This is a genomic window from Arthrobacter sp. SE2, assembly GCF_058244265.1.
Genome location: NZ_JBZAYA010000018.1, coordinates 1 through 52,482, shown reverse-complemented (window position 1 = coordinate 52,482; position 52,482 = coordinate 1). Strand labels below are relative to the sequence as shown.

General features: G+C 57.6%; 72 protein-coding genes and 1 pseudogene (1 of these 73 only partly in view). 9 read left to right on the top strand and 64 right to left on the bottom strand.

Annotated elements, in window-relative coordinates; all coding sequences use genetic code 11:
• Together hemW and lepA are read right to left on the bottom strand one after the other, a co-directional pair.
• Window positions 1–843, bottom strand: the 5' portion of a protein-coding gene (gene hemW / locus AC4CS3_RS19740) for a radical SAM family heme chaperone HemW (protein ID WP_490784854.1). 387 nt of this gene lie to the left of the window's left edge; the window shows 843 of its 1,230 coding nt (coding positions 1–843); it begins with the start codon at window positions 841–843; its stop codon lies off the left edge, out of view.
• A gap of 78 nt (window positions 844–921) precedes the next feature.
• Window positions 922–2,775, bottom strand: a complete 1,854-nt coding sequence (gene lepA / locus AC4CS3_RS19735; protein ID WP_490784853.1) for a translation elongation factor 4 — start codon at window positions 2,773–2,775, stop codon at window positions 922–924.
• A 147-nt stretch (window positions 2,776–2,922) separates the two neighbouring features.
• Between lepA and AC4CS3_RS19730 the strand changes: the two genes are divergently transcribed.
• A complete protein-coding gene (locus tag AC4CS3_RS19730) occupies window positions 2,923–3,492 on the top strand; it encodes a type II toxin-antitoxin system PemK/MazF family toxin (protein WP_490784852.1) in 570 nt (189 codons plus the stop codon).
• 171 nt (window positions 3,493–3,663) lie between these two features.
• A complete protein-coding gene (gene rpsT, locus AC4CS3_RS19725; protein ID WP_028267110.1) occupies window positions 3,664–3,924 on the top strand; it encodes a 30S ribosomal protein S20 in 261 nt (86 codons plus the stop codon).
• A 55-nt stretch (window positions 3,925–3,979) separates the two neighbouring features.
• On the opposite strand, the gene AC4CS3_RS19720 is transcribed toward rpsT, so the two are convergent.
• The 8 genes and pseudogenes from AC4CS3_RS19720 to AC4CS3_RS19685 form a co-directional block, all read right to left on the bottom strand.
• Window positions 3,980–4,552 (bottom strand): hypothetical protein, encoded by a 573-nt coding sequence (locus AC4CS3_RS19720; protein ID WP_490784851.1) that lies wholly within the window; start codon window positions 4,550–4,552, stop codon window positions 3,980–3,982.
• A gap of 3 nt (window positions 4,553–4,555) precedes the next feature.
• A complete protein-coding gene (locus AC4CS3_RS19715) occupies window positions 4,556–5,095 on the bottom strand; it encodes a hypothetical protein (protein ID WP_490784850.1) in 540 nt (179 codons plus the stop codon).
• Window positions 5,092–5,703 (bottom strand): ABC transporter ATP-binding protein, encoded by a 612-nt coding sequence (locus AC4CS3_RS19710; protein WP_490784849.1) that lies wholly within the window; start codon window positions 5,701–5,703, stop codon window positions 5,092–5,094. The genes AC4CS3_RS19715 and AC4CS3_RS19710 overlap by 4 nt, the downstream gene beginning before the upstream one ends.
• Window positions 5,700–7,097: a hypothetical protein gene (locus AC4CS3_RS19705; protein WP_490784848.1), complete on the bottom strand. Its 1,398-nt coding sequence runs from the start codon at window positions 7,095–7,097 to the stop codon at window positions 5,700–5,702. Before AC4CS3_RS19705 ends, AC4CS3_RS19710 begins: the two co-directional genes overlap by 4 nt.
• 40 nt (window positions 7,098–7,137) lie before the next feature.
• The gene (locus tag AC4CS3_RS19700; protein WP_490784847.1) at window positions 7,138–7,434 is read right to left on the bottom strand and encodes a hypothetical protein; all 297 of its coding nucleotides are present in this window, start codon (window positions 7,432–7,434) and stop codon (window positions 7,138–7,140) included.
• Window positions 7,435–7,854: 420 nt separating this feature from the next.
• A complete protein-coding gene (gene holA, locus AC4CS3_RS19695) occupies window positions 7,855–8,871 on the bottom strand; it encodes a DNA polymerase III subunit delta (protein ID WP_490784846.1) in 1,017 nt (338 codons plus the stop codon).
• Between the two features lie 120 nt (window positions 8,872–8,991).
• Window positions 8,992–10,599: a ComEC/Rec2 family competence protein gene (locus tag AC4CS3_RS19690; RefSeq protein WP_490784845.1), complete on the bottom strand. Its 1,608-nt coding sequence runs from the start codon at window positions 10,597–10,599 to the stop codon at window positions 8,992–8,994.
• A 16-nt stretch (window positions 10,600–10,615) separates the two neighbouring features.
• Window positions 10,616–10,741, bottom strand: a pseudogene (locus tag AC4CS3_RS19685) (ComEA family DNA-binding protein); the annotation flags it as partial.
• Window positions 10,742–10,750: 9 nt separating this feature from the next.
• Between AC4CS3_RS19685 and AC4CS3_RS19680 the strand changes: the two are divergent.
• Window positions 10,751–12,148, top strand: a complete 1,398-nt coding sequence (locus AC4CS3_RS19680) for a recombinase family protein (protein ID WP_490784844.1) — start codon at window positions 10,751–10,753, stop codon at window positions 12,146–12,148.
• Window positions 12,149–12,471: 323 nt separating this feature from the next.
• Here the strand turns inward: AC4CS3_RS19680 and AC4CS3_RS19675 are convergent, their stop codons facing one another.
• From AC4CS3_RS19675 to AC4CS3_RS19635, 9 genes are all read right to left on the bottom strand, one after another.
• Window positions 12,472–13,080, bottom strand: a complete 609-nt coding sequence (locus AC4CS3_RS19675; RefSeq protein ID WP_490784843.1) for a hypothetical protein — start codon at window positions 13,078–13,080, stop codon at window positions 12,472–12,474.
• A 74-nt stretch (window positions 13,081–13,154) separates the two neighbouring features.
• Entirely contained in the window at window positions 13,155–13,574 is a 420-nt protein-coding gene (locus AC4CS3_RS19670) for a PDDEXK family nuclease (protein WP_490784842.1), read from the bottom strand.
• Window positions 13,575–13,644: 70 nt separating this feature from the next.
• Window positions 13,645–13,785 carry a hypothetical protein gene (locus tag AC4CS3_RS19665; RefSeq protein WP_490784841.1) on the bottom strand — a complete coding sequence of 47 codons (141 nt, stop codon included), beginning with the start codon at window positions 13,783–13,785 and terminating at the stop codon, window positions 13,645–13,647.
• Window positions 13,785–13,943, bottom strand: coding sequence for a hypothetical protein (locus tag AC4CS3_RS19660; protein ID WP_490784840.1), 159 nt, complete (start codon window positions 13,941–13,943; stop codon window positions 13,785–13,787). Before AC4CS3_RS19660 ends, AC4CS3_RS19665 begins: the two co-directional genes overlap by 1 nt.
• Before the next feature lie 14 nt (window positions 13,944–13,957).
• On the bottom strand, window positions 13,958–14,938 hold the full coding sequence (locus AC4CS3_RS19655) for a DUF932 domain-containing protein (protein WP_490784839.1): 981 nt from the start codon (window positions 14,936–14,938) through the stop codon (window positions 13,958–13,960).
• A 62-nt stretch (window positions 14,939–15,000) separates the two neighbouring features.
• Complete coding sequence (locus AC4CS3_RS19650; protein ID WP_490784838.1) at window positions 15,001–15,210, bottom strand: hypothetical protein; 210 nt, start codon at window positions 15,208–15,210, stop codon at window positions 15,001–15,003.
• A 175-nt stretch (window positions 15,211–15,385) separates the two neighbouring features.
• Complete coding sequence (locus AC4CS3_RS19645) at window positions 15,386–15,628, bottom strand: hypothetical protein (protein ID WP_490784837.1); 243 nt, start codon at window positions 15,626–15,628, stop codon at window positions 15,386–15,388.
• Between the two features lie 13 nt (window positions 15,629–15,641).
• Complete coding sequence (locus AC4CS3_RS19640) at window positions 15,642–16,304, bottom strand: phospholipase D-like domain-containing protein (RefSeq protein WP_490784836.1); 663 nt, start codon at window positions 16,302–16,304, stop codon at window positions 15,642–15,644.
• Entirely contained in the window at window positions 16,253–17,098 is an 846-nt protein-coding gene (locus AC4CS3_RS19635) for a peptidoglycan recognition protein family protein (RefSeq protein WP_490784835.1), read from the bottom strand. The genes AC4CS3_RS19640 and AC4CS3_RS19635 overlap by 52 nt, the downstream gene beginning before the upstream one ends.
• Before the next feature lie 52 nt (window positions 17,099–17,150).
• Between AC4CS3_RS19635 and AC4CS3_RS19630 the strand changes: the two genes are divergently transcribed.
• Window positions 17,151–17,318: a hypothetical protein gene (locus AC4CS3_RS19630; RefSeq protein WP_490784834.1), complete on the top strand. Its 168-nt coding sequence runs from the start codon at window positions 17,151–17,153 to the stop codon at window positions 17,316–17,318.
• Window positions 17,319–17,354: 36 nt separating this feature from the next.
• Here the strand turns inward: AC4CS3_RS19630 and AC4CS3_RS19625 are convergent, their stop codons facing one another.
• The 22 genes from AC4CS3_RS19625 to AC4CS3_RS19520 form a co-directional block, all read right to left on the bottom strand.
• Window positions 17,355–17,675: a hypothetical protein gene (locus tag AC4CS3_RS19625; RefSeq protein WP_490784833.1), complete on the bottom strand. Its 321-nt coding sequence runs from the start codon at window positions 17,673–17,675 to the stop codon at window positions 17,355–17,357.
• A gap of 23 nt (window positions 17,676–17,698) precedes the next feature.
• Complete coding sequence (locus tag AC4CS3_RS19620) at window positions 17,699–18,643, bottom strand: hypothetical protein (RefSeq protein WP_490784832.1); 945 nt, start codon at window positions 18,641–18,643, stop codon at window positions 17,699–17,701.
• Between the two features lie 121 nt (window positions 18,644–18,764).
• On the bottom strand, window positions 18,765–18,983 hold the full coding sequence (locus AC4CS3_RS19615; protein ID WP_490784831.1) for a hypothetical protein: 219 nt from the start codon (window positions 18,981–18,983) through the stop codon (window positions 18,765–18,767).
• A 7-nt stretch (window positions 18,984–18,990) separates the two neighbouring features.
• Window positions 18,991–19,455 (bottom strand): hypothetical protein, encoded by a 465-nt coding sequence (locus AC4CS3_RS19610; protein WP_490784830.1) that lies wholly within the window; start codon window positions 19,453–19,455, stop codon window positions 18,991–18,993.
• Window positions 19,452–20,510, bottom strand: coding sequence for a phage tail family protein (locus AC4CS3_RS19605; RefSeq protein WP_490784829.1), 1,059 nt, complete (start codon window positions 20,508–20,510; stop codon window positions 19,452–19,454). The genes AC4CS3_RS19610 and AC4CS3_RS19605 overlap by 4 nt, the downstream gene beginning before the upstream one ends.
• Window positions 20,507–21,343, bottom strand: a complete 837-nt coding sequence (locus AC4CS3_RS19600; protein WP_490784828.1) for a phage distal tail protein — start codon at window positions 21,341–21,343, stop codon at window positions 20,507–20,509. Before AC4CS3_RS19600 ends, AC4CS3_RS19605 begins: the two co-directional genes overlap by 4 nt.
• Before the next feature lie 19 nt (window positions 21,344–21,362).
• Window positions 21,363–23,666, bottom strand: coding sequence for a tape measure protein (locus AC4CS3_RS19595; protein ID WP_490784827.1), 2,304 nt, complete (start codon window positions 23,664–23,666; stop codon window positions 21,363–21,365).
• A gap of 191 nt (window positions 23,667–23,857) precedes the next feature.
• Window positions 23,858–24,223: a hypothetical protein gene (locus AC4CS3_RS19590; protein WP_490784826.1), complete on the bottom strand. Its 366-nt coding sequence runs from the start codon at window positions 24,221–24,223 to the stop codon at window positions 23,858–23,860.
• A 2-nt stretch (window positions 24,224–24,225) separates the two neighbouring features.
• Entirely contained in the window at window positions 24,226–25,407 is a 1,182-nt protein-coding gene (locus AC4CS3_RS19585) for a hypothetical protein (protein WP_490784825.1), read from the bottom strand.
• 176 nt (window positions 25,408–25,583) lie between these two features.
• Complete coding sequence (locus tag AC4CS3_RS19580) at window positions 25,584–26,072, bottom strand: hypothetical protein (protein ID WP_490784824.1); 489 nt, start codon at window positions 26,070–26,072, stop codon at window positions 25,584–25,586.
• On the bottom strand, window positions 26,072–26,530 hold the full coding sequence (locus AC4CS3_RS19575; protein WP_490784823.1) for a phage virion morphogenesis family protein: 459 nt from the start codon (window positions 26,528–26,530) through the stop codon (window positions 26,072–26,074). Before AC4CS3_RS19575 ends, AC4CS3_RS19580 begins: the two co-directional genes overlap by 1 nt.
• Window positions 26,531–27,493 carry a phage protein Gp36 family protein gene (locus AC4CS3_RS19570; RefSeq protein WP_490784822.1) on the bottom strand — a complete coding sequence of 321 codons (963 nt, stop codon included), beginning with the start codon at window positions 27,491–27,493 and terminating at the stop codon, window positions 26,531–26,533.
• A 196-nt stretch (window positions 27,494–27,689) separates the two neighbouring features.
• On the bottom strand, window positions 27,690–28,040 hold the full coding sequence (locus AC4CS3_RS19565) for a hypothetical protein (RefSeq protein ID WP_490784821.1): 351 nt from the start codon (window positions 28,038–28,040) through the stop codon (window positions 27,690–27,692).
• 43 nt (window positions 28,041–28,083) lie between these two features.
• Window positions 28,084–28,368 carry a hypothetical protein gene (locus tag AC4CS3_RS19560; protein ID WP_490784820.1) on the bottom strand — a complete coding sequence of 95 codons (285 nt, stop codon included), beginning with the start codon at window positions 28,366–28,368 and terminating at the stop codon, window positions 28,084–28,086.
• A 3-nt stretch (window positions 28,369–28,371) separates the two neighbouring features.
• Complete coding sequence (locus tag AC4CS3_RS19555) at window positions 28,372–28,749, bottom strand: hypothetical protein (protein ID WP_490784819.1); 378 nt, start codon at window positions 28,747–28,749, stop codon at window positions 28,372–28,374.
• Window positions 28,750–28,761: 12 nt separating this feature from the next.
• On the bottom strand, window positions 28,762–29,697 hold the full coding sequence (locus tag AC4CS3_RS19550; protein WP_490784818.1) for a hypothetical protein: 936 nt from the start codon (window positions 29,695–29,697) through the stop codon (window positions 28,762–28,764).
• Between the two features lie 12 nt (window positions 29,698–29,709).
• Window positions 29,710–30,084, bottom strand: a complete 375-nt coding sequence (locus tag AC4CS3_RS19545; protein WP_490784817.1) for a DUF2190 family protein — start codon at window positions 30,082–30,084, stop codon at window positions 29,710–29,712.
• Window positions 30,084–31,274, bottom strand: a complete 1,191-nt coding sequence (locus AC4CS3_RS19540) for a phage protease (protein WP_490784816.1) — start codon at window positions 31,272–31,274, stop codon at window positions 30,084–30,086. The genes AC4CS3_RS19545 and AC4CS3_RS19540 overlap by 1 nt, the downstream gene beginning before the upstream one ends.
• A gap of 89 nt (window positions 31,275–31,363) precedes the next feature.
• On the bottom strand, window positions 31,364–32,155 hold the full coding sequence (locus AC4CS3_RS19535) for a phage minor head protein (protein ID WP_490784815.1): 792 nt from the start codon (window positions 32,153–32,155) through the stop codon (window positions 31,364–31,366).
• On the bottom strand, window positions 32,136–33,533 hold the full coding sequence (locus AC4CS3_RS19530) for a phage portal protein family protein (RefSeq protein ID WP_490784814.1): 1,398 nt from the start codon (window positions 33,531–33,533) through the stop codon (window positions 32,136–32,138). The genes AC4CS3_RS19535 and AC4CS3_RS19530 overlap by 20 nt, the downstream gene beginning before the upstream one ends.
• Before the next feature lie 16 nt (window positions 33,534–33,549).
• Window positions 33,550–35,103, bottom strand: coding sequence for a terminase large subunit domain-containing protein (locus tag AC4CS3_RS19525; RefSeq protein WP_490784813.1), 1,554 nt, complete (start codon window positions 35,101–35,103; stop codon window positions 33,550–33,552).
• Window positions 35,063–35,503 (bottom strand): terminase small subunit, encoded by a 441-nt coding sequence (locus tag AC4CS3_RS19520; RefSeq protein WP_490784812.1) that lies wholly within the window; start codon window positions 35,501–35,503, stop codon window positions 35,063–35,065. The genes AC4CS3_RS19525 and AC4CS3_RS19520 overlap by 41 nt, the downstream gene beginning before the upstream one ends.
• Window positions 35,504–35,997: 494 nt before the next feature.
• Between AC4CS3_RS19520 and AC4CS3_RS19515 the strand changes: the two genes are divergently transcribed.
• Window positions 35,998–36,318, top strand: a complete 321-nt coding sequence (locus AC4CS3_RS19515; RefSeq protein ID WP_490784811.1) for a histone-like nucleoid-structuring protein Lsr2 — start codon at window positions 35,998–36,000, stop codon at window positions 36,316–36,318.
• Between the two features lie 163 nt (window positions 36,319–36,481).
• Here the strand turns inward: AC4CS3_RS19515 and AC4CS3_RS19510 are convergent, their stop codons facing one another.
• Window positions 36,482–36,697 (bottom strand): hypothetical protein, encoded by a 216-nt coding sequence (locus AC4CS3_RS19510; protein ID WP_490784875.1) that lies wholly within the window; start codon window positions 36,695–36,697, stop codon window positions 36,482–36,484.
• Between AC4CS3_RS19510 and AC4CS3_RS19505 the strand changes: the two genes are divergently transcribed.
• Window positions 36,627–36,974: a DUF732 domain-containing protein gene (locus AC4CS3_RS19505; RefSeq protein ID WP_490784874.1), complete on the top strand. Its 348-nt coding sequence runs from the start codon at window positions 36,627–36,629 to the stop codon at window positions 36,972–36,974. The genes AC4CS3_RS19510 and AC4CS3_RS19505 overlap by 71 nt on opposite strands.
• A 614-nt stretch (window positions 36,975–37,588) precedes the next feature.
• Here AC4CS3_RS19505 and AC4CS3_RS19500 read toward each other — a convergent pair.
• From AC4CS3_RS19500 to AC4CS3_RS19455, 10 genes are all read right to left on the bottom strand, one after another.
• Window positions 37,589–37,960 carry a YopX family protein gene (locus AC4CS3_RS19500; RefSeq protein WP_490784810.1) on the bottom strand — a complete coding sequence of 124 codons (372 nt, stop codon included), beginning with the start codon at window positions 37,958–37,960 and terminating at the stop codon, window positions 37,589–37,591.
• A complete protein-coding gene (locus AC4CS3_RS19495; RefSeq protein ID WP_490784809.1) occupies window positions 37,957–38,157 on the bottom strand; it encodes a helix-turn-helix domain-containing protein in 201 nt (66 codons plus the stop codon). The genes AC4CS3_RS19500 and AC4CS3_RS19495 overlap by 4 nt, the downstream gene beginning before the upstream one ends.
• A gap of 286 nt (window positions 38,158–38,443) precedes the next feature.
• Window positions 38,444–38,734, bottom strand: coding sequence for a hypothetical protein (locus AC4CS3_RS19490; RefSeq protein WP_490784808.1), 291 nt, complete (start codon window positions 38,732–38,734; stop codon window positions 38,444–38,446).
• The gene (locus AC4CS3_RS19485) at window positions 38,731–38,925 is read right to left on the bottom strand and encodes a hypothetical protein (protein WP_490784807.1); all 195 of its coding nucleotides are present in this window, start codon (window positions 38,923–38,925) and stop codon (window positions 38,731–38,733) included. Before AC4CS3_RS19485 ends, AC4CS3_RS19490 begins: the two co-directional genes overlap by 4 nt.
• A complete protein-coding gene (locus tag AC4CS3_RS19480) occupies window positions 38,922–39,092 on the bottom strand; it encodes a hypothetical protein (RefSeq protein ID WP_490784806.1) in 171 nt (56 codons plus the stop codon). Before AC4CS3_RS19480 ends, AC4CS3_RS19485 begins: the two co-directional genes overlap by 4 nt.
• Window positions 39,089–39,460 (bottom strand): YopX family protein, encoded by a 372-nt coding sequence (locus tag AC4CS3_RS19475; protein ID WP_490784805.1) that lies wholly within the window; start codon window positions 39,458–39,460, stop codon window positions 39,089–39,091. The genes AC4CS3_RS19480 and AC4CS3_RS19475 overlap by 4 nt, the downstream gene beginning before the upstream one ends.
• Window positions 39,460–39,846, bottom strand: a complete 387-nt coding sequence (locus tag AC4CS3_RS19470; RefSeq protein WP_490784804.1) for a hypothetical protein — start codon at window positions 39,844–39,846, stop codon at window positions 39,460–39,462. Before AC4CS3_RS19470 ends, AC4CS3_RS19475 begins: the two co-directional genes overlap by 1 nt.
• Window positions 39,843–40,118: a hypothetical protein gene (locus AC4CS3_RS19465; RefSeq protein WP_490784803.1), complete on the bottom strand. Its 276-nt coding sequence runs from the start codon at window positions 40,116–40,118 to the stop codon at window positions 39,843–39,845. Before AC4CS3_RS19465 ends, AC4CS3_RS19470 begins: the two co-directional genes overlap by 4 nt.
• Window positions 40,119–40,133: 15 nt before the next feature.
• Window positions 40,134–40,388, bottom strand: a complete 255-nt coding sequence (locus tag AC4CS3_RS19460; RefSeq protein WP_490784802.1) for an aggregation-promoting factor C-terminal-like domain-containing protein — start codon at window positions 40,386–40,388, stop codon at window positions 40,134–40,136.
• Between the two features lie 110 nt (window positions 40,389–40,498).
• A complete protein-coding gene (locus AC4CS3_RS19455; protein ID WP_490784801.1) occupies window positions 40,499–40,687 on the bottom strand; it encodes a hypothetical protein in 189 nt (62 codons plus the stop codon).
• A gap of 848 nt (window positions 40,688–41,535) precedes the next feature.
• On the opposite strand from AC4CS3_RS19455, the gene AC4CS3_RS19450 reads away from it, so the two are divergent.
• The 3 genes from AC4CS3_RS19450 to AC4CS3_RS19440 are packed head-to-tail and all read left to right on the top strand — an operon-like array spanning window position 41,536 to window position 43,685.
• Window positions 41,536–42,078, top strand: coding sequence for a hypothetical protein (locus tag AC4CS3_RS19450; RefSeq protein WP_490784800.1), 543 nt, complete (start codon window positions 41,536–41,538; stop codon window positions 42,076–42,078).
• Window positions 42,079–42,112: 34 nt separating this feature from the next.
• The gene (locus AC4CS3_RS19445) at window positions 42,113–43,195 is read left to right on the top strand and encodes a DUF4062 domain-containing protein (protein ID WP_490784799.1); all 1,083 of its coding nucleotides are present in this window, start codon (window positions 42,113–42,115) and stop codon (window positions 43,193–43,195) included.
• A gap of 1 nt (window position 43,196) precedes the next feature.
• Complete coding sequence (locus tag AC4CS3_RS19440) at window positions 43,197–43,685, top strand: hypothetical protein (protein WP_490784798.1); 489 nt, start codon at window positions 43,197–43,199, stop codon at window positions 43,683–43,685.
• Window positions 43,686–44,146: 461 nt separating this feature from the next.
• Here AC4CS3_RS19440 and AC4CS3_RS19435 read toward each other — a convergent pair whose 3' ends face one another.
• From AC4CS3_RS19435 to AC4CS3_RS19380, 12 genes are all read right to left on the bottom strand, one after another.
• Entirely contained in the window at window positions 44,147–44,770 is a 624-nt protein-coding gene (locus AC4CS3_RS19435; protein ID WP_490784797.1) for a hypothetical protein, read from the bottom strand.
• A 140-nt stretch (window positions 44,771–44,910) separates the two neighbouring features.
• The gene (locus AC4CS3_RS19430; protein ID WP_490784796.1) at window positions 44,911–45,114 is read right to left on the bottom strand and encodes a con-10 family general stress protein; all 204 of its coding nucleotides are present in this window, start codon (window positions 45,112–45,114) and stop codon (window positions 44,911–44,913) included.
• Between the two features lie 136 nt (window positions 45,115–45,250).
• Window positions 45,251–45,472 (bottom strand): hypothetical protein, encoded by a 222-nt coding sequence (locus tag AC4CS3_RS19425; protein WP_490784795.1) that lies wholly within the window; start codon window positions 45,470–45,472, stop codon window positions 45,251–45,253.
• The gene (locus tag AC4CS3_RS19420) at window positions 45,473–46,021 is read right to left on the bottom strand and encodes a hypothetical protein (RefSeq protein WP_490784794.1); all 549 of its coding nucleotides are present in this window, start codon (window positions 46,019–46,021) and stop codon (window positions 45,473–45,475) included.
• Window positions 46,022–46,382: 361 nt separating this feature from the next.
• On the bottom strand, window positions 46,383–46,886 hold the full coding sequence (locus AC4CS3_RS19415) for a hypothetical protein (protein ID WP_490784793.1): 504 nt from the start codon (window positions 46,884–46,886) through the stop codon (window positions 46,383–46,385).
• Window positions 46,887–46,889: 3 nt separating this feature from the next.
• Window positions 46,890–47,585 (bottom strand): hypothetical protein, encoded by a 696-nt coding sequence (locus AC4CS3_RS19410; protein ID WP_490784792.1) that lies wholly within the window; start codon window positions 47,583–47,585, stop codon window positions 46,890–46,892.
• Window positions 47,582–47,809 carry a hypothetical protein gene (locus AC4CS3_RS19405; protein WP_490784791.1) on the bottom strand — a complete coding sequence of 76 codons (228 nt, stop codon included), beginning with the start codon at window positions 47,807–47,809 and terminating at the stop codon, window positions 47,582–47,584. The genes AC4CS3_RS19410 and AC4CS3_RS19405 overlap by 4 nt, the downstream gene beginning before the upstream one ends.
• A gap of 272 nt (window positions 47,810–48,081) precedes the next feature.
• Window positions 48,082–48,306: a hypothetical protein gene (locus AC4CS3_RS19400; protein ID WP_490784790.1), complete on the bottom strand. Its 225-nt coding sequence runs from the start codon at window positions 48,304–48,306 to the stop codon at window positions 48,082–48,084.
• Between the two features lie 3 nt (window positions 48,307–48,309).
• Window positions 48,310–48,516: a hypothetical protein gene (locus AC4CS3_RS19395; protein ID WP_490784789.1), complete on the bottom strand. Its 207-nt coding sequence runs from the start codon at window positions 48,514–48,516 to the stop codon at window positions 48,310–48,312.
• 241 nt (window positions 48,517–48,757) lie between these two features.
• Complete coding sequence (locus AC4CS3_RS19390; RefSeq protein ID WP_490784788.1) at window positions 48,758–49,240, bottom strand: replication-relaxation family protein; 483 nt, start codon at window positions 49,238–49,240, stop codon at window positions 48,758–48,760.
• 316 nt (window positions 49,241–49,556) lie between these two features.
• On the bottom strand, window positions 49,557–51,614 hold the full coding sequence (locus AC4CS3_RS19385) for a type IV secretory system conjugative DNA transfer family protein (protein WP_490784787.1): 2,058 nt from the start codon (window positions 51,612–51,614) through the stop codon (window positions 49,557–49,559).
• Between the two features lie 256 nt (window positions 51,615–51,870).
• Window positions 51,871–52,038 (bottom strand): hypothetical protein, encoded by a 168-nt coding sequence (locus AC4CS3_RS19380; RefSeq protein WP_490784786.1) that lies wholly within the window; start codon window positions 52,036–52,038, stop codon window positions 51,871–51,873.
• Window positions 52,039–52,482 lie beyond the last annotated feature (444 nt).

Here is a 52,482-nt window from a genome sequence, read left to right as displayed (position 1 = left end):
CTGTTCGGGTGTGCGGGACCAATTGCTGACCTCGTACCAGTCCAGGCCTGCGGCGCTGATCAGCTGATCGGCGAGTTCGTATTTGGCGGCGTGGTCGTCGTCGTCGATTCCGGGAACTTCTCCGCGCCGGATCTGGGACGCCAGCTTGGTGCCTTCTTCCACAATCAGCGCATAGGCACTGATGTGGTCCGGACCGTAGGACAAGGCAGTCTCCAGTGACGTCTGCCAATCAGCCATCGACTCACCCGGGGTGCCGTAGATGAGGTCGAGGCTTACAGCAAGGCCGGCGTCGCGCGCCCATTGGACCACCAACGGGACCCGGCTGGGAGTGTGTGTACGGTCCAGGACCTTGAGCACGTGAGGGACCGCCGACTGCATGCCAAAGGAAACCCGGGTGAAGCCGGCGTCTGCGAGCAGCTGGAGGGACTCTGGCGTCACGGAGTCCGGGTTCGCCTCAGTGGTGACTTCGGCTCCCGCTTCCAGGCCCCAGTGCCCGACGGCGGCCGTCAGGATGCGTGCGAGATCTTCGGCAGGCAGCAGGGTCGGCGTCCCGCCGCCGAAGAACACCGTGCTCAGGTGCCGTTGCGGCAGCCCGGAGGCGTCCATGGCCCGGACGGCGAACTCCACTTCCGAAATGGCGGTAGACGCGTAGGCGTCCTGGGAGGCACCGCCGCCAAGCTCGGTGGCGGTGTACGTGTTGAAATCGCAGTATCCGCAACGGACGGCACAGAAAGGTATGTGGACGTATAGTCCAAACTTGCGTGAATCGACGCCGTCGAGCACCTGCGGCGGCAAGAGTCCGTCCGCAGGTGCCGGATCACCGAGGGGAAGAACGCTAGGCACTGATTTCCCCTCGTGCACGTCCTGTGCGCGCCGCTACAGTGCGCGCCTGTCCCGTGGTGTCCCGGGCGAAAAGCCGCATTACTTCTTGGCCTTGTCCTTGGATTCGTCGGTGGTCAGGGCTGCGATGAACGCTTCCTGTGGAACTTCCACGCGGCCCACCATCTTCATGCGCTTCTTGCCTTCCTTCTGCTTTTCCAGAAGTTTGCGCTTTCGGGTGATGTCACCGCCATAGCACTTGGCAAGGACGTCCTTGCGAATGGCGCGGATGCTCTCACGCGCAATGATCCGCGAACCGATAGCGGCCTGGATAGGCACCTCGAACTGCTGGCGGGGAATGAGTTCGCGCAGCTTGCCTGTCATCATGACGCCGTAGGCGTAGGCCTTGTCGCGGTGGGTGATGGCACTGAAAGCGTCAACCTGCTCGCCCTGGAGCATGATGTCCACCTTGACCAGGTCGGCGACCTGCTCGCCGTCGGCCTTCCAGTCCAGCGAACCGTAGCCGCGGGTCTTGGACTTGAGGATGTCGAAGAAATCGAAGACGATTTCGGCCAGCGGAAGGCGGTACCGGATTTCCACCCGGTCTTCGGAGAGGTAGTCCATGCCGCCCATGACGCCGCGGCGGCTCTGGCACAGCTCCATGATGGCGCCCACGAACTCATTCGGCGCCAGGATGGTGGCGGACACCATGGGTTCGCGCACCTCCGAGATCTTGCCGGTGGGGTATTCGCTCGGGTTGGTGACGTGCAGGACCCGCTTGTCCTCCAGCGTGACCTCGTACTCAACGTTGGGAGCGGTGGAGATGAGGTCGAGGTTGTACTCGCGCTCGAGGCGTTCACGGGTGATTTCCAAGTGCAGCAGGCCAAGGAAGCCCACGCGGAAACCGAAGCCCAGGGCGGCAGACGTCTCAGGTTCGTAGATGAGTGCTGCGTCGTTGAGCATGAGCTTCTCAAGGGCATCCCGGAGCACGGGATAGTCCGTGCCGTCCAAGGGATACAAGCCGGAGAAGACCATAGGCTTGGCATCGGCGTAACCGGCGAGGGATTGCGAAGCGGGCTTGGCCAGGTTGGTCACGGTGTCGCCGACCTTTGACTGGCGGACGTCCTTCACGCCGGTGATCAAGTAGCCTACTTCGCCGACGCCCAGGCCCTTGGAGGGCGTGGGCTCCGGAGAGCTGACACCGATTTCCAGGAGCTCGTGGGTGGCGCGGGTGGACATCATCTGGATCCGCTCGCGCGGGTGCAGCATGCCGTCCACGACACGGACGTAGGTGACCACGCCGCGGTAGGTGTCGTACACGGAGTCGAAGATCATGGCTCGGGCCGGAGCGTCCGGGTCGCCGACGGGAGCCGGAAGATCGCGGACGATCTTGTCCAGCAGGGCCTCCACGCCCACGCCGGTCTTGCCGGATACGCGAAGCACGTCCTCGGGGTTGCCGCCGATCAGGTTCGCGAGTTCCGCGGCGTACTTTTCGGGCTGGGCGGCCGGGAGGTCGATCTTGTTGAGCACCGGAATGATCGTGAGGTTGTTTTCCATCGCCAGGTAGAGGTTGGCCAGGGTTTGGGCCTCGATGCCTTGCGCGGCGTCCACCAAGAGGACTGCGCCTTCACAGGCCGCGAGGGAACGGGAAACCTCATAGGTGAAGTCAACGTGGCCGGGGGTATCGATCATGTTCAGGGCGTAGCTGGTGCCGTCAAGTTCCCAGGGCATGCGGACAGCCTGGGACTTGATGGTGATGCCACGTTCGCGTTCGATATCCATGCGGTCCAGATACTGGGCCTTCATGTCGCGGGACTTAACGACGCCGGTGTACTGCAACATGCGGTCGGCCAAGGTGGATTTACCGTGGTCGATGTGGGCAATGATGCAGAAGTTCCGGATGATGGCCGGATCTGTCGCGGCGGGCACCGGTGCGGTGCGGGCCATGGGAGACACGCAGGGTCCTTACTGTCGATACTCACACGGCCGGACTCCGGACTGGTCTGGACCATTCCGGCCGATGCCGCATATCTGAACTAATAGTCTCCCATGAACCCGGCGCCGCTCGTGCACTGGCACGGCAAGGGAAAGTACGGTGGTTCCATGGCATCGGACACACACTTGCTTGGCAGACTCCTCAAAGGCTCCCTGGGCTACCTTCGACGGATCATCGGACCCCCGGCCGGCACACCCCCTCGCCGATCCCCAAAGGGCGGGGCCACGGCGAACGCGAACCGGACACAGAACGCAAGCACCGACGTCGGGCAGCTTTCCGGCCCGTATCCGGGCGACTTCAGGGGCGCGGTGTCGCCGCGGTACTCCCCCAATCCCGACGGCAAACCGGACCCGGGAGAGATCGTGTGGTCCTGGGTTCCGTACGAAGAGGATTATTCCCAGGGCAAGGACCGGCCGGTCCTTTTGATAGGACACGACGGCGAGTGGCTGCTGGGGCTGATGCTGACCAGCAAAGACCACGACAACGGCCGCCGTTCAGATGACTACGTCGACATCGGCACCGGTTCCTGGGACCCCCAAGGCCGGCCGAGCGAGGTCAAGGTAGACCGGGTGGTTCGCGTCAATCCGGCGGACGTCCGGCGGGAGGGTGCCGTCCTCGACAAACGCACTTTCCAACTTGTGGCGCGCCGGCTCAACGGGCAACACGACTCGGCATAGACGCGAAATCCCCGGAAAAGCGCCGAGTCTGATAATATTTATGGCTGTGTGTCCGTGCAGGTCGACGGCCACTCATGGTTGGCTGCCATAGGCATCCCCACGCCGCTCAGTCGATGGCCAACCTGAAAACCCTCTAGACCATTTTCCGCATTAAAAAGAGAGTTCACACACGTGGCTAATATCAAGTCCCAGAAGAAGCGCATCCTCACCAACGAGAAGGCTCGCCTGCGTAACAACGCCGTCAAGTCTGAGCTGAAGACGGCCATCCGCGCCGTTGCCACCGCCGTTGAGTCCACGGACAAGGATGCCGCTGCAAAGGCTCTTGTTGCTGCTAGCCGTAAGCTGGATAAGGCTGTCAGCAAGGGCGTTATTCACAAGAACAACGCTGCAAACCGCAAGTCGGCGATCTCCAAAAAGGTCAACGCACTCTAAGGTTTATCCGGTTCGACTGAGCTGAACGTGAGGCCGGCACCCATGGGTGCCGGCCTCAGGTATTTAAGGCGGAGCTACCTGAGACGAGCAGGACCGAGTTTACGACGGCAACGATGACGAAGAGAATCGCAAGGCGCCCGTTCGGGGCACCAAACACCGTCTTGGCAGCCACAATGTAGATGGCCCCTGCGATGGTGCCGAACAGAATACGCACCCAGGCTTGACCGAGGAGACCGAGCGCTTCGGGCTCCAAAAACAGTCCCATAACGAGCACAGTGGCCATGAACGGGATTTGACCTAGAAGAACCCAAAACCAGCTGGCTCCAAGGGTGGGGCCATGTCCTTTGACGATGCCCTTGTATATAAGCCTCAGTACGAGGCCTTGCAGAAACGATGCCAGAATACTCCAGATAATGACGCCTACGCGAAGGAAGGTCACGAGCACCTCTTGGCTCGAAAACTGGTTGTGTTCGGCATTTTCTGTGGCCAGCCGTTCAATGCTCGATCCCACTGCGAATTGGGCAGCAGCAGTGTATGCGAGCAGTAGGCAGATGATCCAGACTGGGTTGATTTTCTTCGGGCTCTGCGGTGCGGGAGGGTCGGAGGTTTTTGGGCTCGCGGAGGTCATGACTTACCTTTCGAGTAGTGCGTGTTCGGCCCACTCGGCGAGGGCCGCCAGGAAGTAGAAGGTAGCTGCGGTGATGAGGACTTCGCGCATCTTTTGAGCCACATGACGCCAAGTGTGTCCTCCTCTGATCATTCCGAGAAGTGTTGGCCAAAATAGGCGTGCCCCTTGGATTGTGAGTGCCCACGCCACGATCTCGAGTGGAATGTGGACTACGGTGAGCGCAAAGGTCTGGTGGAGGCCAATAGCCGCGGCACTTGCAACCAGCCCCATCCCTAGCCAAATGCCGTTGAGGATCATCATGACGATCGCACCGTAGTGGGTCAGAAAAAGTGCGAGAACGGCCAAGGAAGCGTTGTGCAGAAGTATTCCCGGGGCGCTGATCGAGGTCACGTCACTGCTACTGCCCCACGTGAAGAGAGAAGCAAGACCAATCCCGCAGGCTATGGCGATCTGAATTTTCAAGAGGTCGGTGCCCAGATATGGGAAGTGGGAACGCAAGGCTTTGAAAGGAGTGCGAACGCTATTGGTGAGACGACTGCTCATTTTCGCGCTCCTGTTGGGCGCAGTTCGATCGTATCCTTCTGGCGGACCGCGAGATCGTAGTCGGTCCAGTGGTCATCCTCGTGGGTAGCCACGAGGACGAGTCGGCTTTTTCCTACGGCGAGCATTGACTGGCGTGCAACTAAAGAGCCTTGCTGGTCCATTCCGTTAAGAGGCTCGTCGAGAAGTAGGACATCGACGTTCTTGAGTGCCAAAGCTACTGTCAGAACAAGTCGCTGGCGCTGTCCGAGGGATAGGTCCACAACCTTGGTTGGCATCATCTGTTCAGTCAGAAGATGATGCCCGTCATCTTCCGGCATCTCCGACGGGCCGATCAGCGGCCTGACCATATCCAAGTGTTCTTCGACCGTGAGGTAGTCGAGGGTAAGAAAGTCGGTGTCTAGATAGACCGCCGTGAAGTCCTTTCTCCACCGCGCGATTTCAGTGCACGACGTCGAGATCATGCCACCGAGGAGCTTGAGTAGGGTCGTTTTGCCACATCCATTCGGCCCTCGAAGCGCAACAACGCCTCGTTCAGGAAGATCTACAGAGGCACGGTCAAAGATGATGTGGGATCCAAAGGCATGATCTACACGCGCTAGAGATTTCATGTGTCCTCAGTTCCGCTGGCTGAAAGTTCACGCACCCACGCAGGTGCGTCGTTGAGAACAAGGACTGTCAAGAGAACAGCCACGAGAGCCAGTGCGCCAGACGTGACGCCAAGCCAGGGACTTTGCGCTGCTTGCGGTGTAACAGCTCCCAGAATGCCTGAGAACACGACTGCCAGCCCAGCGCAAAGCGCTGCGCCTAAGCCCTGCTTGGATTTCTGCGCCAATTTCGAGATGTGCGAGGCCGGCATAACGGCCGTCCGACGCTGGACGATCAATGCGTCGATGCTTATCTCAAGACCAACGAGAGCAACAAGCAAGACCGCCGCCTGGGTGTACTTTCCTAAAAGGAAGAATACACATAACACAAAGGTCAATGGCGCAGTCACTACGATCGCAGTTACCAGGCTGCGGATAATGAGCGGCTTTACCCAGGATGGTCTAAGCCTCACTAAGAATAGGGCAATGCCTAAGGTTTCAGGCGAAGAGATCCGTACGAAAGATGACCGATACAGAACTAAACCCGAGAAGAAAACAGCAAGAGCAATAAACGGCGCCGTCCACGGCCACGGTGTCATTTCCATGACGGACAAGGCCAAGCTTGACAAGAGAAAAATGCATGCTGCCTTAATTGATAAATCAGTCAGCAACCCTCGGCTACGTAGGGCACGAGGATGAGCAGTGGCCCTGTAGAGGGCAGGTGTGGACGCGGCCGTAAGAACTGTACCTGCCAGGATCAACAACAATTTGTAAGCTGATCCGGAGCCGAAGCTTTCAACGAGATCAAATGAAGGTGCATTCGTAAATAGAAGAATTAGGCTGCACGCCGACAAGGCAACAATCAAAACTACGAGCACCCGGATCGCCGCTCTCTTCAGGGGTGCCACGACAAGAAATGATGAGATTACGAGGGCCCCGGCAGCTAATAGGTTATTGACATTGTGCCACCGCAGGTTCTGAAGGATGAGCATGCCGGCGAGACCAAGATCCGTAAGGACCAAACCGGAGCGCATCCCCACCTCCAGGGGTGCCGATACGGTGTTCCAGAAACGGTGGACTTGCCTGTAGCGACGCCTCGCTTGTAAACGCGCTATTGCCAACAGCGCCGCCACGATGCTCACTACGTCAGGAGTGCTGAGCGGAATTCCCAAGGTTGTTAACCCAGTCGACTCAGGCGTCCACACGATACCGAAACCGATGATTAGCAATGTCAACAAATGCCCAAAGGTCAGTACATTGTTAACCGCCGCAGCGTGGGATGTAAAACCTAAAATCGTCAGAAGGTCCTGGAGTCGATGGGACCTTCGCCGAAAATCGTTAGTGAAGGTTGCCTTACACCCAGAGAGGACCACAGCGAATACACGAGGACGCCTTTGGGTGAAGTTACGTAAGTTCATTGTGGCCCTCCCCATGGGCTAGCACGTAAGTGTCAGCGGTTTACCAAGCAACGAACTGCTTCAGAGCCCACTTCTTGACCAGACCAAAAAGTACCCCGGCCAGTGCTGCTCCAATACCAAAAGCCGCCACGACGGCTGCAGCCATCGCCGCCCAAGATAGAGCATTGAGTGCAAAGTAAAGGTTCGTAGCAAGAGCAGAAGAAATGCCTAGCGTAACGGTGGCCTGAAAAGCTACCGATATTGTGAGGAAGAGCGCCAAGGTGACGCCTCCCATTTTCGCAACTTTGCCCCGGAATGTGCCGTTGGTACGGTTCCGACTCTCACCGAGAGTTGACATGAATGCTCCTTTCATACCGTGACTTTCGCAGCCACACATGGAAATTGACTGATGGTGTCGCCAGCCAAGATGGCTTGCTCGGCCCCAGACTCGGCCTTGTCCCCAAAGCAAAGTCACACGTCCGGCATCTCAGGGAGCTGACATATCGGGCGCGCCATCCGGAGGAGGGACTCCTCCACGACGAAGACTAAGGTCAAAAGGGCCGCCTGGGCGGCCGTTGGCTTGAATTTGAGTGGTCGTTGCCCGAAATTGAGTGGTGATTGCCCCGAAATTGAGTACCAGCCGGCCGCCTCTTCGTGCACTGGTGACACGCAGAGCGCGTCGCGGCACGCCGTTGACTTTCTTGTGGACTGGCGGGATCTACGTGGGGATGAAACTCGCGGCGCCGGCTGAGTTGGCTAGCGGCCGGGCACCAGCCCTCTAGCGGCCGCGGGCCGCGTTGGCGATGACCGTGACGGCGTGCTCTACCGCGTACACGGGATCCCGCGAGAGGCCCTTTACCTGGGCGTCCGCTTCAGCCGTGACCTGGATGGAACGGATCAGGCCTTCGGGAGTCCAACGGCGAACGTCGCGTTGTGCTTGTTCCACGAGCCATGGCTGCATGCCAAGCTGCTTGGCGATCTGTGCGGAGGATCCCTGGGCGCCGGCTATCTTGGCAAGGGTGCGGAGCTTCGCGGCAAGTGCGGCAACCAGCGGCACCGGGTCAACCCCGGTGGCAAGGGCATGCCGGAGGCTGGAGAGGGCCTGCGGCCCGTTACCGGCCATGGCGGCGTCCGCAACCTTGAATGCCGTGGCTTCCACGCGGCCGCCGTAATAGCGTTCCACTGTGGCGGCGTCGACCGCGGTAGTGGCGTCCGCGATGAGCTGGTTGCAGGCCGCAGCGAGCTCGGAGAGGCTGGCACCGACTGCATTGACGAGGGCCTGGACAGCTTCCGCTTCGATGCGGCGGCCGCCTGCCTTGAATTCCGAGACGACGAATGCTGTTTTCTCGGCATCCTTTTTCAAGGGCTGGCAGTCCACCACCGGCCATCCGGACGACTTGATGGCGTCCAGGAGCTTCTTTCCGCGCACCCCGCCACCGTGGCGAAGGACCAACACGACGTCGTTCTCCGGTTGGGCTACGTATTTCAAGGCATCGGCGAGGAAGGCATCGGTCATCGATTCGAGGCCCTCGATCTCGATGAGTTTGGCCTCATCGAACAACGACGGCGTGACCGCCATTGCGAGGGAACCGGTCTCGTAGCTTCCGGCATTGAGCCTGCTGATTTCCACTTCCGGTGCCGCCGCCCGCACCTGCGAGCGGATCCGATCCATGGCCCGGATTCCGAGGTACTCCTCAGGGCCGGTGATGAGCACTACCGCGGACGGGGTAACGTCCCGCCAGCTGGCGGTGTTCGCCGCGGAGGTTTTGGCCTTGGAGACCTGGCCAGCAGCCAATGTCGCTTCCTTCCAGAAGGGTTTTGCTTTGGTCCCAGTCTCCCACGTGCAGCGTCCCGGGCGGTGTTCCTCAACCCTGCGACCCGCATAACAGGCGGCGGCGAGCCGGCGGAATGGCCCTCAGTCCGGCCAGCGACGGACAGCCGACTCCCCCGCGGCTATAAGGAACACCAAGCGGCGGTGCAATGAGAGTACGGCTGAGACCACCCACGTTGGATGCACGACCAGCCACACCATCAAGATGGTCCCAACCGACCAGAGAATCATGGTGACGATTCCCGTGGGACCTTCCGGCCATGGCAGGGCCGCCCCCGGAAGTCCTGCGAAAAACCTGGCGATTGCTGCCACCATCGCCGCGCTGGCCCCGGCAGCGGCTATGGGAACAACCGAAAGCCAAGGAAGCAGCGGCACGAGGGGAACCGCAATGGTTCCCAGGATCGTCACGGGTGCGACAAACGGAGCAACGGCGATATTCGTCAGCAGTGAATAGCTGGAGAACTGCGGTTGCAAGGCCACGATGACCGGACCGCACAGAAGCTGCGCGCTCAAGGGGACGGCAACGGCGGACGCTAGCCACGACGGTACCCATGCTGGAGCCCAGGATGCGATGGGCCGTGCCAAGAGGACAATTCCCAGCGTGGCCAGGACCGACAGGAGAAATCCGATGCTCGTACCAAGTGAGGGGTCCAAGATGAGTAGGCCAGTCACGGCAAGGCAGAGAAAGCCCAGGCTCCTCCCCTGCCTCCCGGCACTCAGCGCGCTGAGGCCGATAGCACCCATGACCGCCGCCCTCAGGACGCTCGCGTCCGGCCCCACCATCATGACAAAAGCCGCCAATCCCCACAGGGCCACGATTGCCGCCACTCCCCTGGCAAGCCGAAAGCTCCTCGCGAGGAGCACGAGGCCGCCAAGAATGAGGCTGCAATTTGCGCCGCTGACCGCAGTGAGGTGGGTGGTGCCAGTGGTCTTCATGGCCGTTTCCAGGCTTTCGTCCAAGCCGGTCGTGTCGCCCGTGACCATCCCGGGCAGGAGCCCGGCGGCGTCGCCCTTTATCCATTCGGCGGCCGAGGCGAATTGCCTTTTCAATTGCGCTGGACCCAGGGGAATGTTGGCAAGTGCTGCCGGGTTGCTTTGAGCTTCAGGACTGTGCCGCGAGTCCGGCCGCATGGGCGGGGTGGCGGCGGCAAGAACACCGGCCTCGACCTGTCCTGGTTTTGCCGGCTTTAGTTTTCCGGCGGTTCTTACCTCCTGTCCCCTGACGACTTGGTCCCAGCCTTCGCCTCCAGTCAGCAGAATTCTTGTGCGGGAACGGATGAGCATGCCGTCGGCCGCAATATCGATTACTTCGGCCGGTACGGCCCAGCGTCCGGATCCACGTGAATCCGTGCCCAGTTCGCGAGGATCACCCACGATCAGCACGTGAATGACAACGGAATCGCGTGTAGCCGCAGCATCGGCAACCGGACCGTCCTGGCGCGGGCCCGCTTCCATTGCCGCATGGGCGGCCACGGCCGCTCCGAACAAGCACGCTACGGCCAGAGTGGCTGTAAAGGTCCTCAGGCTTCGCAGGACCACGGCCCGGGCGGTGAAAAGAAGGCACGCGGCGACACCCAAAGCCACGCACACAACTCCCGTCCACAGCGAAGGCAGATAGGTGCCCGCAAGGGAAACAGCCCACGTCAGAATGGCAGACGGGACCAGCCGAAGGTCGACGCGGCCCGGGCTCACCTTGGCTCCATGCACCCTAAACCGTCACCAAGGGCAGAAGGGATTCCATCATCTTGGGACCGACACCATCCACTGCATCGAGGTCCTCCACCGAAGCGAACGGACCGTGCTGCTCGCGCCAGACGACGGTATCTTGACTTAGGCTAGTCACATGATCGAGGTGGGAGTCTATTCACGAATCAGCCTGGATGACGAGAACACCGGGGCCGGTGTGGTGCGCCAGGAACAGGATGCCCGCCAACTCTGCAAACGCATGGGCTGGCAGGTAGCACAGGTATACACCGACAACTCGGTTAGCGCCTATAAGAAGCACATCCGACGACCAGCGTGGGAGCAGATGTTGGCTGACCTTGAGGGTGGACTCATTGCCGGCGTCTCGGTCTATGACATCGACAGGATTGCCCGTCAGCCTCGCGATTTGGAACGCCTGATTGACCTGTATGACGCGAAGCCCCACCTAGTGTTTGGCACCGTCCAAGGCGACATCGACCTTTCCACGCCGGATGGCCGTTTTATAGCACGTCTACTCGTAAACGTTGCCAACAAATCGTCTGCCGATACCGGCCGCCGGGTTGCACGTGCCCAGCTCCAACGAGCCCAACAAGGCCAACTCAGTGGCGGCGGCCGAACACCCTACGGGTACATGCCTGACCACATCACCATCAATCCTGAGCACGCCGCTGTTGTCCTGGAAGCCGCGAAGCGCACTCTCCTCGGCGAAAGCCTCGTGAGTATTTGCCGCGACTTTGACGAGCGGGGCATATCAACACCTGGCGGTAGCGTGCGATGGAACCGGGGAGTCCTGAAGCGCCTAATGATTCACCCCCGTATGGCCGGACTCCGGGAGTACAAGGGAGCGATCTTGCTGGGCGATAATGGCGAGCCAGTCAAAGCGATCTGGAAACCGATCTTGGATATGCCGACGTGGGAAGCGCTGGTGGTGATGCTCACGGACAAGGCCCGCAACCCCAACGCTGGCCGGATCGACCGCAAGTATCTCTTGAGTGGCTTTCTCCGCTGCCAGTGCGGGAGCAAGATGTTCGGCGCGTTCGCCAAGGGTGCGCCGGAATATCGCTGCCCAACCGGCGTCGGTTGCGGAAACACCGTCCGCAAGGCCACCCCGATTGATGACCATGTCACTGAGTTGGTGCTGCGCTACTTGGAGCGTCAAGCGCTGGAGCCGGTAGGGTACGAATCGGCCGGAAACGTGCTGGATGGGGAGATTACCGGCGCCGAAAAATCCCTCTCCGCCCTAATCGACGAATGGACGGCGGGTCGGATGAGCGATTCCGTATTCTTCGCCGCCCAGGCTCGTAAGGAAGCAGCCCTCAATGCTCTCAGGCAGCAACGGGGCACAGAAAAGCGCCGCCGGACTATGCAGGCTCCGGTCGGCGCTGATGTAAGAGATGAATGGAAAGGTGCGAACCTCAGCCGGCGGCGAGCAATTCTTCAGGAGGTTCTGTGGCGGATTGACGTGCTTCCGAAGCCAACGACGGCTCCCAAGAAATTCGACCCCCGCTATTACGTGGTCCGACGGCGAGAAGATTGAGTAGAGCAGCGATACGCACCCGTCGTGCCGCAGACAGAGGGGGCCAGTCGGCCAGCTGATCCTCTATCCACTGTTCGTCTAAAGTCACGGTTGCCACCACGGTGGGGCAACGGACGGGTTTGCGCGATAGATGGCGCAATCGCAATCCTCTTGAGGCCAGTAACTTGCCTTACAGCGTGAGCAAGATAGCTGGTACTCCCATTGATTGAGAATCCAGATAATCGGAACCCTGTCGTACTGCCCGTCCTCCATGAGTCGCCGGTAGGTAAGGCACATGCAAGTGGTTTCGCCGTCGTACTCGTAATCGCAATGCTCGCAGTGCTTCACGGCCAGAACTCGCGGGGTAAGAGAATCGCCTTCTGCCGGGCAAAGTAGCGACCACCGTTGATGAAGAAGAAAACGCAGGTGTGGCCCCGGGTTTCGGTGGTCAACGCTGGCCGAGCAAGAATCGAGAACATCTCGGAGTGCTTCAGCCAAGCGGCCTCTTCCCCGTTGAGTCCAAAAGAAGCCCGAATCGAGCCATGCCCAAAAGCGTCATGCACCGCTCGAAAGGCATCGTGATCCTTGTCGCTCAGCAAAGGATGGGGATTGCCCGAGGCTTTTGTGGAATAGACCTTCAGCTGACCTTGGTCTAAGTCCGCGAAGAGTTCGGCCGAGCATTTGTATGGGTCTTGATCGACCATCTGAACGTCGTAGCTAAGCGTGCGAGTGAGAAAGTCATACTGCCGGCGAATATCAGCCGCGAACCTCTGATATGAGAGGTTGGCAAAGTAGGTCAGCGTATGGGGTGCTTCGTCGAAGGCTTCGGCAATTCGCTTTCCTGTCGCCGGGTTTATCCGGATCTTCGACCACTCCCGGTGGTGTACATCTAGTCCGCTGTCTTCGGTGTAAGCAACCGATGCTTCGTATAGTGAGTTATCCATACTCAACATTGCCGTGCCGCGGGCAAAATCGTCAGTTCAACATTTGGGTACAATCGAGTGCGAAAATGGATCAGGAATTGGCGCTAATCCTGGTCAGATTCTGGCTGTAGTTTGCCGCTCAAATAGTCGTCGATCAGCTGTAGGCAGTCGGGAGCTCCGATGCCGAACACCGCGTACCAACCGCGGACGGCCAACTCCCCCAGGTACTTGATCTGCTCACCGACATGAGGCGTGACAGGGCTCTTGTCGCGTTTGTAGATGGGCTCACCGTCGCGCTTCACCTCAATGGCGAGGCCCGCGAAACTGCCGCGCGGTTCGTAAATCACGACATCGGGATGCCCGCGCCGGCCGTTTAAGCCAATCTGCTTGCGCGCCTGGCCCATCGTCATGTGAAGTCCTGAGCCGAAGTCCACGTGATAGAGCGCGTTCGGCCAGAAGGTCTGTAGATGGCTAGCGATCTGCCGCATGACTGCTTCTTCGGACTCAACATGCAACTTTGCCATGGTGAAAATCTCTTATGATTTCAATTTAACACAAAGTAAAACCCCCATTTATAGCCTGGGGGCAAGGCGTTCAAAACAATTTCTCAGGATTTTCCCCCGTGTATTTGGCAAGGGAGTCCTGGTAAACGGCAACCGTTTCGGAGTCACCGCGTGCGGTGTACTTCTCGATGAGGTTGCGGAGGCCGCTGATCATGACCTCGTGGTCAGCCATCAGGCCGACTCGTGCTCAGTGCAGTTGGGACGGCCGCACCGTGGGCAGAAGCCCTGCTCAATCTCACGTTGCAGCAGGTAGAGCTCGAAAGCTTCTCGCTTGGCCAGGTACTGCTTCTTGCGCGGAGAAATCCAGGTGTCTTTCTCGGTTTCAGACATTGCTCTCACCCCCTTTAGGCGAGGTAGGTGAATGCCTTGTCGGCCGCGACTTTCGCTCGGCCAAACAGCACATTCAGGGTTCGCTTCTCTTCGATGGAGGCAGAGCCCTCGTTGTAACGAGTGCCCCAGTCTGCGTACTCCGTGACGGCGTTAAACGCGCCGTACTTGGTGTAGCGCAGGCCGTCGTCGATGGTGGGTGAGCTCTCCAGCAGCCCGATCATGGCGTACTGCTCCCGTGAGAACGGGGCAGATTCCTTGGCGGTCTTTGGGAAGAGCTTTTGCACCATCTGCTCGAACTGCCGCTTGGTGAAGTCCTGGTCGAGCAGGGCGTTCATCTGCTTCTCAAACTCATCGGCGTATTGCCAGGTGAGGTTGAGTGTTCGGCGAGCCTCGTCAATCGAGGTGAGCGCCGAAGCGGTGTGCTTGACGCTCCAGGACTGCACGGCGGCTTTGAGGCCAGCGTTGAGCGTGTTCATGCAGACTTCCCGAATGGGGGTCGCATGGACGCCGAAGCGCAGGCTGCCATCGTGCGAGTTCACAAATCCCAGGTAGAGATTCACCGGATCGCTGCCGCCAATCTTGATGTCGCGGGGTACGCGGGCCATCAAGGTGTTGACGCGGCCTCCAGCCAGGCTCATCGCCGTCTCAAACAGAATGGGCGGCTCGCCGTCTGATTGCTCGAATTCCTTTTGGGTGACGTCGAGCAGACTGAAGGCGAAGTCGACAAGCTGGTGAGGCTGAATCGGCTGGTAGCTACCGCCCATAATGGACAGCAGCGTATTGTCGCTGAGTCGGACGATGCCCTTCTTGTCGAGGGCCATCAGTCGTTGACCGTTGGGCAGGGGCACCTCTACAGGCAACTCCCCCACTTCCCAGTCCAGGCCGGCGGCTTCGAGCAGTTCTTGCTTGCTCTTGGGGTACTCGGGCAGGACATTGCCGAGGCCATGCCACGGTATTTCTCGCACTGACATCATGTTTTCCACTTCGTGGGCCATGATCGTTCCTATCTGTTTTTGGGCGCACGAAAGCGCCAGGTGAGGGTTTTGGTTTGGTGGGACTACCAGCCGGAGCGGATTGTCTTCTCCCATTGCTGCGGGAGTACTCCCCCGCGATCGAGCCAGGAGTCGAGCCCCGTGAACAGGTCGACGATGCGCGAGAGGTTCTCTTCGCTACCGCCCTCTATGGGGGCGTCCAGGCTTCCATCCAGGGCCATTTGAGCCATCTGGATGCGCATACGGAGTTCTTTGAGTGCTTCAGTTGGGTCCATTTGTTTGCTCCAATTTTTAAAGGGCGACTTGCTCCCTTTTTATGAGCCGTTTTGGACATAAGTGCAACGGGCAATAAAAAAGCCCCAACTGTTTTGGTTGGGGCTTTCGAGCCATGGACCCCTTCGGGTCGACGCTCATACCTGCATTTTCACTGAACTCCGAATTGAGTATCTACTATTTCGTGATACTTGGGAAGTTGGGAACGTCCTTGCGGAGATAGTTCCAGATGAAAGCGGCCACTCCGGCCGGAATACCGACCGCCAAAGCAACGCTAAGCGCATTACTAGATAGGTAATTGACAGTCGCGGCTGGTACGCCGGGAACCGCCCATATGGTGGTTACCAAACCGACAAGGACACCCAAGATCGCTTGTATGGCAGTACGAATGGCTCTTACGAACGCTGAATCATTGTTCATTACGAAATCCTATTTATGCTCTTACTTTAACATCGTTCATTTGAGCTTTTGCGATTTGGTGCTCAGCGTCTAACTGCACCTTGAACCGCATGAGTCCCACGGGATTAGTCGAGACCACCATAGTGTTGTTCTGGGCCTTGAATCCTGCTGGATTCTTCACATCGGCCTTCAGGCTGATGCCCTGGCCCTCACCGGAGCCTGACAGATTCGTACTGCCTTCGCACCAAACCCCTTGACCCAAGAAGACGAAGCCTTTTGTGTGGCTGATCTGATGTGTGGCCGACTGCCCGATGGCAAACGAGTTGGCGAAGTCCGCCGGATCTTGCTGACGATCGGCTGCGACGATCTTTGTCTCATGCACGCCCCCGGCCTGAGACTTGTCGAGAGTGATCTGTACGCGGACGCTCGGCACCTTAAACAGATCGAGAATCGCCTGGTTGATCTCTTCGTCGTCGTAGCCAAAGGCGTTGCCGTCGAGGCCTAGCGTCTCGCCCTTGATGAGTTCCATCAGGATGCCATGCACGTCATCGCGGCCAACCAGGAAGAGATAGTGCTGCCCGTATCCAGGCGTGAGCCGCCCTTCCGGCGTGTACTTTCCTAGGAGGGCTAACCGTGGATCATCCACTACTTCAGCCCAAGCAACGCCTTCAGCGCCGTTACGAATACTGACAGCCATCCAGCTTGCGTTGTGGGCTGCGTAGGGGTCGCAGGAACGACGATAGGGGTGCAAGGCGACAAATTGGCCGGGTCGGGAGTTGGAGGCGGTGTAGTGGGCGCTACGGGCGTCGAAACTACAGTTGCGCCAGGCGGAGTTGGTTCAGTAACCCTGACTGGTACGGAAACAGCCGGAGGGACTGGAGTGGAAACTGGCTGCGGAGCAAAGCCTGGCTGCTGGCTCGGCCAGTCATATCCCGTATTGGCTGGGAAGATCAGGGCCGATGGCTCGTCATGGATCGCGTAGATATAGGGGCGCTCGTTGGCGCCGCAGCAGGCCGTAGGGCTGAAGTCGGCGTGCGGACGCACTTCGGGCCAGGTTGCTGGGAACTCTGGATGATTTTCGCAAAGGTCTTTGTTGAGCTGGAATAGCGCTTCACATTGCTCCAGTGTCGGTTCTTGAGTCTCGAAGTTTCCGTCAAGGCAGACGGCCAGGGTGGTCTCGTTATCGGCCGAGCCCACACAATACAGCCAGGTCGTGAGCGGCCTGATCTTGAAAATTTGGCCAGTGTTGTCGATCTTGTAGTGATACTGAAGACCAGGTCCAAGGCGCTCGTAGTGCCCCTTAGCTTCAGCGTGGTAGCGCGCCACGGAGTCGTAATCGTGCGGTCGATCAGTCGCGTCGTGATGGACGCTGATGCTCTTGATATTGCCGATTGGGCGCGGGTGCTGCCCGTTGTCGTATACGGCGGGTACGGGGTTGAGATAACTGTCTCCAGTGAGATCAATGATTTGACCGATGTAGTCCTTCGACATTCATGGGGTCTCCTGATTATGGTTTAGGACGATTGTTGAATGAGATGCGCTTATGGATTTCCTCAAAGCCCTTATCGACCCTGGCAATAATGGCCGCCTGTTGGTTCATGATGGCGGAGTGCGCGTCGCCTTGGAGTCGCTGCACACGAAGTATCTCGTTGATGAGGTCTTCTTGGTCTTTCTTACGACGACGGCCGAACACGGCTTTATCCTCTTATGATTTCAGTATGTAGCTTGCGCTAGGAATTACAAGAGTCTATTTATGCAGGCTAAACCAAGTAACGATGGCCATACTTGCGCTGGCAATGAGAGTAACTAGCGAGCTAATGGTGGCTGCCAGGCGTACCAATGCCCGTTTCTCAGCGCCAGCAGTGGATTGAGCCGTTACGAGTAAGTCAAGCTGTTTCGCCGAACCAATGGGATCTACCTGATCGTGAATCTTCTCAATAGACCGGATGCGGAGCTCATGATCAGCCATTCTGTCGCCCAGCATCGTGCTTGAGGCTTTGACTTCATTGACGAGGCCGTCGACCTTCGTTTCGACACGGATGAGAGTGTCGTGATCTGTCTGCTGCATTTTGTCGGAGTCTGTTGGCATGGCTACGTACTCAGCACAACGAGAAATGCCTGATCTGGAATGGCTGCACTATATGCGGTAATTGTTCCAGCTCCCGAGTCTCTTTGCAGTGTGACTTTGTAGGTATGCGATCCAGCTGTAGGGGCCGGGACACGACAGAAGGCATCAGTTCCATTGCCACCAACCGTGCTGGCAAGCCATTGATATTTACCGCCCAAGACCGTTGAACCCTCTTTGAACCGAATGTGAGCTCGTTGTCCGTTTGTATCAGTTGCAATCTCCGGGAAGTGGGCCCATAGCATGAGATCGCGCCCTCCAGCAGGTTGTGTAATTGTCTGCGACATGCCTGTGACGTCGACCTCTGCCGTAATCCCCGGTTGAGCGGTAATGATGTCCGCCGTGCCGCCCAGCTTTATCGCGCCAGTCGTTAGGTTGCTCGCGCCCACCGCAGCGGCCGCCAACATCGCGTTCGACACGCTGCCCGTATCCGTTGTCGTCACCAACGTCCCATCAGCCTGGTTCGGCACGAGATGCCCCTTGGTGTTGTTCGATCCCCCATACAGGTACGGCACGGACAGCGCGGACGGAATACGCGTATCGGTGATGTTCGCGTTGACGATCGATGCAGCGGCCGCGGCGACCGTGACAGTCGCAAGCGTGACATATGGATTGCCGGCGCCGACACTGGACTGAATGGCAGCGGCATTCGGCGCCACCGGGCTGCCGGCAGGCGTTCCAGTCACCACCTTGATCTTGAAGGCGCCCGTGTTGTTCGTGACCGCCGACGAGATGAGCGAGAGGTCGACGTAGGCGGCTACGACGTCGATGCGGGGGTTGGTCGGATCAGAAGCAGCAACGGCGGAGTTGATAGCGGCATCGGTCCAGCCGAAGTACGGCACGTTGGCCGAGGTTGCCATCAGGGCGCCGGCGTAGGTCAGGCCCGTGGCAAGGTTCGCGTCGACACTCATATTGGCGCCGGCGGCTCGCTGCGTGATCGCGAGTCCCTGGGAGTAGCCCGGCCGGAACATCAATAGGAGCGGCTTTAGGAAGCCCTCTTGATCAATCTTTCCGCCACCAGCGACAAATGTACTAATCTTGTTTTTCTCCGGTTATACCGTGTTCTTTTTTCACTGTAGCAAAATCAAGTTTGCCTGTCTTTAGTTTTTTGTGGAGCTGCGCCCATTCCGCATCATCCGCCGATATCTCTGCCGTTGCAGACGCCTGGAATGGCATTACGCTCACGCCTGCCGGCTGGTGTACAAGGGCTGGGCCATTTGGTGTTTCTACAATGAGTCTTTTATCTGGCATATGCCTCCTAGGAAAGTGTTAGTCCCTGGCTGGGATAGATGATGGCAAAGTGCATGTAGATGGTGATCGGCGCGGCGCTGGTATTAGCGATACGGAATGAGTAGCTCTTATTGCCCAAGCCCAGCTCATCGCTGTACGCCAGATCCAGGAAGTGACTAACGTCGAGCTGGTTCGGATTGATGCTGGCGCCCCAAGGCCAGGCGTAGGCAGGATTCAGATCGTTGTTGATGTAGAACGTCATCTTGACCTCAGAGAGATAGAGTTTTTTGACGGAGGCGTAGACGTTGAACACCAGCCCGCCAACGACTCCCGCAGCATAAACCGACGTGTAGCTTCCCTGAGATGACGGCAGAATCGGCAGGCTATCCGCCCCGACCAATTGCTTGTTCTTGAGATCGCGAATTGCCCGCTCGGCTGCTGGTAGTCGTCTAGCCAGTTCCGTTTGAGCGGTTTGTGTAGTGCGATTGATCACCGGCCAAATTCCACGGTTATGTCCTCGTTGTCGTTATCATCAATCACAATCTCTCGCGATTCAACCCTGAATAGACCAGTGATCTGAGTGTCAGGATCGTCTGTTTCGCGAACGCCCACATAGTCACCGACGCTGTAGTCCGTTACTGATGGCCCACGGCTGCCGTCGTACTTGATCTTGGGAATTTCGAAGGTACGTGCCCAGGCGGCGAGGTAACTCAGGCCGTAGTCGTTGAGCGTGCCGCTATCGAGGATGTCGCTCAGGATGATGGGCTTCTCCCGGACCTTATAGTCGATTTGAGCGTTGCTGTCGCCCAGATTCAGCTGCAGGAGCGCCGCTTGCCCGATGCCCGAGCCCAGGAGATAGAGCAGATTGGCCAGGCCCGTAGCATCTCGGTCGGTCGTCAATTCCTTGCAGTTGCCCGGGTACTCAAACACGACATCGGGCCGCTTCGTGCCCAGCGCCGAGTAGACGTTGAAGGTCTTGTCCGGCATGAACTTCACGTCGAAGGCGGTCTGCAGCTTGGTGAGCTCCTGGATGGCGTCTTTGAGCTTCACGTTTTGATACTGCCGGTTGTAGACGCCGAGCGCCGACGGAGTGACGCCCTGGCGGACGCCAAAGTCCCAGTTGGCTCCCTGTGATTGCGATTCGTTGATCAGCGTCCAAGGGATGAGGGTGCGCTCGACGTTGGTGAAGGTACGGAGTGCCGCCGTGTAGCGATCGGTGAAGAGATCGAAGAAGCCGCGGGCGCTGATGTTGAGCACTTCCTGCTGCGAGTTGCGGACCTTCTGCGAATGAACGATCGTGCCCCCGCCCAGGTAGTCGGCGCCCTTCTTGACGCGCACTTCTGTGATGCCGTCCTGGATGAGCTGATTCGGCGTGGTGTTGATCAACTTGCAGTAGCGCTTGAGTTCGTTCAGATCGAGGTTCCAGCTGATGTCGTCTGACTCGTTGCGGATCTCTTTGATGCGCCGGCCCTTCGCTCGCCCGGACAGATCGGCCAGCTGCACGCCGCCTGGCGTCCACAGCTCGATGCCCCAGTTCGATGGCCTCATACGCTCAGGCTCGCTGGGTAGGCCGTCACCTCCATGGTGCCGGTGTCGCCGGACGACGTCGTGCCGAAGAGAATTGTGTTCGATGCCGGCGGCAGGGAGAACCAGGAGCGCTCGGCAGCGTCGCGGTAGGTCAGCAGATTGGTCACGCCGTTGAGCATGATCGTCTTGTTCTTCATGTCGATCACGATGACGTCCGTGACGTTGGTGGTCGTGTAGTTGAGCTTCAGCGCCGCTCCGCGCTCGACTGAATAGATGCGTGGGTTGGTAAGGGCACCGCGCAGGTAGACGAGCGGCCAGGTGTCCATCGTGCCGGCATTGTTGAGTGTCCCGCTGCCGCCCGTCCCGGCCCCGAAGGTGATCGGGAAGGTGGCAGGAAACGTGAAGCCACCGCCGCTCGCAATACTGATCTGTCCCGTGGTCTGGAGGCTTGAACCGTAGAGCGCCGGATCAGGACAAATGAAGCTGATCTGGAACGGAGCCGATGTTGGCAATGGACCCGAACAGCGGAAGGGCGGCTTGATGTAGCCCGTCACGCTGTACGTCGCTCCGTCTAAGGTCGAGAAGGTCAGCGGAACGCCCGATACCAGCCCTGAGCTGTCGTGACGCACTCTGCAGGCGTAGGACAGCGCACGGCGGGCTGCCAAGTAAGTGGGAACGTCGGTGCCGGTCACCGTTCCAATCAACGTGATGGTGCGTGAGCCGTATTGCTCGGCGCTTACTACCGCGCCGGTCTCCCCCGGTTTGTCGTAAGACGAGAGGCGAATGTCAGGCGAGTCTAGGCCAGGGCTATCCGTCAAAATGAAGTTCGACTGGCTGCCGCCGTGGATCTGCAAGGTGTCGATGAATAAGGTACTAAGCAACTCTCAGGCCCCACATGATTTCATCTGTCACCCCACTCACGTCGACCTGGTTGTAGTTGTGGTTGGTGATGTTGAAGGTGGGGCCGGCAGCAGGGGCAGATTGGCCGTAGGAGACGCTGTTGGCATTGCCGCCGAAGCGTTCACCTGGAGGGGTCACGACCTCGCCGCCGTGAACGACGGCCAGCACCGGCGAGCCCACCGGACCGGGCACGGTGCCCCCCGTAGCGAAGCGCGGAAGCGCACCGGCTGGGGAAAGCAATCCTTTGGAAAAATCGCCAACTTTCAGGAGGGCCTCGCCAATCGGCGCCAGTTTGCTTTCAAGCTTGCCAACGAAGGTGTTCCAGCCATTCCCAAATGAGTTGCTGAAGGCTGATGCCATAGCAGCACCCATCTGGTTGCCGGCACTCGTGAACGTGCCGTCATTGCCGAGTCCAGCTGCTGCGTTCTTCCACTGCTGGGCTACGCCGATACTCGTGTCCTGGGCATTCTTGATCAGGTCGCCTTTTTGCTTGTCGAACTGGAGCAACTGGTCCGCGTGGCTTTGCTTGAGCTTCTGAATTTCGTCCAGGGCATCAGCCGCCCGAATACCCTTCAGATCATCGGCGTGCTTCTGCATGAAAGCGTTCTCGGCAGCCAGCTGATCTTGAAGTTTGGTGAGCTTGTCGTCGCTGGCTTCCTTGGCGTTCTGGGAGTCCTTGGTATAGGTCGCGAGTTTCGCTGCCGTGCTGCGGTCGTAGTCGTCGTTCTCTTTCTTCAGCCGATCCTGGAGATCAGCAAGCGTGCGCTGGTTCGCAAAGCGCCCGCGGGTCATCTCGTCGTCGATCTGGTCGTTGATCGCCTTCACGCGCTCTTCATGAGCCGCCAGCTGATCAGCCTGGCTCGACTTGAAATCCGCCGTCTTCTGGTCCTGGGCTTTGGCGAAGTCCGTTTTTTCGGTGTTGATCTGGTCCGTCAGGGAGGCAATCTTGTCCTGGTGGGTCTTCACGATATTTGCCAGGGAATCGTTGAAGTCCCGGTTGGCTTTCAAGACGTTGTCGCTGATGTCGTGGAGCTTGTCCGCCAGATCGGAGGCTGCCTTGCCAGCTTTACCCATGCCACTGTCGGCGGCGTTGCCGATATCCAGCGAGCCGGCCTGCACGGCCTTGACCGTGTTACCCATGCCGGTCTGCACGTTGCCGAAGCCCTTGAGCATGTCCATCAGAGAGCTGCCGACAAACCAGGCGATCACGCCGGCCAGGGCATAGAGCGCCCAGACAAGCGGGCCGGCTGCCAGAGCTGCCCCCACGAGTGCCGCACCCATGCTGATGACGTTCACTACGAACTGAGGGATGTTGACGATGAGCATCGCCATGCCGAATGAGATCAGGACGGGGATGATTTCTTTGAGATTGGCCGACACAAACGTCAGGGCAGTGAAGAGCATCGGTAGGACGTTTCCCGCGATAAAGCTGACGGTCTGGCCGAGCTGCGCCATAGCGGTCTGCACGTCAGGATCTCGCAGCCGCTTAGCCAGCGTGGCAACTGCATTAGAAAGCTGATCAAACAAGCCACCGGCCTGTACAACGAATCCTTTGATCGGATCAATGTTGATACCCAGGATGGCGAACGCGACACTTCTCAGCGATCCCTGGAGGGCCGAGAGGCGCGTAGGCAGGGTGTTTGCCATTTCCTTCAGGGCGTCCGGCGGGGCGATGTGCTGCATGGCCGCATCGAAGACTGAGGCGCTCAGTGCCCCGTTGAGCATGGCTTGCTGTATGTCGGTCATGCTCTTGCCGGTAACGGTCGCCATGGCCTGCATGATTGGCACGCCGTCGCGAACGAGCTCCTGCACGTTGTACATCTGCACTTTGCCGGCGGCATTCACTTCGCCGTAGATGGCCGCTAGGTGCTGGTAGTCGGCGCCCGTTACAGCCACAACGTTGCCGAGCATCTGGACGGTCGGCAGGAGGTTCTGCACCGTGGTGCCGTACTGCAAGAGCGTCTTGGCCGCGTTGGCTACATCGGGGAATGAGAACGGCGTACCGCGGGAGTAGTTGTAGAGATCCCCCATGGCTTTGTTGGCTTGGTCGGTATTGCCGATCAGGAGCTTCATGTTGGTGGAGGTGGTCTGCAGCGCCGCCGCTGACCCCATACCGAAGTCGAAGAAGCGGCGCGTCAGCTCCTCGACTGCCACCAGCCCGGCAAGCTTCTTGAGCTCCTCGCCCAGGCTTTGTACCTGGCCCTGCGCGCTTGATATGGCAGAAGCCGCATCATTTTGCCCGGAGATAACAATTTTTACTTCAGGATTTGATGCCACTTACTTCTTGTTTAACTCATTATCTACGTTCATCTTAATCTCAATAATGCGAATAAACCACTGGGGTTGGTCGAGGTATTGATCGAGCGTCCAACCGAATTGCTCGCATATTCCGACAATGCCAAAGGCGCCGGGAAGTGAAACATCCTCAGCGCCTTTGCGGAGCCGCATATAAGCGGCGGAGAGCTCGATTAGCCTTTTGGGTCAGTGAGAGCATCCTTGATCAAGTCGACCTGCTCTTTGACGAAGTCGTAGTCCTGCTCGGGCAGGTCCAGGATCGCGTCAAGTACGTTATCGGTCTTGCCATCGACACTGATGACCATGTTCTCGAACGCGACGTTGGTAGCTCGTGTGATCGTGGCGCCGTTGACCATCGGCGCTGTGGTGGCGCTATCGCTCATCTCGACGTTGGTTGCCTCTAGGTAGACGTTGGCGAGGGCCTGCTTGATGCGGCCGTTGATGTAGCCGCGCAGGACAACAACCTTCTTGGTCAGTGGCGTGGTGACCTCGACGGTCTCGCGCAGCTCGAATTCTTGAGGGGTGTTGGTAGTGCTCATTTCTAGGTGGCCGGGATGTTATTGATGACTGTCACGCCCCAGGCTTGAGCATCGGTGTTGTCGTAGTCGGGCATGTATTCGAGGGCGTAGTACTCCCACTGGCCGACCTTCAAATCCGGACCGTCGCCACCCTTCTTGATCTTAAGGTTGTTACAGGTGATGCGCAGCTCGTAGGTCGTTCCGTTTGAGGCGGCGGCGTAGCAGCGGATGACGAGTGCCACCTTCTTGATGCCGGTAAAGTTCTTGGCCTCATCTGGACCGTTGAAGATCTTGCTGATCTTCAGAGCAATATCACCGCGGCCACGGAGCAAAGCTGCAGGATCGAGGGCGCCGGAGCGCTTCTCACCCTTGTCATCCTTGAACTTGTGGTCGAAGTCCCAGGTAGAGCCTTGCTCGACCGGAGTATGAGTAGCTGACAGGGCCGCGGCAGCGGTAGCACCGAAGCAGAATTGTGTGCGAGCCCAGCTAAAGGGAGTTGCGTACAAAGCAGGGAGGCTCGAAGTAGCAGGCCGCAGCACGAGCATGTCGCCAGACGCGAAAGCGGCGGCACTGGCGTTGAGGACGACGGTGGTCGCGGTAACACTGACAACCGTGAAGGGGTTCAGCGAGCCATCTGCAGCCTTCCAGATGTTCACCAGGTCGCCAGTTACCAGCCCGGTCGTCGGCGAGGTGTCGTAATCGGTCTTGAGCGTCAGTGTGGTGGTGGCGATACTGGCAATTTCACGACCTTGGAAGCAGCCCAGGGCGCTGATGGTTACCTTGTGCTGCATCTCGTTCTTGGCAAAGACGGGAGAAATTTTCGAGGCCTGCACGCCCCAGTAACGAGCGACCGTCACGCCGTTGGAGATATCGAGGGTGTAGGAATTCGGATCGGTGAATCCCAGGGTGAACGGCCACGTGTACGGACCAGTGCCGGTGACTGAACCGCGGGTGAGCAGCATGTCGAAGAGCTGAGCCGTGGTGTTGGGCTCAGCCATGACAGTTATCGAGCCGCCATGATCACGCTGACCTTGTAAGGACTGCAAGCGAGCGAACTTCAAGCCAACAATGGCGGTGTCTTCATCTAGGTTGAGGTTGCTGGACAGGCTCTCGTCGTACAGCGGCACGAAGGTGTCCGGAACAATGGGCGTTGTGGGGCTTATTTGCTTCTTAAGAGCCGCATATCCTTGATCGCTAAGAGCCACTGGTGATGTCCTTGGTTACTTTAATGAGCCTGGGATTCTCTATGCGAGCGGACGACGTTATGAATTCATCCGGCTGGAGCACTCCAATTCCTACAAGAATCAAAACCTCCTTCGACTGATTTTGATACTTGTAAAACGTTTTCATAATCTCAGTATTTGCTGCTTTATGAATTCGGTCAAGAGCGATTGGGAATGCCTACCAAATAAGCAACGGTAATTGTGAGATGACCTTCTCGGGTAATTACGTCTTTCGGCCGCGGCAGCGATCCGATTTGAAAGTCCATGTCGGTACTGAGGACGGCGCCCTCCAGGCTGAGCTTGGCGCGAAGCGCGCCCTTGATGCTCTGCGGCAGGTAATAGCCGGTCGCAGCATCTCGACCTTCTACGTACTCCCTGATTCGCTTTTGCGTTAGATCCTGGTCCTCCGAAGCGCCCCAGTCGTCCTTCTCGTTGAGGATGACCTTGATGACAATCTGTTCGGGGTCGACGCGGTCAGTGCCGGTGGGGCCACTTGAGTTCTTGTTGCCCAGGAACTCAACGGCGATGGCCGGCAGGTTCGATTCAGCAATCAATACGGGATCGCCGTCGTAGAACGAAACGAATGGACCGTTGGGATACAGGTCTTTGAGGAACCGGAGGATGCGCTGGGTGGGCGATTCGTACATCAGATCGCCTCCAGCTTGCGCATCACGCCCTTCCGGACAATCTCGCCGATGGCGCGCTGCCGGGCCTCATCGAGTTCCATCATTGCGCGCCTGGGAAGCTTGCGGCGCGGCAGGTCTGACTGGTGGTACTTGAAGTAGTCGACCAGGTTGTAGACGCGCGCTGAGCTGTCCGTATAAGACGATCGGAAGGAACTCTGCATCAGACCCGTGCGCACAAGCATCGGTCGCCCAGGGAATTTCTTAGCCTTCTCGGCTTCGGTAGTCAGACTCAGCCTCGGCCAGGGTAAGCCGATGACTCCGCCCTGGGAAGCGAAGACTTCGCCGGCAAAGAAGTCGCGCAGGTATTGGCCGGTCTCCTGCATGGCGTCAGCCATATGGTCGAGGCTCTCCCCTACCTTGGCCAGGCGAGCGACAGTTTCCTTGTCGCCGGTGATCTCAATCTTGAGGTTGAGGCCCATCTAGAAGCGGTTCCCGAAATCACCCATGTGGAAGATGCGCTCAGTGTCGGCGTCAGAAATGCCGCTGTCGGTCGTCAGGTCGTACAGGTTGCTGGATGCCGAGGGCGTCGATTCAGCCACGGCGGTGCCGGTCACATCGACCACGCTTGTGGCGCCGGTCTGGATCATCGTGAGCTGAGCCCTGGTGTCTTTCACTCTGGCAGCGCCGTCCTTGCTGGAACCATCGTTGAGGGTGCCATACTGGTCGAGAAGTAGCAGGCCGGCGGCGAGATCCACCGTGATGTGATGAATTAACTCAGGTATCGGCTTGGTGAATGGCACCGTGTAGCGGGACACTAGCGCGCCGTTGATCTCAGACTCTGCCGCGCGGCGGTGCAAATCAATCCGGCTATCGCTGAGATTCACGCTCTTTCCGAAACCAGCCTGGTTCCTGATCTCAGATAGTGAGGCGTAATGCGGGAAGTCTGAACCGCGGAAGGCCTCGACGTCGGCCAGGTTCGTGACATCAGCCGCGGCGCTGGAGTTGTAATAGAGCACTTTGTACCAGTAGCCACTGCCACCCGTTGAGTCGACGCGGTACGTCGAAGTCTGGTCTGGATCGATATCAGCCGGTGAGAGGATGGCCGCAAACGCGCTATCGGCCGGCACAGTGCCATCCACATTGGCGGCCCGATAGAAATGCACTTGATCGCCTAGAACGGCTGTAACCGGCTCAAATCGCTTGTGGGCGAAGCCCAGTCCGGCCGCTAGCGTGACGCCGGTCGTTCCGTTGAGCGACTGGATGACCGCCTTCTCGCAACCTTCCTGGGCGAGAGCGCCAACATACAGGAAATCCCCCACCGACAGTCCTTGATTGGACTTGAGAGTGAGGGATGTGGCCGCTGCCGCTGCATCGGCGTCAAGAGCAGCCCGCTCTTTGATATTGGCCGGTGCAAATGAATCAGCTTGTAGGGTAGTGCTCATTGCTCACATAATGCGGCAATGACGATGTAGGAGCAAGAGTTTCATCTTATTGATCTGCCTTATCGTTGGCGGCTTAGCAATCATCTGTGGAGAATTAGTAGCCCTAATGACGTTAGAAGCGACGCATCAATGTTCACACCCAGAACTAAGAAGAGCCCGGAAGGGCTCTCCTATACGTTTGTGTGTCCTGATACGGCTATCCTCGGTCGATCAACAGCACCACGCTGAACGCCCGGTCGGCTGCCTCTGTGCCCGCAGACAACAGAGTGATCGTGTGACCACCTGATAGGGCCAACTGCAGCGGCTGGTTGTTGGCGTCGATGTATGCGCTCGTGAGCGCGTTAGGCGTGAGGCTCGCCTTCGAGTAGATGGTGAAGCCGTCGGCGTCTTTGATGGTGACGGTGTAACTTGCCCCGGTCATGACAGGAGCACTGATCGAGATTCCTCGCAAGAGACCATTCAGTGCCAGAGCGGCCGATACGACGTTAGTTGTCGTATTGAGGATCGTCAGGCTGGTTTTGTAGCGTTGGATTCCGAACTTACTCACGGTTTTGATCTCCTATGACCGGGGCAATACCACGCCCCATTAGTTACTCAGCAGCAGGTGCGCTGTCGCCTTCGCTGGAGCCCTCTGAGGCCCCTTCGGTGGTCGATACGTCTTTGGCGCCATCTTTGGCGGCCTTGGCCTTTGCAGGCGCTTTGGCGGCCTTGGGCGCTTCAGGCTCTTGCACTACGTCAGCTTGCTCGGCTGCTTCTACTGCGCCAGCTTCGACCAACGCCTTAGCCGCGTCATCCTCAGCTTCAAATACTTCGCCAGCCACAAATAGCCGATCGTTGTATTTGACGTTGTTGTTTTCGGTTACTCTGACTTGCATTCTTTATGCCCTCACAAATTCAAGTGTTACGTGCACCTTGCCGCCGGCAGTCGTCTTCAAAGCAGTGAGCTTGTAGTACGAGCCAGCAGCGACAGTGTTGTTGGTCGTCGGAGTGGCCGTGTACTCAGTGTTCAAGGCGTCGCTGGCCGTTGCGGTAAGCACGCCGCCAGTCGAAGAACCGGTTGCGTTGGCACCAGTGATGGTGCCGTTATCCGTGGCTGCCACCGCTTTGGTGACGATGCCGCGGATCTTGGTGATGCGAGCGGGGAAGGGGAAATACACCTTCACCGCCGCTTGCTCACCGGTTTCGAAGCTGCAGCCAGCCGAGATGATTCCCGGCTGACCAGCTACGCGTCCGTATAGTTTTTGAACTAAACCCATGACGCTCCTCCTTTAAGCCACAGCTGCGAAGATGCCGTAGACCAGCTCCGCCGCCATGATGTACTGCAAGTAGTAATCGCTGATGCGTACGTATTCGCCCGAGGGATCGTACGATACGTAGTTGTCGACACCGCGGCCGTCGGTGAGCTGCAGGGTGTAACCAGCGCTCAGCTGCTTGAGACCAGGAGTCGGGTTGATGTTCATCAACCAGGCGTTCTTGCCCCAGATCGGAGCCAGCGAGTCGGTCTGACCTTCTTTGGCAGTGTTGGAGGCAGCCATACCGATGACAATGTTCGGAACGCCGATCAGGCTGGCGAGTCCGTCGGTGGTGAGTACACCCTTCTCGGTGTACTTGATGCGCTCCAGGAAGTCAGGATGGTTCTGAATGACAGACCACACTTCCCAGCTCATCACCATCGTGTTCGGCAGCTTCAGGCCGTTCTGCTTGATGGCGGTAATGCCGGCGCGGATGTCGTCGAACGGGTTGGAGTTACCGAAGTCGCTCCACTGGCTCGTGCCGCCCAGGGTCGTGTTCTGAGTGATCACACCGGTGTTCGAGAGCAGGGCAGCCGCGTTGGCTTCCTTGTTGATCATGAACGACTCGGTGAGGATCTCAGTGGCGTCAATGCGGGCATCCAGCGGGGGCTTGCTGCGCTTCAATTCGTCTTCATCGACGAAGAGCTTCAGCTTGCGCTTCTCCAGCGGACCGTAGGTGACCTTCGACAGGTTGTATTCGATCTCAGGAGTCAGAGCCTTGCCGACTGGGGCAATGCGGGAATCTACATTCTTTAGGTTGGTCTTGTCGTAGACAAAGTATGAACCAGCATCTTCTTCTACGGGGAGCGATGGGAAAACCTGGTCTGCAATGAAATTGACGGTTGGGTTTTTCCAAGCCTTCGATACATTGGTGAGTACCGGATTACGTCGTATATCTTTTAATTGTGGCATCTAACCTTTCTCCTAGTACTTCGCCGAAGTCGGCATTACTTCAATGATGTCTCCGCTCACCCCCGCCTGGACTGCGTAACCAATGATTTGGTTTCCGCCGGTGGTAGTGGTGATTCCGACTGAGCTGGCGTTGGCAGTTACAGCGTCGCCGACGGCAACGGTGCCGCCCAGGACGATCTTGAACGTGCCGTGCGATGACCGCACCCAGACGCTTGCGAGCTCTCCGGTGTTTGGAGTGTTGTCGAGCACGCCGATGATCACGTCAGTAGCAGCGGTAGCCGCTACGACCTGACCGGTCGAATTGAGCTTGACCGCCTTGTATTGGAAGGTACGCAGATCGGCGCCGGCAGGAGCGCTGAAGTGATTCCCCTCGATGAACTTAGACATTATTCTTCTTCTCCTTTACCGGTTACTTTGGTGGCAGCCTTGTACAGCTCAGGCTTCTGACTGGCCATGATTTGAGTGGCCTGGCCGTAGCTGACCTTGTTCGCGAGGGCGTATTCAGTTGCCAATTTGTCCAGCTCGGCGGCTGCGGAGGTGGAAGCTGCGTCGACACCTTCCTGGCCGGAGCCCATTTCGCCGGCGGTGACGAGCTTGTTGTCAGGCAGTTCGGTGAGGAACGCTTCGAGCTCCTTACGCATCGCCGGAGCGCTGGCCATGAGCAGGTCAACGGCCTTCTCTTCCTGGCTGCTCTTGAGGGCGCCGCGGGCGACGTGAGCCTTGACGATGGTGCTCGCTTCGTTGCGGGCTAGCTTCTCAGCTGCTTCCACGCCGCGGGCGGCGTCAGCCTTGAGCTTCTCCAGCACGCTCGCGCTGATGGTCACGCTCTTGGAGCTGGCTTCGACTTTGTCCTTCTCGGCCTGCTCAGCAGCGGCTTTGTCAGCCGCTTCTTTGTCGGCAGCCGCCTTGTCAGCAGCTTCCTGCTCGGCAGTCTTGTCGGCGTCCGTCTGAACGTCGAAGGACTTGCGCTCTTCGGCCGTCAGTTCGTCTTTGTGATCTGCGAGAAATGCCTTCTCGGCGTCGTTGAGATCGGCCAGAGCCTTCTTACGTACGTCTTCTAACTTCATACGGTCTTCTCCTTCTTTACCCCCTTCGCTCGCCATAACTGGCTTTAGCTTTTTGAATAAGGGGCTATTAGTTAATGCGCAGCCACTCAGGACGTTTGGAATCCTGGTGCCCGCTTCTTCCGGGTCTTCGTACATCAGGTCTCGGGTATTGAACTCAGGTGAAAGGAATTTGTACTCGCCGTCGCGGACTTTCTGAGCGCCGGTTGCGGTCCAGTCGACCCCGGTGCCCCAGAGGCCGTCCGGACGCGCATCGAGGCCATTGATCCAGGCTGCAGCCGCTCCGCTCTCATGGTCGTAGTTGACCGGCAGCGGCGAGGTCTTGTTGACGCGGGCAATGCCAGCGTTGAAGTGGTTTGCGAAGTCCTGGAGATCAGCTTGGGTGAGCTCGAAGTCACCATGCCAGGGAGTTTTCCAGTTACCTGGAGTCAGCAATTGAATCTCAGATGGCAGATTGCCCTGATCATCGGCTTTGATTGCTATCGCTCGATAGAGGTGAGCGTGTTGTGGCAATGAAGTGAATTCCCTATTATTGTTTCGTGGGACGTCGCTTCACCGGCGTTCTACTTTTTAGTATTGGGCGTAGGTAAATACGCTGTCAACTATTTTGGATAATTGTAAATTAGATCGCATCGGCAATAGGGATGAGCAGTGGGCTGCAATATCGGTCCAATGCCCGACTGAAAAGCCTCATCTATCTTCACCGTCGCTCCATTCAAGGGCGCACAAATGCGGCAGGCGCCGGCTTGCATGGCCTGCCAGGTCTTCGAGATAGCACCTGTCTCGTAGGCAAATAGCTTGAGGCCAATCTGGTAGGCGTTCACCAGCTCGGTCCTGGCGATCATCTCGGCCCGCACCGGACTGCCGATCACCAGCTGCACGCGGTTGATCGTGTCGCTGACCGACTCCCCCATGGCAATACTTGTCTCGATCGACTTCCGAATCAGCGTCAGATTGGTTTTCGAAATCTCCGAGATCAAAGTTCCGATGTGATCCCGCGCCGCATCCATCCGAAGCTCAGTCAGCCGGTCGACGCCGATTGGTGTCTCATAGATCGTGATGCCGCTATCGAGCCCAATTCCGACGACGTCCTGAAAGTCCGTCAACATGAGAGCAATGAAGATCTCAGCTTCGAGCGCCCACACCTGGTCGCTGTCATTCACCGTTTGATCGTCTGAGGCCTTTTGTACGGGCATGTACTGCCAGCGGATGAGCGCCGGCACCCGATCAGCCAGGCCGCGCAAATAGACCAGCGCATGACGCTCTAAACGCCTCTCAGCGCGAAGCAGACGATCGAAGATCGCAGGGTGCTTGCGGTAGGTGTTCTCCCAGTCCTCCGATGCCCGAATTACTCGGCCGAGCTCTTCCCTGGTGTCAAGCAGCTCGCGGTTCATCGAGTGCCTCATCCAGCTCACGGTAAAGCTGGCGTGCCTTCCGGATCTTCGCCGCGGCGCTGGCCTTCTTCAGCTTGGCATCTGGCACAGCCTTGGGATCGGTCGGCGCGTTGGGGTCGAGCGGATTATCAGGGTTGGGCACCGGAGCCGGAGCCTGACGCACGTGATCCTTGGGCAGCGCAGCTACTCCCAGGGCAGCACGGGCGCGGTTCTCAATTGCATCATCCATCGTCAGGGCACCGGCCGTGGACATGTCGGCCAATGCCTGGGCAAACACCAGCAGCGCCTCGTCATCCAGGCCGTCAGCCTTGAGCTTGGGATATGTGTCAGTGGTGAAGTTCAGATCAACAACCGTCTTCACGGCCGTGCGCATGAGGGTGTCGATGATCGTCTGAGCCGTCGCCTTCTCGGCCAAGGTGAAGAAGGCAGTGTGATCTTCGCTGAGTGCGCGGCTTCCGTTTGAACTTGAGGAACCCAACTCCAGGAATTGAGCCAGGACGTTCTTGCTGATCTGCCGATCGTGATGATTGATGCTCGGCTCCATTTGTCGGAGCGTGCCGGCCTTCATGTCCATAAAGCCGACCGTCCAGCCGGCCTTGTGATTGATGAACGACTGCTCGTTGGCGCGGAGGGCTCGGGCGGCGCGAATTAGATCCTTGCGATCATTGTCGTTGGCCTGAAGCGGTTCGGTGATATCGATGACGCCGAGCCCGTGACGCTCGTGAGCCACGGAGTCGATCTGGTAAAGCGCGCTCTTGATGAACCAGTTCTGATACGACGAACGCAGGACACTGATGCCCTCGTAGTTTGAGCCCTCTTTTTGGTTGGTGAAGATGACTAGCTTCTCCATTGGCGTCTGCGGCGAATCACCGTTGCCGATGAGCTGCGTGATGCCTTCGCCAAAGATGTCTGACGACCACTTGTAGATGCTCTTCTGTTTGCGGAAGGCGAGCTTGGTGATGACGATGCGATCCTTGCCGTTGATCTGCTGCATCCCAAACACCATCTCGAAGACCGCAAAACCAAACGTCAGGTACGTGAGCGCTTCAGACAAGAACGCATGCCAATCCAGGTTGTCGAGGAACACCGCCTTACAGAAGTCGGCGATCTCGACGTCGGCGGCGTCCTCACTGGCCGCCTCAAACGTCCAGTCAGCTTGCATGATCGGGAGGAAGAGCGCCTGAAGACTGGCCCGTACCGTGGCGTCGCTGCGGCGCATACGATCGTAAACAACGGTAGCTTGATGCCCAGCAAGATCAACCGAATATTCTTCGCCGGTGATAATACCGTTGAAGATGAGAGTTCCCGACTCCCCTAATTCTCGGTATTGTGCTGCGCTTTTGGCGGCGGCTTTGATTTTCTCTTGCTCGGCGTCCATTGCTCGCATTATGAGACTAGAACTGCTTTCCTAGCAACCCACTTGTATAAGTCTCGGGTCGTAGGCGCGATTCTGGCTTTTCAATGACGAGCACATTATCGCCGCCTTCGACCGGCGCATATGAAATCACCAAGGCATCCGCGCGGTCCGGTGATCGACCGATCCGCTTTCGCAATTCCTTTTTGTCCTCAACGTGGATCTTGCCGTTCTTCAGATACCACTCGACGGCTGACAGCTCGACCTTGAGCTCTTCATCTTCAGGTACGGCAATCTCGCCATTGACGAACAGCCGCGAGACCTTCCACCACATCTCGGCGCGCAAGTTTGCAAACTCGTACTCTCCTGGTCCGGGATCTTTGACGGTCGGCGGATCGGCCGTGTTCACCGGAATGATCTTGTGCAGCCAGTGGGGGTTCTCGCGCACCTTGCGGGCGGCCGTGTTGTAGATCGGAATGCCCAGGCCCATCGCTTCGATCTTCACCTGAGTGAGGTGATCGGTCGGGTTGAGCTTCTCGATCTCGTCGTTGATGGCCGTCGTATCAGGTGTGAGCCAGGCACGGATGCTCTCGCCCTTCTGGCCGCGGCGATGGTAGATGGCGCTCATGTCACCGCCGCCGGCGGAGTCAACGCCGAAGCGCGACGGCCCGACCTTCACTTCTTCGTGGCGCTCTTCGGTCATGGCTGCCTCAACCAGGTTGAGAGCGATCAAGGCGCGCGTGCCGGACTTCGGGAACTCGCCTTCGACGCGGCTGTCCCAGAGCGGCGTGCCAATCCCCCATTTGAAGATGCGTTCATACACCCAGCGCACTGACACCAAGTGTGGCCGCGGTATCTTCCACTCTGTGGACTGTTCTCGGCCGCTCTCGATGGCCTCCACCACTGCTTCCGCCGGATGATTGGGTTGCTTGCAGTCGACGGCCTCACAGCGCGTTATACCGTTCTCAGTGAAGTTGGGCGTCATCCAGCAGGAGACATGCAGTTTGTTGGCCAGGTGACTACGGTGTGAGTCATAGAACGTACCGCCGACGCTGGTGGGGTTGCCGATGTAGAGCACGCGAGCGTTGGCGCTGGTAACCAAGGCGTCCACGGCCTCAAAGATGGGCTCATTCACGCCGGCAGCTTCATCCACGATGACCAGGATGTGATCGGCGTGGAAGCCTTGGAAGTTGTCGGGATCTTTGGCCGACACTCCGATGGCGTACCACTTGTCGCTGATCTCGTGTTGGGTGGTGAGCGTCTTCCCAGGAAACTTGTATTTGGCTTTCTTGGCCGCCACGCGGAACTCACGCCAGAGGATCTCTTTGACCTGGCGACCGGTCGGGGCCGTCGTCACCACTACAGAGTTGGGGTAGGCCATCAGGAACCAAGCAGCAGTGCGGGCAGCTATCCAGGACTTGCCAATACCGTGGCATGAGCGGACGGTCGTGACGCGGTTGTCACGCACGCTCTCGATGATGCTGATCTGGATATGCCAGGGATCAGCTCCGAGATAGTCACGAAGAAAGAAAGTCGGACTCTTGCGAATCGCCCTAGTGAGTGTCTGAGCTTGTTGAGCCGTCAGGGTCGCCATCTATTTCCTCGGCGCGATGCATTAGATAGTCCCAGTCATCGACTTCCCTGGTCTCCGCCTTCGGCACATAGCCCTGCTTGGCAGACAGGATGAGCTTGACGATGGAGTCTTTGTAGCTGCCTGTAAGGCCACCTTGAATCAGTCGATCCGTCTGAATCGCCTGCAATTTCCCTACTGTGTAAGAAAACTCGGGTTTGTCTTTGTCCTTGGCCCAGGCGTAGACGGTCTCGCGGGTGACGTCTAGAGCGAGAGCGAGGCCTTCGATCGTGGGCACCTTCACCACTGTGCGGACGGCCATGCGACCGCTGGATTGCACCACCTGGTACGTGTCGATACAGCTCTCTAAGTAGGCCTGCGCCTTCTTCGCCATTGATTTCGTGTATTTGGTGGGTCTTGCCATTGTGGATTTGATTATGGGAGTCCGCTACCAATAGAGCAAGATGGCGAGTCGTTGCTGGAACGTATTCGCGGTCATCGCTACCATCGATTCACACCGTGATGCACTGGGGAGTCGCCGAGCGAGGGAGATTCCCCATGCAGTTAGCGCAAGTGTCACTATCGACCGCAACCAGCAGCATTCCCGAACCGACCCCGATTGACATGACATGGATTAGTGCCGGATTCGGCGCAATATTCTGCGGGATCATAGCCTGCGTATTTCTTTACCTTCTTGTCCAGAACCTCCGCGGACGGGGAAGTGTTTCACCCTGGAACCACGTCGCGGGATTGGTTGTCACGATAGCTGGAGCGATCATACTCGGCATCATCTCCACCAATAGCATGTGGGAACCTCTAAAGCCACTTGCACGTTTAACTGGCCCTGGCTTGATCATACTTTTGATTGTTGTTGGAGTGCTCGCCATTATAAACAGCTAGGAGTGATAGCCTTTGGACATGGCTACGAAAACCTATATCCGTCTAATTGATGACCTCGACGATTCCGACGCAAACGAAACTATCAGCTTTGCCATCGACGGGGCTGAATATGAGATTGATCTCAATGAAGCCCATGCAAGGGAGCTGCGTGAAGCTGTGAGCAAATTCACCGCTGCTGCCCGCAAAGTAGGACGAGTCAAAACGCCTCCGCGCCGGACGGTTACTAGCGGAAACGACACCAAGGCTATCCGCGCCTGGGCGATTCAGCAGGGTATCTCGATCAACAGCCGTGGCCGGATTCAAGCCGACGTGATTGAGCGCTACCAAGCCGCTCACTAGGGCCGATACCAGCCAGGAACTCGTGCACGTCTGACTGGCACCGGCTAATTTGAGCGTATGGGGGCGCAAATGACTATTCAACAAGATAGATCAGGGAAGCAAGCAGATTCGCTTGCTTCCCTGATCTAGTTTTAACGACAGTGGTCTTTTCGACTCGGTCAATCTAAGATCGGCAGAGCTGGCTATCGAACTTCAGTATGGGGGAAGCGTTGAAGAGGTACTTTGCATCGGCCGCGCTGCTCCTGGCGGCAGCTTCACTCAGCTCTTGTTCGACTGCTCCAAGCGCGACAGCAACGGTCACGCAGACGGTGACGGTGTCACCAGCTCCGGCGGCAGCTGTGAGCTCACCTAGTGGACCGGCGTGGACGACCGCGCTCAATGATCAGTTCATTCGTGAGGTGCGAAGCTCAACCACCACTTTGGGCAAGAGCCCAGATTCACAGCTCATTGGATTCGGACAGCAGACTTGTAAAGACATGGATGCCGGCGTTCCGCCCAAAACCATTCTGGACAATTCACTAAAAACGATGAGCGGCGGACAAGCCAGTAATGCGTTCATTGGTGACATCGGTGCCCTGTTGGCATCAGCGACGCAACACTATTGCCCACAGTACAGCCAAGCCATGGTAGCTGCGGCGAGTGCGAACTTGAAGTGATCTACAGCAATCAGGGACTGAAGCTAAACTGTTTCAGTCCCTGATTCGTTTAATTGACCCTGTATAGCCTGAGTGCCAGCCTCGAAGTATCTCTTATTCGAGGAGAAACCCGTGCGAAAAACATTCATAGCCATTCTGGTGGCCCTGGGTTTGGTGCTTGGTTCCGGTGCCGTGGCTAATGCAGCTCCCCCGCCGCCAGTCACTCCCCAAATCGAGTTCGGGCAAGATTTCCTGAGCCCTTGGTTTGGCCCCTACATTGACCTGGATAGAACCGACCAGGGAGCGGTCACATCCGGTGGTGCGGCTGGCATAGCTACCTTGATCTGCATAGAAACGGATGGCTGGTTGTGCCCAGTGGCCGCTGCGATACTCACGGCGGCTGCCTTCTATATCGCGGTAAACGGCTACTGCCCGAATAAACTGAGGCTGTATACGAAGTTCGGTGGATACCCGATGAGGTGTGTGTGATGACGCGGCAGGACAAGCGGGGGCTGTTCATCGGGCTCATCGTCGGCCTAATCGCTTCAGCCGGGGTTGCTTCGGCCTCTGGGACTCCGGTGGTTGCTTTCTTCTATTCCGCCGTCACAGTTTTGGCCGTCCTTGCGTTCCTGGCTTTAGTTGTGGGGCTGAGCCGCCGGTAGAAATTCTGGGTTCTCGTAGATGTTGCCGATGACTTCAAACAAACCTCTTGCGCTGATGTTGAACCCTGCGTCCTGACCATCCCACCTCACAGCAAGGCACTTTACCGCTCGGCGGCGACTAGGAGCGAAGGCCTTCAGCCAATCTCCCTCGTAAATCTCCACGCCGTTCTTGTCCTTGAGGCCGGTATATTGCATGACGGGCGTTTGCTGGTGGTAGATGGACGTGTTGGCGAGACTGGCTGCGTCCTTCGGATCAATACGGGCGTAGAACGCTCCAAGCTCACCTACAACAACGTTGTGAACCATTTTAGAACCGTCCCATGCCCGAAATTTGATCTCTCTCATGCCGCCACCTGCTGCGGCAGCAACGTAAACCGCCAGATCGAGTCCCTGACCTTGCTCGCGCGGATGCGATGGCCCTCCTGGCGGAGCTCCTGAATCCGTGCTGAGTAGCGGAAAGCAAACTCATTTAGTTCGATGTTCAGAACGCCAGCGTCGCCGCGCTCCTCAAGTAGTTGGAGGATCTTTTCGCACTGCGTCATGACTTCCTCCACTCCCTAGCCATGTCTGGATAGGTCTCTTCAAACTTCTGCAGGTCGTCAGCTGACGGGCGAGGGAACGGATTGTCGAAAAAGAATCGAGGCGGATAGCTCGGCTTGCCATGCCAAATCCTGAACCACCACGAGCGTGCCTCGTAACGAGCGCGAGCCTCAGATATCTGATCAGTGACAATGCGCATGGAGCATTGGTATTGCAGCCAAAGAAGAATTTGCGCAGCCCAAACGGGTAGTTCGCTCGGTCGAAACAAGCCGGGAATCTGTCTCGTCTTCACCCGCGCAACTGCGAACGCGCAGCCTCCTCTTTACGGACGCGCTGTTCAGGCGAATCCCCCGCAATAACGTAATGGGCCACGGCCAGTAGCCCAAAGACCAGGCCGGCAAAAAAGGCGACCGTTGCATCGCGTCCATGGCGCTGTGCCAGGAGGACACTCACGATTACGGAGAAAGCAGCAATCAAGATTGATGCCAGCATTAGGTAGAACAGTGCATCACCGAGCGCGGCGCCAGTTTGCTGGGCAACTGCAGCCAGAGACGGATCGAGAGTAGGTGTTGGTGTCATCGTTCCATCTCCCGGGCAATCACCTCGCTCAGTTTGCCGTGTGACGTGTCTACGTCGCCGTAGAGGGCCGCTGCCGACTTGAGCCGGATCTTGGTGGCCGAGATCCCAAGCTTCGCTGCGGCGTCCGCAAATGCGGCCTTGGTCTCCGGGAGTACTTTGCTGGGGGCCAGCTGGGCGGATCGCTTTTTCATTGCTGCACCGCTGGATCAATGCGACGCGACCGCTCCAGCTTGCCGACGGTAACAGTGACTTCGATGTCGCCGCAGACCAGGACAACCAGGTCTCCGATACCGAGCCGGCCGACGATGGCGTATGCCTCGATCTGACCTACTTTGATGAATTTTCGACGCTTGCTCATGGATGTGAGTTCCTGCTTATTTTTTCGTAGATGTTCCCGATGACTTCGTTGACTGGCTCTTCGTACTCGTCCTGCTCAACCAAATAGCCGCAGTCGATAAATGGGCAGTCGGGGCTACCGATGACCACCAGGAGTTCATGCCGACCATTTTCCGAATGCCACTTATGGCGAACGATGTCCCCCTCGTAGATCTCCACACCGTTCTTGTCTTTGAGGCCGGTGTATTGCATGAGTGTCATGCCCATAATGTCTGCGGCGCTTCGGTCGCCCTCACTATTCAAGAGCTCCAAGGTGTAGTTGCGTCGAAGTTCGCGCCAATCCTGCATACGCCGCTGGTCGTCCCACGCTCTGAACTTGAGTTCTCTCATTATTCGCACCCCCTGCCAATCACCACGATGCTCGTACCTGGCGCCGGCGAAACCGAGGGAGCAACGCACGGGGTTGGATCGGGCGTGGGCGTAGGAGTAGGAGTAGCGGCGAATGGTGCCGTGACAGCGGGCTCGGCCGTGGTTGGTGCTGCTGTTGGCGCCGGCGCTGCTACGACGGCCGGCACAACGACGTGGGGAGCCGGGGTGGTCTGCGTAGCCGCTTGGAGCGCCTGAATGTCCTGCTCATTGTTGGTGGTGCGGGCGTCGAGGTTGTTGATCGCCTGGTTGAGTCCTGGGAGATCCAGTTCGCCTGACGTGATGCCGACTGCACCGAAGGCAGTGACGGCGGTAGCGATGAGGCCGGAGATAAGGAGTGCGCGTTTCATGCTTGCTTCACCCCCGCCGCCGAAGGATGCGCAGCGTTCCATTTCCTGTGCAGTTCAATGAGTTGTTCTAAAGTCATGTCGGTCGCTTCGTCTAGGTAGATGACTTCAGTGATGCCTTTTGCTTCGAACATATCTTTGCGCTCTGGGCGGTTACCGTAGAGATCGCCGTATGCAAACACACGTGAACTGCAGAAATGACTACACAACGCCTCTCCGTCTTCTGCTACAAGGGTGTAAATTCCCTCTCCTTTTCCGTCTATGTATGCCTTCATCTGAATTTTCCTTGTTTAGTAATTTCCGTGCGCTAGCCAGTAGCTATAAGCTCCGGCCCATCCCCCGTATCGGCCGACGTAGCTGTTCATCGCTACCAGGGCAGCTACGGGATCGTTCCAGGCGCCAGCCCATTTGCCGCAGGGCAGCTGTTGGCCGAGGCCACATGCTCCGCTGCTTGCGTTCACCGCTGCGGGATTCCAACCGCTCTCATGGCTCACGATGAAATCGACGTAGCCGAAGTTGGCCGGATCTATCCCCGCGGTCGTCATCCAGTCGGTATGAGAGCCGGCGGGTAAGGGCGCGGGAGTTTGTATGGGTGCTGGAGTCGGGCTTGGGGTCGCCTCCGGCTGTGTGGACACAGGCGGTACTGGGGCGGAGGCTACTCTTTTGACGTTGACGGCGCGGCTGCCACTGGCACGGCCTTGAGCGCGTCATGGACGGCAGCCTGAGTCTTGGCGGTCGCCTGGTTCGCCACCTGGAGGGTGAAGTACGAACCGATGGCTGCTCCGATGAGCAATACCAAGATGTGGTGTTCGATCACGGGCAGAGCGGACTTGAACTTCTGCATGAGAAGGTTCCTGTTTATGTGTTCGGGCTTATAAAGCCTAAGCAGTAGTATTTACACAACCTACATGGCTGGCCAGCGTTACGCCCCTACTGCTTTTCGCCTCGGGCATATCTACGATTGCTTCGTCTACTACTGCTTACGCTCGGTAAGCCCGTCTGATGGCTGGTTCGGGGCTGTGGTAACTCAGCGGTTATCCACATATCAGCCGAGTTCAAACGACCAGGCGTTGCTCTTATTGCCCCGAATCAACCATCAGACGGGTTCATAGGCTGGGTAGGGGCTTCGCTGGCCCGATTCCTTTCGGCAACGCCCCGGAACTTAATCCGGGCCGTCCGGGGCTCTACTCCCGGAAATCCAGTTCTTGACCCCAACTCAGCCTATGAACGTTTTGTTTGTTTGAAAGTGCGGTCCCCATGGACCATGCACGTACTATGAATGATGGGTATACATTTGTAAACCCCTTTATCCACAGGGGTAATAGCGACGGTCTTTCAGAGCCCTACAGCATACCGAGCAAAACCAGCCCCATTTGTCGCGGCTAAGAACGGTCACATCCTGGCACTTGGCGCAGAACACTATCGTGATGGGTTTGGGTAGTTCAGTTTGCATTGCTGGTACTTGACAAATTAATGTTTCTTAGTTGTTCGGTAATATTCGTTCGGTCCGTACAACAAGTATTGGACGACGCGAGTTTTTCGGGACTCTTACTGAAGCTTGACAGAGATTTTGAAAAACACATTATGCCATAAATATTAAAACATAATTTCGCCAAGAAACCTTGACAGTCGATCATCGCCAAGTCGACGTGGCGAAGCCCTGGAAACCGAACACTCTGGCAAACTGTCCCCATGGATGGGGAAACAATACGTTTGATCGTCGTCGCCTTGGGAGCTCTCATCGCCGGGATTGCCGGCGCCGTCATTGCTGGCGCGTTTAACAGCGAGAACACACAGGCGACTATAGAGGCCGCGAGGCTTGCGGCCGAGGCGCAAAGAGAAGCAGATCGTGAAGTCGAGCACCAACGCTGGCTCAGAGACCGCAAGGTGGAGGTCTACACGGAATTCCTGGGCAAGGTTCGAGAAATCGACTTGTCACTGAACGCCTTCCAGAGCGGTGTTGAAGACGATGCCACTCGCATAGCTTCTGTGGCGCGCAGCCTATCTGAGGGATCGTTCGCGTTGTACGCGTCTGCCAACGTAAGCGCCGCGGTGCGAAATGTCCTCGTGGCAGTCAGAGACATGATTCACGCAGTGCTGGATGAAGCAAAGAATGAACACGGGCGGGCCAACTTTCAAGAAAAGGCGACCACCTTTGGGTCCAGTAGCCGGCGGCTAGAAGAACTGATCAGGGAAGACTTGAATACTGCCCAGGCACCAACCGGGGCTGCCTAACAAGGCTGTCGCGCCCATGTGCTAGACATTAGTCATGGATCGCCGCTATCAAGTCTTCATCAGCTCAACGTATATGGACCTCGTGGAGGAGCGACGTGAGGTGATTCAGGCCTTGCTGGAGATGGACTGCCTCCCAGCTGGCATGGAGATGTTCCCAGCCGCGAACGACGATCAGTGGACACTGATCCAGCAAGTCATCGACGAGAGCGATTACTACGTAGTCATCGTGGGTGGTCGATACGGCAGCGTGGCCCCCGACGGCGTTAGCTACACGGAGAAGGAATACGACTACGCCGTCTCAACGGGTAAGCCTGTCTTGGGCTTCGTCCACGCCAATCCTGGCCAGCTTCCACTTGACAAGAGCCAGCCGGCTGCACAGGTAGAGCTGGACGCTTTCACGGCCAAAGTGAAGTCCAGACTTGTGAAGACCTACAACTCTCCCGCTGAACTCGGCTCGGCCGTTTCCCGCAGCCTCGTTAGGACGATGAAGAAGTATCCAGCCGAAGGGTGGGTGCGCGGACAATTCGCCATGACACCGGAACTTCAGGCAGAAATGGCTGAGTTGCGTGCCAAGGTCAGCCAGATGGAGTTGCAGGCCAGCACCAGAGATGTCGCCATCATTCCGCAAGAGCTTGAATCGGGCGAAGACGTCTATCCGATGGGAGTGGTCCTTGAGTACAAGACTAATCATGAACTCGCCCTAGAGGACACCACCTTTGATCTCGCACCCATACGCATCTTCAACACAAAAGTCCCAGCAACGTGGAATGACATCTTCCGCGAAATCGGCCCTCGAATGTTCGACGAATCCAGCGAACGAGCAATAGGCCAAGCGCTGAGCGCCTTCGCTCAACGACTGCTTTTGGAGACTCGAAAAGATCTCTTGCCCGCAAACTTTGCTTATGCTGAAAACGTCTCAATATCCCAAGAGAGCGTTGACGACATAGCGATCCAACTCTTCGCCCTCAACTTGATCGCCCACGGCAGCAAGACACGAGATGCAAGGGATACAAATAAATACTGGATACTCTCGGAACTTGGCCGCGAATTTCTCGTGAAGCTCCGAGCCATAAAAAGAAAATCATCCGATGCCAGTGAAGTGACTCAGGCAGTCTGAATTGGACTTCAACCCTTCCATCTGGGGCACCGTCGGTCAGTGGATCTCTTCGGGCATCGCCACGCTGGCGTTCCTCACCACTGCCTTCGTCGTCTGGCGAGATACCAATGAACGCCGAGTCTCTCAGGCGCGCCAAGTGGCCTATTACATCAAAAAGAACAAACGATCCATCTATGAGTTCGACCAAGAGGAAGAGGTGAGCCACGACTACACGGTCGTCAATCTCAGTCCGGAACCTATTTACGATGTAACGCAGGTTTCGGACTCGAATGGTTCTGTGGGGCTTTTGGACTTTCGAGATGTCCTTCTTCCAGGCCACGAGCATGTTTTCGAGCAAGCAGACTATTCCCGCGTGGCCCCGCCGATCCTGTCTTTTCGGGACAACTCAGGCGCGGTGTGGGCGCGGAGCATCTCTGGAAAGTTACACAAGACGGGAACGCGAAAGGACTGGTTCGGTCGTCGGCCCCCGAAGGACTTCAACCCTGGGTGATTTTGTAACCCTGATCGCTCACGTTCTGGTCCTTTGGGCTAATACCGCTTTATGGACGCCAGCGTGTACCGCCCGTCGAGCATAGTAAAACAGCAAATGATGTTCAGCTTCGTAGTTCTTAGGCTGAAAGTATGCCTCCTTGACACGTTTTACGAGACCGCTGGGGTAGACATATATCAAACCCCACCTAGCAGGCACTTCATCGGGCCGTATCAGCCCTTTTGGGCAGCAGTAGTACCGAAGATCGCCCATGCCGCGCTCTGGTAGAGACCTGAAGGTTTTGCGTTTGTCGGCTAGAAAATCGCCGCGTGACACTTTACATTCAATCAGTATGCTCTTGCCGCCGACCCTGAAGCCTATGGCGTCGGCAAGTTCACTGTTCCAAGTAAAGAATTCAGGCAATACGACGTCGCACTTTGAATGCAGCCAATACGAAGCAGCAGCCACACACTCGGTGTGAGTCATGAACCCAGCTTCCAGATCTCCGCGTCGATCGCGTTCACACTTACGTAGCCGAGCGAGTCTTTCTCCGCGGTGTTGAATGTGAACCGGGGCAGCTTCCTGGCAAGCTGGAGGCCCTCCCGCTTACCACGCTCATAGGCTTCTTCTACCAGCACGTCCACTTGGCGCTCACCACCCTTTTGGGCTGCTACAGCTATATCGGCTCCCCATTGAGCGCCTTTGTCGTACGCTGCCGCCTCTCTCTGTTGGACTAGCTCGGCTATATCGTCCTCATTTACTTGGTAGCTGCCCTGGTCGCCAATTGACACATGCCAGAAGCCGTCACAATCGCAAAGTCTGGCCTCTAGCTCCCCGGCTTCACTGGGTGAGGTTGGCAGCGGCTCCTCTGGCTTACGGGAGGCGTTTGCGTTCGGTAATGCCTCTGGAGCTGTAGGTGAGGTAAAGAACTGAAGAAGCTCCTCTTCTGTGTGGTCGTAGATTGTGTCCAGTCGGGCCATATCAGCGGGGGTGGGTGAGCCCTCTATCTCGCTTCCAAGCTCCTCAATCGCTTCCATGAAGTCGGCCAGAATGTCATCTAGTGGCTTATCGTTCGGCTCTCCGCTAGGGGCTACGATCGCTTTCATGCGCTCCACCTGCTCGGCCGTAAAAGTCGGACGTGGCTCACTAGCACTAGGCTCGGCGGGGATGCAGTCATGCGGCCCAGGCGGATAGACAGCGCCGCAGATAGTGCAACCATCTAGCTTCGCTTCGCTGCGGGAGCCCGTCATGCCGACCGCTCCAACTTCCCCCGCCGGCTCGCCAGACCACCTTTGCGGCCGGCCTCAACAGCCAGCTCGCGGTTCATCGCGAAGCCGCCGCCGCGGGAGATGTGCCCACCCTTGCGGCCGATCACCCTGTAGAAGTTCTCGCCGTAGCGTACTTTGTTCGTCTCCGCTGCTTTCCGTCCCCCTAAAATCGTTCCTGCCATCTACTTGTTTCCCTCTCGCCGGTTAGAGCGTCGGCGTCGCTGGTGTTTAGTTCCTTTTCCTAGCTGGCCACCCTTGCGGCCGTTGTCTGCGTGCCAGGAGGCCCCGTAGCGCTCCTTGGCGGTCTCTGCGGCGCGTCTAGCGCCCTCTGCTGTGTTTCCCATCGTCTGAGACTCCTCCGGGGTTTAATTCGGCCTCTATTTCGCTGAGACTCTTGCGCACCTCCCTCTCGTTCTCATCCCGGAAGTAAGCGGTCCTCTGAACAGGGTCGGCCAGACCATACCGCCAGCCCTTGAGCTTGGCGTAGTCGCCGATCAGCTCGTAGTCCTTCTTCGAGAAGCGAGACACTATGGGTGTCATCTAGAACGGAATGTCGTCAATGTTGATCTTGTCGACCTCATCATCAGTGGGGATGTTGTCGCGCTCACGCGGGGCCGCGGCTGAGGCATCATCGTCCGAGCTCTCCACATCCGGGTCTGCACCTTCGGCAAAACGCATGAGAGGGATTGAGTTCGGCAGCTCTTTGTCGATGTCGATGATCTCCTGGCTAGGGATGACTGGCATGGTCCCAGCTAGCGGCACTGGCGTGATCTCGTACTTAGTGCCGAGGCCTGATCCTGTAACCGTGATGGAGAGGTCGCAGCTCATCGGCATCTGCTCGCTGTAGTCCTCGATGATGGAAGCGATACGCTTGAAAACGCCCGGTCCCTTCTGCAGGATCTGCTGCTTGCCCAAGGTGTAGTTCCACACCGGCCAGGCAAACTGAGTCTTGATGTCTTCGTTGCCTTTAAATTGCTTGTGAGAGACGTTCGGGTGATAGAGGATGCGTAGGCGGATCTTCTTGCCTGATTCAAACTCCACGAACTTGCTGTTGGAGACGCGCTTGGCGCCTTCGTCGTACATTCCCATTTGTCGATGGTTCCTTGCCGCCCGGCATCGTTGCGGGGTCGGCGGTTATTTAGTTTAGCTATTACAAATCGCGCACGGACATTCGATGCAGTCCATGGCTAGTTTGCCAGTATGGCGCCGACCATGACGATGAAGATTATCGAGGAAATAATCAACAGGCCAACGAGAGTCTTGATCGCGTGGATTGCTCGACCCGCCTCAATCTGATGCGTACTTCGATTCTTCGCGTACGACGTCCGATAAACTGATGTGTAGTGAACGGGAACTTTTACGGCGTTAGCCATTGTTTTGTCATCCTTAATTACTTTCTTATATTCGGCTTTTTAATTCGGCTTGTCAATAGCCAAATAATTTGGCTCTTTTAGGCTCGTTGTAGCCAGCTGGTAGACGCTCGGAAACGCGTGTATTCAGCTTCCGTGCAATGGGTCATTCCATCAGGGATCTGCTCTAGGGAGCACACGAAGCGGGTAGTGGCCACGCAAACCATGCCGCCATCTTCGTAGACGAAGTAATAACCAGGGGTGCCAGACAGCCTCGTCCATTCCTTGCGGTCCATCATGCGGTTCACGAGCACTGAGCGGACCGGTCGGCCGCAGGTACAGCGCACCTGTAGATCAGCGTCGATGTACTGCCTGTGGCCGGCGGGACGCTTGTACGGGCCAGCCTCGATGCCGAGCGTACCGTCGTCGCCCTGGTTCGTGTCGGCGAAGTCAATGATCTGATTAGGGACAATGCGGACGTTGAGCCGGGCGACGTCGACTACGCCGGTGCCGGCGAGCTTGGCCTGGGCCAGGCCATCGGCCTCAGCCTTGGTGAGCGTGTAGGTGACGCCGTTCATGAGTGTGATACGGGTAAATCGAGCCATGGCTTATACCTTCGGGATGTTAGTTGATTGGGTCTCTCTCTTGTAGAACTCGACCAGGTTGTTGGTCTTGTCGCGCAGGTCTTCCAAACTGAGGATCGTGGGAGCGAACTTGCGGCCGCGGGCGGCCGCGGCCGCGTGGATGAGCCTGAGCGTTCCCTCCAACTTGTGCCGGCTTATAAGGGTCTTTGCAGCCCGGCGTTGCAACGGCAGCCGAGGTAGGCGCAGCTCGAAGGCGGCCTCGAATTTCTCGACGACTTCGTTTATCTGAGGATCTCGGTTGTCTGGACGCTCTGGGGGCGTCAGCCCATGGTTCGTAGAACCATGTTCTTCTTCAGTATTTACTTCTTTAGTAATTACTTGTGGAGGGTTACCCGTGCTCGGGAAACCAGAGCGCGGTAAATCAGAGCACGGCTCCTCGTGCAGAACGGTGGCGCCCGCCGTGAATTTGCCGTTGTCGTTGCGGGGCGTCTCGCGCTGGAGATAGCCGGCCGCTTCGAGTTCCTTAAGCGCTGCGGCCACAGCCGTGCGGCCCTCGCGCAACTGCGCCATCAGGCCTCGCTCAGTGATGGTCCAGGAGTCTGGCTTGCTCATGAGGAAGTAGAAGAGACCCTTGGACTTGAGCGACAGCCTGGGATCGTTGGCAGCGACGTTAGAGATGGTCGTGTAGTTGGCGTTCTTGACGCTGCGAATGAGACTCACTGCACGTCCGACAGGTAGCCCATCGCCTCCAATTCGGTCGCGGCGAAGCGGACGGCGTTTTCTTGCTGGCGCAGCTCCAACGCGATGCCCTTGATGGTTACGTAGGTCGGATCGACCATGAGCAGCAGATACGAGTAGAGTCCCTTGGCGCTCAGGCTCAGGTCATTTCTTTTGAGTATTTCGGCCGGAACAATGGCCGCCGTTTTGGCAGTACTTACTTTCAAATAGAACCTCCTTTGTTGACTGGGAGGCCAAATCACTCTACTTTGAGAGTAATGGCTAGATCCACCCTAGTCAGGTTTGAGAGTACGGCGTCATTCCCGTGCTCTCGTTTTTACTAATAATGTTTATGATTATGCGCCACAAGCGCTATAATGCAATAGCCGAAACGTGGCGTCGGAGTACCTGGGCCGTACAAAGAGATAAGCACCCGCGTCTTACCGAGAAAGACGCCGCACACTCCCTAGCTCCCCGCGCCATCCGGGAGCTTTTTATTTTATTCCAGTTCACATTCCTCTTCAGCAATGATCGTGATGAGGAAGTTCCGCATATTGCTGCAACCGCGTCCCTCGATGTCTTGGCGCGCCAGCTCCTCCACACGCGCCACAACCGCACTGAAATCGTCCATATCGTCGTCCTCGATGGTGACCATGCCATAGAGATCAAGCCACGTCTCCCAGTCCTCGGCGAAGGCATCCGCTTCCCAGGCAAAATACGGCATGGCCTACTCCTCGCTTTCGCGGATGGAGATACTCAGACTCTCAACGCCGATTGGATGCAGGACTGCTATCGCTTCCCTGACTTCTTCGCGGAGATCGTCGGCGCTGGCTGCTTCCCTAGAGCCCTTGATACTCATTTCGCGCAGTTGTTCTTCACGCTGAAACCTGAAATCTCGGAAAGTGAAATCAGCTTGATACTCGTAGGTTTTCATGGACTATCGAATCGTCCCGCATTGCAGGCAGACCTGAGAGCCATCCGGGCCACCGGTGTCTTCTACTTCGCTGTGCTCGCACCCTTCAAGGTCACTCAGGTTCGCGATGAGCTCACGCTCCCGATTAGCTAGATAGTCGAGTTCGATATCGATCCGCCGGCGCCGGGCCATGGTGCAATTCAACACATCGTCTAGCTCGTCGTGGTATCGGCGTTGCCGATACTGAACGTCCTCTAGCTCGCTAACCAGCTTTTCTATTTGTCTGCTCATGGCAAAACCTTCCTGCTGCTTCATCGAATAGCACGACCCCGAACAGCTCGTGCTCCCCCAGCTTGTGAACGATGTCGTCCAGATATCGCTTGCGGGCTTGTGTGGGCACCGTCCAGATCACTTTCGGGAATGCCCGATCTTCCGGCCAGTGGCCAGAGTCAATCGCCTGGATGTACCGCCGCATCTTGGCGGTCAGCTGGGACTCCCATTCCGTGCCTCGATCTAGCTCAAGGAAGTAGGCCGCTCTCCCAACTTCGATATAGGCGTCCGGCTTGAGCTGGACGTGCCCAACCTTGGTATGACTCCAGGGCTCAGGGTGGAAGGTGAAACCGACCATTTTCGTGATGTCACGAAAATGGTTTTCCACAAGCTGCACGTACAGCTCCGCGATATCCAACGTGTGCATATCCGGCGTCCGGGCGGTGCTGTGAGGTAGCAGATAGACGTACTCCACCCCTTCTGAATAGGCACCCCACATCCTCTTCAGTAGCCCCAGCTTGGTAAGTCGTGCCAGGTGCCTACGGACACGTACACGGGTGCCGTCGTAGGAACCGGTGTAGTGAAGCCGGCGGATTTGGGAGGTGGTGAGCTGGCGGAGTTGGGTGACGGATTGGAGGACAGCCAGTTGGGTAGGAGAGAGATGAGAATATCCAGTCATAGCGGTAGTACCGCCCGCCGTGCATCCGGCCGCTGACCTGCGCAAATAAGGGGTACAGCTGTAGTGCCCACAGAACACCTGACGGAACAATGAACAAAATAGGTATTCAAGCTCATTGGAGTGTCCCAATCGACGGTCGTTTCTTGGGTTCTTCAGTCTTGTGTCTGGTGAGTAGATCAGCTTCCACTTCACTCACTGGCCGGCCATATTTCTGCCTGGAATACTCAACAGCTTCCCGAGCACCACCAGTTGCTTTCGGTGGCGGTGGCGTCTTCAACGTCACCACCGGGGCGTTGCCGGTGCTGCTCATCAGCTTCGCTGCCACGGTGTAGCGCGGCAGGTTCGCCAGGTCTTCTTTGGCGAGCGGTGCGAACGTCTGGGCCATGTCCTTGGCGTCGTCCGCCGCCAATCGGAAGACGATCTGGCTCTGGGCGTTCTTGCTCAACGTGCTCTGCACAGCTTTGGGCAGTTGGTCGGCGTATTGGTTGGCCACCATCAAGCCCAACCCATACGAGCGAGCCAGGGCAAAGGGATCGGCCTTGGTGGTGTTCATCATTTCGCAGAACATCTGGAACTCGTCGACCATCATGATGTTGGGCTCTCGGTGCTCTGGGGGCCGTCTCAGCGTCGCGTCCCACACCAGGTCGAAGATCAGCTGTCCAAGAGCTGAAGCGTTGGTCTGGCCCATGTGGGCCTCGCTCAGCGGCACGAGGAGGATCTTGCGCTGCCGGACGATTTCATCGAAGTCGAGACCATCTTTCTGAGAAACGATGTTGCGGATCATCCGCGAGCCCAGGAAAGCATCCAGGCGGTTCACAGCCGAGTCAACGGTGAGATCGGCCTTATCGTCGAGCCACCGCCACTCCTGAATGATGTCCGGGTGGACGTTGCGATTGAGCCGACGCACCTGGGCGGAACGGTATTCCTTGTTCACCAGCAGCTGCTTCACGTCGTAGAGGGTGAGCCCGTTGAGTGCCGCTGTCATCACGCCATTGCGGAGAACGCGTTGGAGCTGCGCGCTCCAGGTATCGCCCGAGAGGTTCTTAAACATGCCGATGACATGTGAAGTAACTCTTTCAGGGTCGTCGCCGGCCAACACGTTAAGACCTATTGGCCGCTCAAGGTCTAGGGGGTTTAGCCAGATAAGGTCGTGAATCCGATGTAGCGGAACGGAATTCAAAACGTCACGGCAAAGGTCTGATTTGGGCTCGATTAATACCAGGCCCATGTTCTGATCCATGATCTGCGCGGCCATGTTGTGCAGCAGCGTGCTCTTGCCGGTGCCGGACGGGCCGAGCAACCATGAGTGCACGGTGAGCGCCGCGGTGGGTATCGCCACGCGGCGATTCTGCAACTTCGGAGTGTTACTCGTGCCGATGACGATTCCCTGGCTGTCGTGCACCACCGTTGGGGCGATGCGCTTTGCTCGCCGCGAGCCCGTGCCGTTGAGCGGCCAGCCACACAGTGCCGAGAACTCGGTGGCGTTCAGAAGGATCGGAAAGCCCAGCGTGCAGGCGCGATCATTGATCCGACCTGGCACATTTGGCACGAGCCGGCGCAAGAACTTGGCCCGGTCGCCTTCGACCGCTTTGAAGACTGAGGAGAGGTCATGGACCATGCCCTCTGAGTGCCTACCGACCGCTCCAAGGCGTGCAATCGCGTGAAATGTATGATCAGCCATCTTTGTCTTTTGATCGCCTTCAGCGGCCTGAGGACGGTCCGGAAATACCTGCCATTGCAGCACCGTCGCTTCACCGGCCCGCATGCTCTTGAACTGAGCGTTCATGCTGCGCGAGGTTCCCTGGGCGTCGAGGATGCGCAGTGGCTTCGTCAGCCCGGCCGTGGACATCGCCAACTCCGTGCCGGCAAGCCATTTGGTGCGAGCAACAGGATCATCGGCTTCGTCGATCAACTCCATGCTTCCGTCAATGTGCTCGTAGAAGAGTTCGTCCAGTCGGGCGGCGATGCGGCCGGGCGTATGGAGGAAGTAGCGCTCACCCTGTTCGTCGGCGTAGCGCTCGAAGCTCACGGCATAGATTGGCTGCATGAACTTCGGTTTGGGGAGGCCGCTCAAGGATCTGATGAAGCCGAGCACCTGCTCGTGGCCCATCGTCGACGGGAAGAACAGCTCATAGGTCCGGCGCATCCTGTCAGCTTGGCGCTGGGCCATGTGTCTCACGAGAAATACACCTCCCACTAATCCGAATCCTGCAACGGCTAATTGAATAAAGACTATTTGGACTAATTGAAAAGTTATGTCCATAAATGCATAATAAAGCTAAATTGATTGGCTGATATGGGGTAAAAGTATCTGACTTAACTAGCCAGCTCTACGCTAGGAGGCATCGCAGCTCAGAAATGAGAGGTAGTTGGTCTACCAGAGTGCAGCGCCTTAATAACCTAGATGCCCCTTACCAGCTCATCAATCACAATCGGGTGGCCCGACTATAAACGAACCACCCGATTGTGATAACGACGATCCCGATCAGAATCACCGGGATGAACGGCTGAATGATCTGAATCAGAAACATCATTCCGAGGTAGACGACCAGGGCCGTGATAAGCGCGGTGCGGAGTTCCTTGATCCACTTCACCCAAACCACCGTTGTTCGTATTCCCGTTGCTTTCGTTCCCTCTCGCTTTTCAGGACCGTCTCACGGGTTTGCCATTCAGCCCTCCAAAAGAGTTTTTGTATGAGCCTCCGCGCTTGGCCCGTAGTCATTGGCCGCTTTGGCCGTTTTGGTATCGAAGTCAGCACATCGTACAGACCGAGCAATACCAGACCTGCTGCCCCAAGAGCGACTACCACGGCCAGCGACTCTAGCGGATGGTCGTGGATCATCATGAGGAGCAACCAAAGTGGAACGACGATAAGAAGTCCTAGTACCCACACCGCCGCGCCGCCTCACCGTAGGGAACACCGTTGATGTAGTCCTCGACAACACCTAGCGCAGCATTGGCGGTTCGCTCCATGACCTTATATGGCTCTTCGCATTTAGGCATGGTTGGTCTGTTTGATTCGGTAGGGGCGGTGGCCG

What these genes read in the sequence shown, in the direction of transcription:
- AC4CS3_RS19730 (WP_490784852.1), top strand. Translation starts at nt 2,923, where the DNA reads ATGGCATCGGACACACACTTGCTTGGCAGACTCCTCAAAGGCTCCCTG.
- AC4CS3_RS19720 (WP_490784851.1), bottom strand. Translation starts at nt 4,552, where the DNA reads ATGACCTCCGCGAGCCCAAAAACCTCCGACCCTCCCGCACCGCAGAGC.
- AC4CS3_RS19715 (WP_490784850.1), bottom strand. Translation starts at nt 5,095, where the DNA reads ATGAGCAGTCGTCTCACCAATAGCGTTCGCACTCCTTTCAAAGCCTTG.
- AC4CS3_RS19710 (WP_490784849.1), bottom strand. Translation starts at nt 5,703, where the DNA reads ATGAAATCTCTAGCGCGTGTAGATCATGCCTTTGGATCCCACATCATC.
- AC4CS3_RS19705 (WP_490784848.1), bottom strand. Translation starts at nt 7,097, where the DNA reads ATGAACTTACGTAACTTCACCCAAAGGCGTCCTCGTGTATTCGCTGTG.
- AC4CS3_RS19700 (WP_490784847.1), bottom strand. Translation starts at nt 7,434, where the DNA reads ATGTCAACTCTCGGTGAGAGTCGGAACCGTACCAACGGCACATTCCGG.
- AC4CS3_RS19680 (WP_490784844.1), top strand. Translation starts at nt 10,751, where the DNA reads ATGATCGAGGTGGGAGTCTATTCACGAATCAGCCTGGATGACGAGAAC.
- AC4CS3_RS19675 (WP_490784843.1), bottom strand. Translation starts at nt 13,080, where the DNA reads ATGTTGAGTATGGATAACTCACTATACGAAGCATCGGTTGCTTACACC.
- AC4CS3_RS19670 (WP_490784842.1), bottom strand. Translation starts at nt 13,574, where the DNA reads ATGGCAAAGTTGCATGTTGAGTCCGAAGAAGCAGTCATGCGGCAGATC.
- AC4CS3_RS19665 (WP_490784841.1), bottom strand. Translation starts at nt 13,785, where the DNA reads ATGGCTGACCACGAGGTCATGATCAGCGGCCTCCGCAACCTCATCGAG.
- AC4CS3_RS19660 (WP_490784840.1), bottom strand. Translation starts at nt 13,943, where the DNA reads ATGTCTGAAACCGAGAAAGACACCTGGATTTCTCCGCGCAAGAAGCAG.
- AC4CS3_RS19655 (WP_490784839.1), bottom strand. Translation starts at nt 14,938, where the DNA reads ATGGCCCACGAAGTGGAAAACATGATGTCAGTGCGAGAAATACCGTGG.
- AC4CS3_RS19650 (WP_490784838.1), bottom strand. Translation starts at nt 15,210, where the DNA reads ATGGACCCAACTGAAGCACTCAAAGAACTCCGTATGCGCATCCAGATG.
- AC4CS3_RS19645 (WP_490784837.1), bottom strand. Translation starts at nt 15,628, where the DNA reads ATGAACAATGATTCAGCGTTCGTAAGAGCCATTCGTACTGCCATACAA.
- AC4CS3_RS19640 (WP_490784836.1), bottom strand. Translation starts at nt 16,304, where the DNA reads ATGGCTGTCAGTATTCGTAACGGCGCTGAAGGCGTTGCTTGGGCTGAA.
- AC4CS3_RS19635 (WP_490784835.1), bottom strand. Translation starts at nt 17,098, where the DNA reads ATGTCGAAGGACTACATCGGTCAAATCATTGATCTCACTGGAGACAGT.
- AC4CS3_RS19630 (WP_490784834.1), top strand. Translation starts at nt 17,151, where the DNA reads ATGGATTTCCTCAAAGCCCTTATCGACCCTGGCAATAATGGCCGCCTG.
- AC4CS3_RS19625 (WP_490784833.1), bottom strand. Translation starts at nt 17,675, where the DNA reads ATGCAGCAGACAGATCACGACACTCTCATCCGTGTCGAAACGAAGGTC.
- AC4CS3_RS19620 (WP_490784832.1), bottom strand. Translation starts at nt 18,643, where the DNA reads ATGAGTGTCGACGCGAACCTTGCCACGGGCCTGACCTACGCCGGCGCC.
- AC4CS3_RS19615 (WP_490784831.1), bottom strand. Translation starts at nt 18,983, where the DNA reads ATGCCAGATAAAAGACTCATTGTAGAAACACCAAATGGCCCAGCCCTT.
- AC4CS3_RS19605 (WP_490784829.1), bottom strand. Translation starts at nt 20,510, where the DNA reads ATGAGGCCATCGAACTGGGGCATCGAGCTGTGGACGCCAGGCGGCGTG.
- AC4CS3_RS19590 (WP_490784826.1), bottom strand. Translation starts at nt 24,223, where the DNA reads ATGAGCACTACCAACACCCCTCAAGAATTCGAGCTGCGCGAGACCGTC.
- AC4CS3_RS19580 (WP_490784824.1), bottom strand. Translation starts at nt 26,072, where the DNA reads ATGTACGAATCGCCCACCCAGCGCATCCTCCGGTTCCTCAAAGACCTG.
- AC4CS3_RS19575 (WP_490784823.1), bottom strand. Translation starts at nt 26,530, where the DNA reads ATGGGCCTCAACCTCAAGATTGAGATCACCGGCGACAAGGAAACTGTC.
- AC4CS3_RS19570 (WP_490784822.1), bottom strand. Translation starts at nt 27,493, where the DNA reads ATGAGCACTACCCTACAAGCTGATTCATTTGCACCGGCCAATATCAAA.
- AC4CS3_RS19560 (WP_490784820.1), bottom strand. Translation starts at nt 28,368, where the DNA reads ATGCAAGTCAGAGTAACCGAAAACAACAACGTCAAATACAACGATCGG.
- AC4CS3_RS19555 (WP_490784819.1), bottom strand. Translation starts at nt 28,749, where the DNA reads ATGGGTTTAGTTCAAAAACTATACGGACGCGTAGCTGGTCAGCCGGGA.
- AC4CS3_RS19550 (WP_490784818.1), bottom strand. Translation starts at nt 29,697, where the DNA reads ATGCCACAATTAAAAGATATACGACGTAATCCGGTACTCACCAATGTA.
- AC4CS3_RS19545 (WP_490784817.1), bottom strand. Translation starts at nt 30,084, where the DNA reads ATGTCTAAGTTCATCGAGGGGAATCACTTCAGCGCTCCTGCCGGCGCC.
- AC4CS3_RS19535 (WP_490784815.1), bottom strand. Translation starts at nt 32,155, where the DNA reads ATGAACCGCGAGCTGCTTGACACCAGGGAAGAGCTCGGCCGAGTAATT.
- AC4CS3_RS19530 (WP_490784814.1), bottom strand. Translation starts at nt 33,533, where the DNA reads ATGGACGCCGAGCAAGAGAAAATCAAAGCCGCCGCCAAAAGCGCAGCA.
- AC4CS3_RS19525 (WP_490784813.1), bottom strand. Translation starts at nt 35,103, where the DNA reads ATGGCGACCCTGACGGCTCAACAAGCTCAGACACTCACTAGGGCGATT.
- AC4CS3_RS19520 (WP_490784812.1), bottom strand. Translation starts at nt 35,503, where the DNA reads ATGGCAAGACCCACCAAATACACGAAATCAATGGCGAAGAAGGCGCAG.
- AC4CS3_RS19515 (WP_490784811.1), top strand. Translation starts at nt 35,998, where the DNA reads ATGGCTACGAAAACCTATATCCGTCTAATTGATGACCTCGACGATTCC.
- AC4CS3_RS19500 (WP_490784810.1), bottom strand. Translation starts at nt 37,960, where the DNA reads ATGAGAGAGATCAAATTTCGGGCATGGGACGGTTCTAAAATGGTTCAC.
- AC4CS3_RS19495 (WP_490784809.1), bottom strand. Translation starts at nt 38,157, where the DNA reads ATGACGCAGTGCGAAAAGATCCTCCAACTACTTGAGGAGCGCGGCGAC.
- AC4CS3_RS19490 (WP_490784808.1), bottom strand. Translation starts at nt 38,734, where the DNA reads ATGACACCAACACCTACTCTCGATCCGTCTCTGGCTGCAGTTGCCCAG.
- AC4CS3_RS19485 (WP_490784807.1), bottom strand. Translation starts at nt 38,925, where the DNA reads ATGAAAAAGCGATCCGCCCAGCTGGCCCCCAGCAAAGTACTCCCGGAG.
- AC4CS3_RS19480 (WP_490784806.1), bottom strand. Translation starts at nt 39,092, where the DNA reads ATGAGCAAGCGTCGAAAATTCATCAAAGTAGGTCAGATCGAGGCATAC.
- AC4CS3_RS19475 (WP_490784805.1), bottom strand. Translation starts at nt 39,460, where the DNA reads ATGAGAGAACTCAAGTTCAGAGCGTGGGACGACCAGCGGCGTATGCAG.
- AC4CS3_RS19470 (WP_490784804.1), bottom strand. Translation starts at nt 39,846, where the DNA reads ATGAAACGCGCACTCCTTATCTCCGGCCTCATCGCTACCGCCGTCACT.
- AC4CS3_RS19465 (WP_490784803.1), bottom strand. Translation starts at nt 40,118, where the DNA reads ATGAAGGCATACATAGACGGAAAAGGAGAGGGAATTTACACCCTTGTA.
- AC4CS3_RS19460 (WP_490784802.1), bottom strand. Translation starts at nt 40,388, where the DNA reads ATGACGACCGCGGGGATAGATCCGGCCAACTTCGGCTACGTCGATTTC.
- AC4CS3_RS19455 (WP_490784801.1), bottom strand. Translation starts at nt 40,687, where the DNA reads ATGCAGAAGTTCAAGTCCGCTCTGCCCGTGATCGAACACCACATCTTG.
- AC4CS3_RS19450 (WP_490784800.1), top strand. Translation starts at nt 41,536, where the DNA reads ATGGATGGGGAAACAATACGTTTGATCGTCGTCGCCTTGGGAGCTCTC.
- AC4CS3_RS19445 (WP_490784799.1), top strand. Translation starts at nt 42,113, where the DNA reads ATGGATCGCCGCTATCAAGTCTTCATCAGCTCAACGTATATGGACCTC.
- AC4CS3_RS19435 (WP_490784797.1), bottom strand. Translation starts at nt 44,770, where the DNA reads ATGAAAGCGATCGTAGCCCCTAGCGGAGAGCCGAACGATAAGCCACTA.
- AC4CS3_RS19430 (WP_490784796.1), bottom strand. Translation starts at nt 45,114, where the DNA reads ATGGCAGGAACGATTTTAGGGGGACGGAAAGCAGCGGAGACGAACAAA.
- AC4CS3_RS19425 (WP_490784795.1), bottom strand. Translation starts at nt 45,472, where the DNA reads ATGACACCCATAGTGTCTCGCTTCTCGAAGAAGGACTACGAGCTGATC.
- AC4CS3_RS19420 (WP_490784794.1), bottom strand. Translation starts at nt 46,021, where the DNA reads ATGGGAATGTACGACGAAGGCGCCAAGCGCGTCTCCAACAGCAAGTTC.
- AC4CS3_RS19415 (WP_490784793.1), bottom strand. Translation starts at nt 46,886, where the DNA reads ATGGCTCGATTTACCCGTATCACACTCATGAACGGCGTCACCTACACG.
- AC4CS3_RS19400 (WP_490784790.1), bottom strand. Translation starts at nt 48,306, where the DNA reads ATGCCGTATTTTGCCTGGGAAGCGGATGCCTTCGCCGAGGACTGGGAG.
- AC4CS3_RS19395 (WP_490784789.1), bottom strand. Translation starts at nt 48,516, where the DNA reads ATGAAAACCTACGAGTATCAAGCTGATTTCACTTTCCGAGATTTCAGG.
- AC4CS3_RS19385 (WP_490784787.1), bottom strand. Translation starts at nt 51,614, where the DNA reads ATGGCCCAGCGCCAAGCTGACAGGATGCGCCGGACCTATGAGCTGTTC.